The sequence below is a fragment of the Streptomyces sp. R-74717 genome, assembly GCF_047305335.1.
Classification (GTDB): Bacteria; Actinomycetota; Actinomycetes; order Streptomycetales; family Streptomycetaceae; genus Streptomyces; species Streptomyces atratus.
The window spans coordinates 8,757,683-8,815,353 of record NZ_CP102361.1 but is presented as its reverse complement, the minus strand read 5'-3'; the positions used below and the strand labels follow the sequence as shown (position 1 = coordinate 8,815,353).

The window sequence follows — 57,671 nt, the reverse complement described above, 5'->3', positions numbered from 1 at the left end:
CGGATCGCTTCGTGTGCGCCTGCGGCGACACCGGGCGCCACCCGCAACTGGACGCGGGCGGGCGGAAGTTGCTCCTCGGCATGCAGGAGCTCGATGCGGTCCATCTCGTCGAAGCTGTCGACCACCACGTGCCGCACGCCGGCTGACATGGCCGTGCGCAGCTCCGCCTTGTCCTTGTTGTTGCCGTGCAGCACGATCCGTTCAGCCGGAACACCCCCATGCAGCGCCACTCGCAGCTCGCCGCCGGAGGCGACATCGAGCAACAGTCCCTCCTCATGGGCCAGTTTGGCCATGGCCGTGCACAGGAATGCCTTGGAGGCGTAGGCGACGTTGTCCCGGCCGAAGGCCGCGACCGCCTCCCGGCAGCGTCGGCGCAGGTGCTCCTCGTCGTACACGAAGAGCGGTGTTCCCCAACGCTGTGCCAGTTCGGTGAGCAGGACGCCCCCGACGGCGAGCCCCTCCGGGCGGATCTCGGAAGTGAAGGGCAGCAGACCCGTTTCGATGGCTGACGACATGGTTCCTCCCCCGTAGACCGGTTCTCCGCCATCCTGCGGCCTGCGCGAGGGGTCACAAAAGCGCTTTCTTCTATGGCTGAGCCTCATGATTTTCGATGCTCGTGCCGCGTCGGGGGTCACGGGAAGGGCCTCGTACCGGGCCTGGGAACTCCCGTCACAACGCCGTGATCAGTCCTCCGCCGATGTCGAAGTCGGATCCGGTAACGTTGCCCGACCGGCCGCTCGCCGGCAGAAGTACCAGATCGGCGACTTCTTCCGGCCGGGTGAACCTCCCGATCACCGCTTGGGCCGCGAACCCCTGGGCAACGGTGTCCGGTGCGGTGCCTTCGGCCGCGGCAACGGTGGCCGCGATGCCTCCCTCCCCAGCCAGAGGGTCCAGCGAACGGCACCGACGGCGGCGAGTCCAGACGCGCCATGAGAGGCACGACGGACTCAGCGTTTCCGGTGTCGGCAGTGATGGCGCGGCGCGGACAGCAGCGGAGTGACGCAGGCCGACCGTCCGGGTGACACCGCCTGTTGAGACGGTCCGCCCCTCTCGCTGCTACGTGACACCTTGGTGCGTTGTTGTCACGCGTTCTTCAGCAACGTCCAGGGCATGGCGCACCGCACCCATCGCAACGGCTCGTTCGCCGAGCACCGATGCGTTCAGCTCGACCGGCACCAGGGTGTGCGATCGCAGATGCCTGCGCACAGGGCCGAGCAGGGTGTCCCCCGCTCGCGACACCCCGCCGCCGATGACGACCCTGCCCGGATCGAGGACGAGGAGAAGTACGGCGAGTCCTCGGGCGAACCGGGCGGCCACGCGCTCCACCACCTCGACGGCGGCCCGGTCGCCCGCTTCCGCCGCTGCGAAGAGCGGTGCGATGTCATGGGCGTCGCCCACGGGAGCGCCGGCCTCCAGAGCCAGCCGGTGAATGGCCTCGGCGCCGACGAGCCGCTCGAACGGTCCCATACCGTCGGCCGGGCGCGGTCCGGGACAGGTGTCGGGATCACCGACGAGGTCGATGAAGCCCAGTTCACCGGCGGCGGCCGAATTCCCCCGGTAGGGCCTGCCGTTGATGACGATGCCGGTGCCGACGCGCCGCCCCCACTGAACGAAGACCAGGCAGTCGGTGCGCACACCGCCGTCGGTGACACTGCCCGCTCCGGTGGGGGCCGCGGCTCCGCGCCAACGCTCGGCGAGCACCGCGAGGTTGACGTCGTTGTCGATGGACACCGGGCAGTGCAGCCAGTCGCGCAGCAGCGAAACAGCGGGCAGCCCGGCCCAGTCGGGAATGCTGGGAGCGAGCAGCACCTCGCCCCGCTCGCGGTCGACGATGCCCGGGGTGCCCGTACTCACCGCCCACAGGCTCGACAACGGCACGCCCGCCTCGGCAGCTGCCGCCGTCAGTGCGGCGCGGACGGTGGCGAAGATCTGCGGCCCGGCCGCTCCCTTGTCCACGGCTGCACGATGGGTGGCCAGCACCTGACCTGCCAGGTCCGCGATCATCACCAGCACCTTGTGCGGACCGATGTCGACCCCGGCGACATGTCCCGACTCGGCACGGAACCTGGCGTACTGGGCGGGGCGGCCGAGCTGCTGCGGTCCCGCAGCCGCGGTGAACTCCACCAGGCCGCAGTCCCTCAGCTCGGTCAGGGCTCTGGTCACCGCGGGCCGTGACAGGCCGGTGAGCGATGCGAGGTCGGTGACGCGGGCGGTGGGAGTGTCCCCCTCCCGCAGTGCGGCCAGCACCGCGGCCACGTTCATCCGGCGCAGGACGTGCGGACCGGTGGCCGCTGCTTTCCGGACTGGCATGTGCTTCAACTCCCTTGCCCGACCGTGCTGTCGGCACTGTACCCAGCGCTTCGAGAACCCGGGCTGTCGGCACTCTTGACGACCGCGGCACACCCGCCCATATTAACGAATGCTCCGTTAGTAAGTCTGATACGCGTCCGCACCATGTCCTCGGCAAGCCCCCGCATTCCTACTCCGGACGAGGTCAAACCTTGAGAAGCCTCAGATCCTGGATCGTCGCCTGCACGGCCGCCCTCGCTGTGCTGGCCGCGGTGCTGAGCACTCCTGCCACTCCCGCAGAAGCCGCCCCCAGCGACAGGCCCGCCTTCGCTCCCGGGCCGGCAGAGGCAGCACTGCGCCGCCTCCTCCCCCGGCACTCCAGGCAGTTCGACCTCGTACCGGTGAGCCGACCCGCATCCGGTGACTACTTCACCGTCTCCGGGACCACGGGTCATGTGCGCATCCAGGGCACCAGCCCCGCCGTGCTCCTCAGCGGCGTCAACTGGTACCTCAAGTACACGGCCGAGGTGGACATCGGCTGGCCGGGTGACAGCACGTCGAAGCTCCCGAAGAAACTGCCGGCACCTGTCGGCACGGTCCGCCAGGACGCCTCGGTGCCGCACCGGTTCGCCCTCAACGACACGGACGACGGCTACTCCGGTGCGTACCGGAACTGGGCCTCGTACGAGAAGCAGATCGATGTCCTCGCGCTGCACGGCGTCAACGAGGTGTTCGTGCAGATGGGCGCGGATGCCGTGTACTACGACACCTTCCAGGAGTTCGGCTACGCGAAGAAGGAGCTCACGTCCTGGATTCCGGGCCCGGCCCACCAGCCGTGGTGGCTGATGCAGAACATGTCCGGGTTCGGCGGACCGGTCACCGAGAAGCTGCTGGATCAGCGGGCCGCGCTCGGACGCAGGATCGCCGACCGGCTGCGCCGACTCGGCATGACGCCGGTCCTGCCCGGCTATTACGGCACCGTCCCGACCGGGTTCACGGACCGCAACCCCACTGGCCCCGTGGTCCCGCAGGGCGGCTGGGTCGGTTTCGAACGGCCGGACTGGCTGGACCCGCGCAGCGAGATGTTCCCGAAGGTCGCAGAAGCCTTCTACCGTCGCCAGCGCGAACTGTTCGGTGACTCCGCCATGTACAAGATGGATCTGCTGCACGAAGGCGGCAGGCCGGGCAACGTGCCCATCGGTGACGCGGCCAAGGCCGTCATGAACGCCCTGCAGACCGCGCACCCGGGTGCCACCTGGGTCCTGCTCGGCTGGCAGAACAATCCCTCCACGCAGCTCATCGACGCGGTCGACAAGAGCAAGCTCTTCATCGTCGACGGACTCGCAGACCGCTACAACGGCCTGGACCGCGAGGCCGCCTGGCACGGCGCACCCTATGCCTTCGGGACCATCCCCAACTTCGGCGGCCACACCACGATCGGGGCCAACACCGCTGTCTGGACAGCCCGGTTCAACGAGTGGCGTACAAAGCCGAACAGTGCGCTCCAGGGAATCGCGTACCTCCCGGAAGGTACCGGCGGCAACCCCGTCGCGTACGAACTCTTCACCGAACTCGCCTGGCGCACTGCCCCGTTGGACCACTCGGCCTGGTTCGCCGACTACGCCGAACGCCGTTACGGCGGCGCCGACCCGCATGCCGCCAAGGCGTGGGAACTGCTGCGGACCGGCCCTTACAGCACCCCGTCCGGCACCTGGAGCGAGTCCCAGGACAGCCTCTTCACCGCACGCCCCGGGCTGACCGTCGGCACGGCGGCCAGCTGGAGCCCGTCGTCCATGCGGTACGACGCGACGACGGTGCAGCAGGCGCTCACGGAGCTGCTCCAAGTCGCCCCCGATCTGCGGAAGTCGGATGCGTACCGCTTCGATGTGGTGGATGTGGCCCGACAGGCTCTGGCCAACCGCAGCCGTACGCTGCTGCCACAGATCAAGTCCGCGTACGAGGGGAAGGACCTCGCCCTGTACCGGCAGCGGACCACGGAGTGGAAGCAGGACCTTGCCCTGCTCGACCGGCTGCTGGCCACCGACCGGCGGTTCATGCTGGGGCCCTGGCTCAGGGACGCCAAGTCCTGGGGCAGCACCGATGCCGAGCGGGCCGCCGCGGAATTCGACGCCCGCTCGGTCCTCACCACCTGGGGCCATCGGTCCGGCAGCGAGTCCGGCGGGCTGCGCGACTACGCGAACCGCGAATGGTCGGGCCTGGTCTCCGACTTCTATGCCAAGCGCTGGATGCTTTACCTCGACTCCCTCGACACGGCCCTGGTCACCGGGCAGCCGCCCACAGCGATCGACTGGTTCGAGCGGGACAACGCCTGGAACCTGGAGCTCAAGAGCTACCCGGTGAAGCCCACGGGCGACCCGGTGGCGCTGGCCGAAACTGTACGCGCAGCCCTTCCGGTACCTGTCGTTCCGGCTGCCGGTGACTGATTGACTGGCCCCATGACGTCATCGGCATTCGAGACCATCGCCCCCGACTCCGTCGTCTACCTCGACCGGCTTGCCGCGACCGGCCTGGGTCGCGCCTACAAGAGCCGCATGCTCGACGAACTCGGACTCCGGCCAGGCCACACAGTGCTCGACCTCGGCTGCGGCCCCGGCACCGATCTGGGCACGCTCGCCGAGGCCGTCACCGCGGCGGGCGAGGTGATCGGTGTCGACCACGACCAGGCCGCGGTCGACACCGCCGAGCAACGCACCCTCGGTCTGCACACCGTCACGGTCCGGCGCGGCGACATCCACGACCTGCCGCTGCCGGACCGCACCGCCGACCGTGCCCGCACCGACCGCGTACTGCAGCACATCACCGACCCCGTCCGAGCACTCCACGAAATCCGCCGCGTACTGCGGCCCGGCGGACGGCTCGTCATGGGCGAACCCGACTGGGACACCCTCACCGTCGACCATCCGGAGAGCGGTCTTTCGCGCGCCTACACCCAGTACGTCACGGACGAGGTCATCCGTAACGCCCGCATCGGAAGGCAGCTCGCCCGGCTGTCAACGGAGGCCGGATTCACGGTGCCCACGGTTGTGCCGGTCACCTCCGTCTTCCGAGATGTCCGGGCCGCCGACAGGATCCTCGGACTGGAACGCACCACACGGCGCGCCGTCGCCGCCGGGTACTTCACCGAGGAAGGCGCACGAGGCTGGCTGCACCACCTCGCAAGCGGCCCGTTCCTCGCGGCGATGACGCTGTACATCGTGGTGGCCGAGTCGTGAACCACCGTCATCGCGCCGCCGGCGGACGTCAGCCGGGCCGCGCCGGGCGCTCGGAGCCCAGGCGTTCCGCTTCATCGTCTCGGTTGAGCCGCCGTTCCGGGTGAGGACGTAGGAGCCGTCTGCGCCCGCCGTGACGACGACGGTGTCCGCGCGGCCCTCGCGGAGGATCTCCCGCATCAGGGCGGTGGCGTCCTGGCCCGTGCCCGCCGCGCTGAGGAAGACGAGCTCGGAGCGGAGCGCGAACTCCCGGTGGTGGTCGGCCAGTCCGTCCCAGTCGTGCAGATCCGTGGAGACGGGGACACCGAGATCCTCGATGTCGTCGTAGAGGAAGCGCGCGAAATTCCGGGGTGTGGCGGGGGCGGTTGGCGCCGGGGGCGACAGTGGTTGTGCCGCTGAGTACTGAGGGGGCGGCGTACCGAGAGACTCCGTTCCCCGGCGCGGCCGCTGTACACCTGCTGCGGCGGACATGATGACGCCGGCCGCTCAACGATCCCCACGGCCCGCACCCCACTCAACTGGCCGAATGAAATGACTTCCTACTGACGCGCCCTGGTCAAGCTTGGAATGGTGGTCTATTCCTGTCCACATGGATGGTGTGTTGTGGCTCGTCCTGAGCACCGGCGGGCTCCTGGCGATTCTGAACCTGGGCATCGGCGCCCTGGCTCTGTGGAGTCACCTCGGCGGTCTGCGGGCGACGGAGCGGCTGATCGCGTCGGGCGAGCTGGATGTGTATCACACGACATGGCTGATCGGGCCCGGATACGAACGGTCGGTGTCCTGGGCAAGAGAGCGTGAGGCGGCCGAGACGGCCCTGCGGTCGCTGACCGCGGCGGGGCTGGTACGACTCGACCAGGACGAACGGCTCGTACCGTCCGCCGACGCGGACCAGGAGGGTGTGCGGTCTCCGGAGCATCCGCTGGCCCTGGAGGCGTGGCAGTTCGCCTTCGGTTCGTGGACCGCCGGACACGCTGTGACAGTGTCGACGCTCGCCGCTCACCCCGTCTTCAAGACGGCCTGTGGGGCCCATGCGGAGCGGCTGTCCGGCTATCTGCCGTCCTATCGCACGCGGCACGACAACCGCGCCCGGCGCGCGCCGCTCACCGCAGGACTGATCGTGGCGGGATGGATCACGCTCAGCACCTGTCTGCTGCTGGCGTGGAGTGTTTTCGGCGAGCCCGACACCGGTCCCGAACAGGGCCTCGAGAGTGTCGTCGGCGTGATGGCGGCGACACTGGCCACCGCTTTTCTCTCCGTGGTCGTACTCGTGCCGTTGCACTTCTTCATCTGGCAGGCATGGCAGGACCGGTGGCCCCGGCGCCTGCGCGCGCACTGTCAAAGCGTGGTCCAGCATGAATCCCGCGACCGGATCCCCCTGTCGCGCATCCCACGGGGTGACGCCTGCCACTGACCGGGCCTGCGATTTCTCCCCACGCATACACCGCTGGAGGCGCTCAGGCGACCAGAGGCCGGTCCTGTGGGGCGATGGGCGCCGGAAGCACCGTGGAGCCGCTCAGATAGCGGTCCGTCGCGGCCGCGACGGACCGTCCCTCTGCGATGGCCCACACCACGAGGGACTGGCCGCGTCCCGCGTCACCGGCGATGAACACCCCGACGGTCCCGGCGCCGGCTGTCCGCTCGGCCGACTCTGCTGTTTCGGCCGCGAAGGCAGCATTCCGGGCGAAGTTTCCCCGGTCGTCCAGCGTGAGCCCGAGCTGCCGCATCAGGCCGGTGCCCCGTTCGGGACCGAAGAAGCCGAGGGCGAGCAGGACCAGGTCCGCCGGAATCACATGTTCCGTCTCCAGCCGCGGCCTTCTGCCCTCGGGCTCCACTTCCGCCAGGCGAAGCGCGCGCACTTGGCCGGACCGGTCCCCTTCGAAGCTGAGGGTGGCAGAGGAGAAGACTCTCGGATCCGTGCCCTCTCGTCCCCGGGCCTCTTCATGAGCATGGGATATCCGATAGACCTTCGGATACACGGGCCAGGGTTCGGTGTCCCGCCGGGTGTCACCGGGCTCCGGATTGATGTCCAACTGCACGACGGAGGCGGCGCCCTGACGCAGGACGGTGCCCAGACAGTCCGAGCCGGTGTCTCCGCCGCCGACGATCACCACGTTTTTGCCCTCGGCGGTGACGACAGGCACGTCGTGGTCGCCCTCAGCGACCCTGTTGGCCAGGGTCAGGTAGTCCATGGCCTGGTGGATGCCGTAAAGCTCACGGCCCGGGACGGTCAGTTCCCGTTGCCCCGTCGCTCCGACGGCGAGGACGACCGCGTCATGCCGCTCTGCGAGCTCGGTGGCGTCGAGATCGCTGCCGACGTCCACACCTGTGCGGAACTTGGTGCCCTCCGCCCGCATCTGCTCGATGCGGCGGTCCAGGTGGCGCTTCTCCAACTTGAACGCGGGGATGCCGTAGCGCAGCAGCCCGCCGATGCGGTCGGCGCGCTCGTAGACCGCGACGGTGTGACCGACGCGGGTGAGTTGTTGTGCTGCCGCCAGTCCCGCGGGGCCGGAGCCGATGACGGCGACGGTCTTGCCGCTGAGCCGCCCGGGAGGTTGCGGTGTCGCGTATCCGCGCGCCCAGATCTGGTCGGCGATCGCCTGTTCGACGTTCTTGATCGTCACCGGATCGGTATTGATGGTGAGCACGCAGGCGTCCTCACACGGCGCCGGGCACAGCCGCCCCGTGAACTCCGGGAAGTTGTTCGTCGCGTGCAGCCGCTCGGCCGCTGCCCACCAGTCGCCCTTCCTCGCGTACGCGTTCCACTCGGGGATGAGATTACCCAGCGGGCAGCCGCTGTGGCAGAACGGTATGCCGCAGTCCATGCAACGCCCGGCCTGGTCGGACACGAGCGGAAGTCGCGCCTGCCCCGCGTAGACCTCGTTCCAGTCGCTCAACCGCTCCCGGACAGGACGCGCCGGGACAGGCCGGCGGGGTGTCTTGAGGAAGCCGTAGGGGTCGGTCATGCGCCGCCTCCGTCGCTCACTCGCGGTACACAGGCGTTAGGGCCAGAGTACGCCTGCACACCACTACGACCACCTGCTCGGTGCGGCGGTTTCAGCGCAAGCCGGGGGTGTCGCGGACAGGTTGTCGATCACTCGTCGAAGGTGAGCCGTTGCCGGCGGAGCGGACTCCTTCCGCTACTGCCTTGCCTGGCCGTCGCCTGTACGGGTGGTGCATCCCTGGCCACGGTCGTAGCGTCGATTCAGGAACAACTGCGGAAAGAACGGCGCCACCGCCACCAACACGTGCTTCTGGCGCGCAGACCGCAGCGCGCGGGGCGAGTGAGGCGTACCCGCGGGGTCGCCCGGGCTCGAAAGAGAGGCAGCTGGGGAGCTGATATGCAAAGAGACAAGTTCAGAACAGCGGTCATGCTGTGTGCTGCCACAGCGCTCGCGGCAGCAGTAGTACCGGCGTCCGCATCCGCAGGGTCGCCCGCGGCCGCCCATGCAGTGGCCGTCGACTGTTTCTCGAATTCGCAAGTACGCCCCGGCGACTTCTTGCTCGCCTGCGGCGATGGCAACAACCGCCTCATCGAACTTCGGTGGTCCACTTGGGGACACACGTCCGCTGTGGGCAGAGGACTGGACGCAGTGAATGACTGTCAGCCCTACTGTGCCGCCGGCAGGTTCCACTCCTACCCCGTCATCGTCAGGCTCGACCGCCCGGACTCCTGGAAGAAGCACCCTGAGCTGAAACGCTTCACACGGCTGCAGCTCACCTACACCGACGGCAGGCCGTCGCAGACGCCGCGGTACGTGACATACAAACTCTGGGACTGATGATCCTGACGTCCCTCGGTCCGCCTCGCCACCTCGCGCCGGGTGCCTCTCCAGTGGGTGACCGCTCATAGGGTGGCGTGCGTGATCGTTCGCGAGGGCGCAGTGAACGCAGGCGACGGCCGACGGCCGGGTTATCCGGCTGCGGCAGTGGTTTTCGCCATCGGGATGGCCGGGACCACCCTGCCCACACCGTTGTACGGGCTCTACCAGGAACAGATCGGGTTCTCCGAGCTGGTGGTGACCGTTGTGTTCGCCGTGTACGCCGTCGCGGTCATCACCGTGCTTCTGGTGGCGGGAAACTACTCCGACGAGGTCGGCCGCAGGCCGGTACTCCTGTGCGCCATGGCTTTGTCGGCCGCGAGTGCGGGTTGCTTCCTCCTGCAGAACGGTCTGCCTCTGCTCTTCGCGGGGCGGCTGTTGTCCGGCTGCGCGGCCGGCCTGCTGAGCGGTGCGGCGACAGCGGCCGTCATCGAGCTGGCCGGTCCAAGACAGAAGGCGCGGGCCGGGTTCGCCGCCACCGCGGCGAACATGGGTGGTCTGGGCTGCGGGCCGCTGCTCTCCGGCATCCTCGCGCAGTACACGCCCTGGCCGCTGATGCTGCCGTTCTGGGTCCACCTGGGGCTGGTGGCTGTGGCCTGTGGGATCACCTGGTTCCTGCCGGAGACCGTGGCGGAGCCGAAGCGGTGGCCTCCTCTGACGCCGCAGGGAGTCACGGTGCCTCCCGAGGTGAAGGGTGTGTTCACGCCCGCCTCGCTGGCGGCGTTCGCCGGCTTCGCGCTTCTCGGGCTGTTCACGGCGGTCGCGCCGAGCTTCGCATCACAGACGCTGGGGGTGCGCAACCTGGCTGTTTCGGGCGCCGTTGTGTTCTCCGTGTTCCTTGCTTCGACCGTCGGGCAGTCCTTGACACAACGGATCGGCACGCGCCTCGCGCTCCCCGTGGGGTGCGGCATCCTCGTCGTGGGCCTGCTGCTCGTGGCGTCATCGCTGATCGCCGAATCCATGCTCCTGCTCGTCCTGGGTGCCCTGTGTGGCGGCGCCGGCCAGGGACTGGCCTTTCGCGCGGCACTCACCCTGGTCAGCGGCGCGGCCCCGGCACAGCATCGTGGCGGCACGATTTCGGCGTTCTTCGTCGTCGCCTACGCCGGGATCTCAGTACCGGTGGTGGGGGTCGGCGCCATGGCGACATGGCTCGGGCTGCGCCAAGCCGGGCTGATCTTCGCGGGCTGTGTGATGCTGCTGGCGGCAGGCGCGGGAACGTACGCTGCGCGCAGGCCGCCGGCAGAGGTGTAAACGGTCACGACGACGGTCGGGACGCCGGACAGCCACCGCATCCGGAATCGATACCCCGAGGCGTCAGGGCCGCCCCGGGGTCTCCGAGGCGGCCGTGACAGGATGCCGGTGTCTTCCCGCTGTGGGTCACGTCACGGCAGGCTTGAGCACGACAGGCAGGTCCACGAGGCCGCGGAAGGCCGGGAACGGGACCTCCATCCAGGGCGCCTCACGCGCAGGGTCCGCCAGAGCCGCCCTCGGGAAACGGCCGAACAGACCCGTGAGAGCGAGTTGCACCTCCAGCCTGGCCAGAGGCGCTCCCAGGCAGTAGTGGATGCCGTGCCCGAACCCCAGATGAGCACTTGGCGCATTCGCCGGTCGCTTCACATCGAACTCGTCCGGAGAGTCGAATTTCAGCGGGTCACGGTTGGCCGAACTGAGCGCGATCTGAACCAGAGAGCCCTTCGGAATCCGCGTCCCGGCGATCTCTACGTCCTCGGTCGCGAAGCGGAACGTCGCGCTCTCCACCGAGCCCTCGAAGCGCACCAGTTCTTCCACAGTCTGTCCGATCAGCTCCGGGTTCTCCTGCACGGCGCGGAGCTGCGCAGGATGGGTGAGGAGATGGTGGACGGCGTTGCCGATGAGGTAGGCGGTTGTCTTGTGCCCCGCGAACATCAGCAGGAACGCGGTCGAGATCAGCTCCTGCTCGGTGAGCCCGCCATCTTCGTCCTGGGCCGCGGTGAGCGCGCTGAGCAGGTCCTCACCCGGGCGGCTGCGCTTGCGCGAGAGGAGATCCGCGAAGTACGCGTGCAGGTTCTCTTCCGCCTTCTGCTGGGCCTGCTTGGATTCCTTGCTGAATCCTGTCTGCGCCACCGTGGTGGACAGACGCTGCAGCTCCGACCGTTCGTCCGGCGGCACGCCGAGCAGGTCACAGATCACGATGATCGGCAGCGGGAACGCGAACGCGGGCAGCAGGTCGACCGGTTCGCGGGTCGCGCAGTTGTCCAGCAGCGTGTCGACGATGTCCTGGATCCGCGGCCGCAGCGAGTCCACGCGACGCGGGGTGAACGTGGAGCTGACGAACCTGCGCAGCCGGGTGTGCTTGGGCGGGTCGGAGTTGAGCATGTGGTCGTCCAGAGCCACGGACGAGTCACCGAAGATCCTCCGGTAGGCGTCCATGGCCCCGTACATGTCCTTGCTGAGCCGCGGATCCGCCAGGGCCGCTTTCGCGTCCTCGTACCGCGTGATCAGGTACGTGTCGACGCCGTGCGGCGGCCGCATGGGGCAGACGGGTGCCGTGTCCCTGAGGTTCGCGTAGACCGGGTGCGGGTTGCGTCGGAACTCGGGGGTGCACCGCTCGGCTGCGGCGACCGGATCGTCCACAGTGGTCACGGACGGCTCCTGAGGTCGAAGAGGGCCTCGGCGTTGCCGCCGAGGATGAGCTGCTGGGACGCCTTGTCGATCGGCAGCTTCTCGATCATGTGCATGAACTCCTCCAGGGGCACGGACATCGGCGGCGAGTCGGTGCCGAACAGCATCCGCTCCGGCCCCAGCACCTCCGCGTTGAGGCCCAGGTGCGCCGGGCTGAAAGTGCTGGTGTCGACATACATGCGCTGGAGTGCACCACCCGGGTCGGCCGACGGCGGAGTGGAGGACGGAGCCGGGGCCGAGGACGGCGCCGGCGGCTTGCCCCCGCCCCAGTGCCGGGGACGCGCCGCTGTCTGCAGGCGTTCCGGCAGCAGCGCCAGCGCACCGCCGCCGGTGGCACCGATCAGCCGCAGGCCCGGATATTTGTCCAGCCACCCCGCGAACGCAATCATCGCCATGCCCATGGTGACGTCGCCGAACCGGCCGATCTGCTCGACGAAGCCGAAGTCGTCGACCCGGTCCGTGCCGATCGGTTCGGCCGGGGCGTGCACCAGGACCGGCACTCCCGTCTCGGCTGCCAGCGCGAAGAAGGAGTCGGCTCGCGGAGAGCCGAGCAGTTCGCCGTGGACGCTGGAGGTGGTGATCAGGCCGACGAAGGCGGGATCCGTCAGCGTCTCCCGGACTCCTTCCAGGTGATCGTCGTCGCCGAACGGGTTGGCGTACACGTACCCGCGCAACTGGTCCGGGAAGGTGGCGATCAGGCCCGACATCCAGGCGTGGAAGCTTCGGAGCCGGTCTCGTGGTTGCGCGTAGTTGTCGACGCCCGGAACCCGCGCCATGGCGCCGGCGCCGACCGGGCTGCCGATGATGGTGAGGTCGATGCCGGCCTGGGCACGGGCGGCCAGCATTCCGTCGACGTCGGTCAGACTGGGAGGCATGGGGAAGCTTCGGGCGGCCTCCGGTGGGGACAGATGTCCGTGGATGTCGATGATCACGTGTGGGTTCCCGGGTTCGGTGTGAGTGCGTGGGCGACGGCGACACAGTCCTCGTCGCCGTGTCCCTGGTCGGTGGCGCGGACGTGGGTCTGCGCGGCTGCGTCGACGAGGGGGAGCCGCAGTCCGGCCGCCGCGGCCTGCTCGGCAGCGAGCAGGAGGTCCTTGGCCATCAGGCTCAGCCGGAAGTCGGGCTTGTCGAAACGCCCGGCTGCCAGCCGCTTGGACTTGAACGCCATGACGGGCGAGGCGAAGCCGCTGCCGGCGATCGTGCCGAGGACGAGCTTCCGGTCGAGTCCGGTGGCGGCCGCCAGCTCGACGGCCTCGGCCAGAGCCTGCACCTCGATCCCCATCAGCAGGTTGAGGAGCAGCTTCATCCGCATGCCGGAGCCGAGTTCGCCGAGGTGGACGACCTCCTTGCTCAGCAGTTCGAGCAGCGGCCGCCCTGCGGTGAAGACCCGTTCCTCGCCGCCGACGAACAGCCGCAGCTCACCGCTGCGGGCGTGCTCCCGGTTGCCGAGCATGCCGACGTCCAGAACGGAGTGCATGTCGCCGGTGAGGCGGACGACCTCTTCGGGGGCGACCGTGCTGGCGCAGACCAGGGAGCCGGGGTACGGGCCCCCGGTCATGATTCCGTCCGGTCCGTGCAGCACGGCGGCGAGGGCTTCGCCGTCGGTCACGGTGCAGATGGCGGCGCTCGTGCCCTCGACGGCATCGGCCGGATGGGCTGCGGCGACGGCGCCGGCCCGGGCGAGCGGTTCGGTCCGCCCCGCGGTGCGGTTCCAGACCCGCACCTGAACTCCCTGATCGAGAAGGCGCGTGGCCAGGCCGGTGCCCATCGTGCCGAGCCCCAGGACGGCGACGGGGCCAGTGGTGGGGTGCGTCATGCCTTCACCCCCACGGTCTCCTGAATGACCCGGTATCGCAGCGACTGGGTCTGGTCGACCCAGACGCGCAGTGGAGCCAGCAGTGCGCGATGGTCCTCGCCCTGTTGCCAGGCGAAGAAGTGGTCGGGCGTCTCCCACTCGCTGGTGATCACCCACTGGCGGGAGTCGTCGATGGGTTCTCCGAGCCGGTCGATGATGTGTCCCGGGACGCTGGCGACGGACTTCCTTATTTGCTCGTACGCCTCCAGAAACCCCTGCTCACCGCCCTCGATGACGTGGACCGTGTACACCACGGAAAGCCTGTCGGCCGAGCGGCCGTTCTGCTCAGCGTGCATGTCTTCTCCTGAAGGCTGAGATCTGTAAGAGCACGACTCCCACAGACTCATGGCCCTCGTGGCCACGCAACTCCGGCGTGGCCACAGCCCAATGGAGAGAAGGCAGCCCCCACGTTTGCTGGCGCGGTCGGGTGAGATCGGAAGGGCCTGCCCGGTGCCCATCCGGAACCGCTCCTTGGGGCCGGAGCCCGCTTCGGACTCGGCCGACTCGTCGAACGCCCCGGGGCCCCGACGCGCTCGCACGATCTGTCGGGGCGGGGCCGGGGCGCCGGGGCTCGTCCGGGGTCAGTCGGATGTCCGGCGCAGGACCAGACCGACGAAGCCCCACATGTCCCGGTAGACGCGCAACCATTCGGTGCGGCGGATCGCGGCTGTCTCGAGCACGTGCGAGCTGTCCGGGTCGGCAGGGTGGTCCAGGGCCCAGGAGGCGAGTGCTCCCCAGCAGGCCCACTCGTAGTCGTCCAGCTCGCGGCGCGTGCTGATATGCCCGTGGACGGGAGTCCATCCATCGGCGACGACACGGTCCACGGTGGTCGCCAGGTCGGTGAGGTCCCCGAGCATCTCGACGGCCTCCGGTGACGGCTCACGTTCCCAGAAGCCCTCGCCGATCAGGACGCGTCCGCCCGGGGCCAGGTGCTTGCGCGCCGCCGCGAGGGTGGGCAGCAGGCCGCCGAAGGCGTGCGTGGCCCCGACGCTGAGTACCAGGTCGAACGAGTGCGTGGAACGGAAGTCCGCAGCCTCCTGGTGGTGCAGTGCAAGGCGTGTGCGGACGCCGAGGCGGCTCGCGGCCTCACTGGCCTGCCGAAGCGCGTGCTCGGAGGTGTCGACGCCCTCGGCGAGCAGGTGCGGGTGCGTGTTCAGGGCGCGCAGAAGCCATTCACCGCTGCCGCAGCCCAGGTCGAGTACCCGCTCGTCACCACGCGGGACGCCACGTTCCAACAGTTGTCGCACCGAGTCGTCGTCGAGAGGGGACTTGATCGGGTGGTCGGCATGGGCAAGTCCGGAGATCTGTTCACGGTTCACCGGCAAAGCCTGACAGCGCCGACGATCGCACGCATGTGGTTTTCCTCCGGGACTCGACTCCCCGTCAGACAGCAATCGTGAACCGGGATCAGAACCACTTCACATCCACTGGCTGCAACAGCGTCGCCGGCCCGTCGCACAGCAATTGCACGTCAGCGAGTCGACGGTGAAGTTCCACGTGGCGAACATCAACATCCCGACCAAGGTGAATGCGGAATCGAGAGGCGAGTCAGCAGCTCCGGCCCGAGCAGTGTGAACAGCGACGGCAACGCCCCGCGGCACAAGCCGTCAGGGTGGGCGAGCTCCGTGGTGACGTCCGGGATGGGGGATGGGACTGCGGTGGATCGCGACGACAGCTGCGTCGTCGCCCAGATGTCCGCCGGCGTGGGCGAGGAGGTCGCCTCGCAGGTGGTGCAGAAGTGCCTCCGGGGAGTTCTCGGTCCACCGGGCGGCCCGTTCCGCGAACGGGTAGAAGTCTCCGCCTCGGTCCCGTGCTTCGATGACGCCGTCGGTGTACAGGAGGAGGGTGTCTCCTTCCTCAAAGGTGAACACGTCAAGGGCGTAACCCGCCGGACCCGTGCCGCCCACCCCCAACGGAGGCGCGGGGTGCAGACTCGGGACCGTGACGGCGTGTCCTGGGCTCAGCAGCAGCGGTGCAGGGTGTCCGCAGCTGGTCATGTGGCTGATTTGGCCCTGGTCGGGTATCTCCAGCAGCAGGGCGGTGGCGAAGCGTTCCCCGGCCTCCTCTTCCGGCTCGAAGTCGGCCTGGTAGCGGGAGATGCTCTGTTCGAGGGCCGCGGCCAGTGCGGGCAGGCCGGTGTGCTGGTGGGCGGCCTCGCGGAAGGCGCCGAGCAGAAGGGCGGCTTCTCCGATGGCGGCCAGGCCCTTGCCTCTCACGTCGCCGATCAGCACCCGGGTTCCGCCTTCGATGCGGGTGGTTGCGTACAGGTCACCGCCGATCTGGGCCTCGTCCTCGGCAGCCACGTACAGGCTGGCGATCCGTAGCGGGCCGATACGGTCCGGGAGCGGCCACATCAGGACGTGCTGCGCGGCTTCGGCCACCGACCGCACCTGGTCGAGCTCCCGTCTGCGCCGCTCGCGTACCACGCAGAAGAACACGACCAGGGCCGAGAGCCCAGCGAGGGCGGCAATCTGCACCACCGCGTTCCGGGAGGACAGCACGCCGAGGTACAGGCCGATGTATGTCTCGGCCGCCACGGCCAGGAGCCCGATCGCTCCGGTCAGCAGGGGCCCGGCGAATGAGGCAGTGATCGCGGGCGCGATGACCAGCAGCGGTCCCAGCTGGATGTCCTCCGGCACGAAGAGGTCCACGACTGTGATCACGATGATGAGCACAACGGGAATCGTCAGCAGGGCATGGCCCGGCCGCCATGCCCCCTGCAGACGTGCAAGACGTTCACTGAGGCCCACGTCTTCCACAGTGCGCCTCCCCCGGACGGCTGACGAGTCGACCGGGGGCGGTCCGGCCCGGTGAGCTCCTCGCCACGTGCTGGGGCTGGGCGCGGAGCTCCCGCTGACGCGTCGTGGACGTGCTGCCCGGCTGGACGGCGCGTTACGCTCATTTTGTGTGCATACGTTCCGACCGTGGAGGCGGCCATGAGCGAGAACGACGAGTACCCGACGCCGTCGCAAGCAGAGGGCGAGAGGCTGGAAGAGGACATGAATCCGGCCGAGGAGCGGCACCCCGCCACGACGCGAACCCAGCCGTCCCAGGCGGAGGGTGAGCGCCGCGCGGAGGACACGGAGACCTGACGGAGGCGGCAGCTGCACGGTGGCGGCTCCTTGCCGGTTCGCGCCGGAGGGGCCTCATGCGTGCGCCTCCGCCGCGAGGCCCTCTGGGCGGCTCATTCCTGGGAGAGATTCGGGACGGTGCATCTCCCGGACAAACAGCCGTTGGACAAGTGGCCGCCACGGGCTGAAGCCCATGCCTTTTCCTTGAAGCGTTCCGTTCGGGAACAGCGCCACTCCAGCGGCCCCGGGCTCGGTCCTGCATGCCTAGGAGCGCGCCCGGCGCCTGGCCTCGCCCACGACGCGACTGCCGCACCCCTTCCCGTAGCAGCACCCCGTACGAGAGCCGGTGCGGCGCATCGTGGTGACGCATCCGGGGTTGGCTCAGCCCAGCGTCGAGGTGTCGATCACGAACCGTAGCCACATGGCCGCCGCCGCCCAGCCGGCACCGGACCCGCGATGCGAAAGGCAAGGGGATCTTCGACGCGCATCCAGCTTGCCGGCCGGGCTCGCCGCGCGGCGGGCCGAGATGTGCCGGGGAATGCTGTTCGGGGTGTGACAGGTCCCCCACGCCCCCTCCCCCGCCGACGTCCGCCTCCTCGAGGACCGCGGCGGCCGGCGCCGCCGGGCTGGGCACCCTGGCCACGCCGCCCCAAAGGCTTCTGGCCTCACCAAGCGGTCGTCCGCGCACCGGCCGACCGGTACACCTCGCGCGTGCGCGGCGGTTCGAATGCGCGGGACGACGCTTGCGCCCCCATGCTTGATGGAGGCGCAGATGCCCATACGGATTGGAGTGCCCGACATGATCCGTCGCAAGTGTGCGGCCCTCGGCACAGCACTGCTGACCGCCGGGGCTTTGGCGGCGACGACGCACGATGCGGCCGCCGCTGAGGAGACATGCTCCTACACGTCCTCCACCGATCGTCCCGCGCTCACGTACGTGAACACCGGTCCGTCCGTGAAGCAGGCGCAGTGTCTGAGCAATGTGTGGGGCGGCGTTCCGAAACTCGCAGTCGACGGGGTCTTCGACTCAGCCACGTCGAAGAAGATCATCTGGATTCAGGGGTGCCACGGTCTGGACAGAACCGGGGTTGTCGAGGAGAACACCTGGCAGGTTCTTTACCACCCCGCACTGGACTGCTACGACCCGTATCCGGAGTGAACTGCCCAGGTTCCGGCCGGGACGGCTGTCGCCGGAGCTGCACCACCGCAGGCGGACTCCAGGGAATGGCCATCACGGTGAGCGGCCGTATCTGCTGGCGGTCGCGGGCGACGCTGAAGCGTCTCAGTCTGCTGCGCAGCATCGAACCGGCGGCCGACCCGAGGCCGTGAAGCCGCGAGTGAGTCGGGGCTCTGCGGGCCAGCGTACGAACGAAAACTGCGGGTTCCTGACGTACGGCCGATTCCGCTGCCGGTGGGGCGGCAACCGATGCCGATCGGCATCAGTTGCCGCCCCGTCTGCCGGGACGCCGGATCGGACGGTCCGCCGAGATCAGACCGCCGGGGCCGGGTAGGTCGGGTACTCCACTCCGGAGACGTGCTGGACGACGCGGATGACCTGGCAGGAGTAGCCGAACTCGTTGTCGTACCACAGGTAGAGGATCGCGTTGTCGCCGTCGACCTTGGTGGCGCCGGCGTCGACGATCGAGGCGTGGCGCGAGCCGATGAAGTCGCTCGACACCGCGTCGGGGGCAGTGGTGAAGTCGATCTGGCGCTTGAGCGGCGAGGTCAGCGACACGTTGCGGAGGTAGTCGAGAACCTCCTCGCGGGTGCTCTCGCGCCCGAGCCGCAGGCTGAGGATCGCGATCGAGACGTCCGGCACCGGGACGCGGATCGAGCTGCCGGTGATCGGCGCCTTGAGGCCGGGCAGCGCCTTGGCGACGGCGGAGGCGGCACCGGTCTCGGTGATGACCATATTGAGCGGCGCCGAGCGGCCGCGGCGGTCGGAGCTGTGGTAATTGTCCAGCAGGTTCTGGTCGTTGGTGAACGAGTGGACGGTCTCCACGTGGCCACGCAGGACGCCGTACTCGTCCGCCATCGCCTTCAGCGGCGGGACGATCGCGTTGGTGGTGCAGGACGCGCACGACAGGATCTGCTCATCCGGCTTGATCGTGTCGTGGTTGACCCCGTGCACGATGTTGGGGACGTCGCCCTTGCCCGGCGCGGTCAGGACGACCTTGTCGATGCCGGGGCGCAGGTGCTTGGACAGGCCCTCGCGGTCGCGCCACTTGCCGGTGTTGTCGATGAGGATGGCGTCCTTGATGCCGTACGCCGTGTAGTCGACCTCCGACGGGTCGTTGGCGTAGATCACCTTGATCTCGTTGCCGTTGGCGATGATCGTGCTGTCCGCCTCGTCGACGGTGATCGTGCCCTGGAACTGGCCGTGGATGGAGTCGCGGCGCAGCAGCGAGGCGCGCTTGACGAGATCCTCGACGGCCCGGCCGCCGCCCTGGCGGACGACGATGGCGCGCAGGCGCAGGCCGTTGCCCGAGCCAGCCTTCTCGATGAGCAGGCGGGCGACGAGGCGGCCGATGCGGCCGAACCCGTAGAGCACGACATCGCGCGGTTCGCGGCGCTCGATCTTGTCGGCACCCGTGGCGCCGACGACGGCCTCGGCGGTGAACTCCGCCACCGAGAGACCTCGGCCGTCGGCCTTGTACGTCGCGGCGAGCATGCCGATGTCGATCTGGGAAGGGCCGAGATCGAGCATGGCAAGAGCCTGCAGGAACGGCAGCGTCTCGGTGACCGAGAGTTCCTCACCGGCGATCTGCCGGGCGAATCGGTGGGTCTTGAGAATGCTGACCACCGACTTGTTCACCAAGGAGCGGCTGTGAAGCAGGACTGTGACGTCCCGCTCCCGGTGCAGCTTCCCGATGATGGGGATCATCGACTCCGCGATCTCCTCGCGGTTCTTCCAATTGGTGAACGAGTCGTCATTGACAGTCACAGGTTTATCTTTCGAGCTAGGCGGCGCTCATATGCTAACCCCCCGCCACTTTGATCATTCAATCGGTGTCACCTGAGCGGGACGTCGCGAGCGAGTCCCCCGGCCCACTGCGCGGCGCCGGCAGCCATCACTACGGCCTCCACCCGAACGGCACCCGTGCGCGGGGTGCGCCGGACCGGAACGGACTCCGAGCCCGCGGAACAGCGGGTCGGGGATCTCCGACAGGAGCCGGCCGACGGGATCGGCGACGAGCCGGCCGACCGCGGGATCGAACGCTCCCGGAGCGGGGCCGAGCATCGAGATGCACCCCGTCGGCGCGCCCGCGCATCCCAGGCAGGACATAGGCCGTCCTGCCACCTCGACGTTCGGGGGCACCGCTTCAGGGGCTGCCGATTTGGCGAACATCACATATCGACAAAATCCTCATATCGGGCATTTCACCCCGGATTTCCAAGATCGCCGATCCGGGGCCACGTATGGTCGCCGTGGCCTGTGAATGGGGATCCGATCCGGTATCGCTGAGCCCCGATTCCATTCATCGATTCTCCGCGGCCCGAACAGATGCCAGGGCGGCGACCTGCTGCAGCCCACTTCGCTGAGCGGTTGTAAGCAAACGCAGCGGGATCCCGGCTCTCAGTCGGCCGCGCGAGGTCCGGCGAGATGGCCTACGGCACACAGCGAGACAGGACACAGCCTTCATGCATGGATCACACATATTGACCTGCTCGCGGCGCGGTCTGGCCACTGCCCTGGCCGCAAGCTCGTTGCTCACCGTATTCACCTTGGCAACCCCGGCGTCGGCCGGCACCGCCAGTGCCACGGCGGGTGGTTCGAAGGTCATCTGTACCTCGAAGAAACCAGGACTGGCCTCCGAGCTGTCCCACGACATAGCCGGGGCTCTCAACGGGCGACAGGGCACATGGTCGCTGGCCCTCTACGACCGGATCACCGAAACCACCTGCGAGCTCGAGGCCGACACGCATTTCGACTCCGCCAGCGTGGTGAAGGTTACGGTGCTCGGAGCACTGCTGCGGCAGGCCGAGGAGGCGCACCGGAAGCTGACTCCGCAGGAGGTGAAGCTGGCCACTGCCATGATCACCAAGTCGGACAACGACTCGACCTCCGCCCTCTGGCAGCAGATCGGTTCCGCCGGCTTCAAGAAGTTCCTGACTCTGGCACAGATGCGGCACACCGTTCCCGCTGCAGGTAAGAGCTGGGGCCTCACCCAGATCACCGCCGGCGACCAGCTCCGGCTCATGCAAGTGCTGACAACGGAGAATGCGGTGCTGACCCCCTCCTCACGCAGCTACGCTCTCGGTCTGATGAATCACGTCACCACCGACCAGAGGTGGGGGGTGCCCGCCGGATCACCCGCTACGGCAGCCGTGCACGTCAAGAATGGCTGGCTGCCGCGCACCACCGGCGGATGGCGGGTGAACAGCGTGGGCGCCTTCACCGGCGGTGGTCACGACTACGGCATGGCTGTCCTCTCGACCGGCAATCGCACTATGGACTACGGCGTCGGCACAGTCGAAGGAGCCGCCCGCGTCATCCATCGTGACCTGACGGCTGCCGCTTGACGGCGAGCCGTCGAGCGCAAGGCGCTTGCTCCGACCGATCCTCCCGGCATCGGCTGCTTCCCGATGGATCGCGTCCGTGAGGAGAGCGAGCGGCTCGGCCGTGCCCGTGGCGTCGTGGAGGGCCTGGCCGGCGCCTGTGGCGTCATCGCCTCGGCCGGACACCATCGCGCGATCGTCAGACGCCCGCGGCTCGCGCTGCCTCGTACACCTCGGCCGCCACGTCGATCAGCTCCGCGGCGTCGCGCGTCGCGCCCTGGAGATCCAGCAGGAACTCCGCTACGCCCGTTTCGGCGTGCGCCACCAGGTCTTCGACGATCTGCGCCACGCTCCCGTGGAAAGGCTGTCGGCCCGCGCCTTCGAACGGCTTGGCGCTGTACCGCGCATTGGCGCGGGCGCAGACGTCGACCGGACGCTCCCGACCGCGCTCGGCGGCCACGTCCTGTACCCGCTGCCACTCCTCGGCCAGCCGAGCGGCGCCCATGGCCACGGGCATCCAGCCGTCCGCCCGGTCGACCAGACGGCGGGTGGCACGCGGGCTGTTCGCGGGCAGGTAGACCGGAATGGGGCGCACCGGCTTGGGGCCGACCTCGGACGGGACGATGGTGGTCAGCTCGCCCTCGTAGGAGACAGGGTCCGGGCCCCAGACGGCCGCGCACACGTCCAGCAGCTCGTCCAGGACCGCACCACGCCTCTCGAAAGGCGCGACGGAGGCGGCTGCATACTCGTCCAGAGACCATCCCGTGCCGACACCCGCGATCACTCGCCCACCGCTCGCGACGTCCAGCGAGGCGAGCGAACGGGCCAGTTGGAACGGCACGTGCAAAGGCGCAACCAGGACGCTGGTGCCGAGCCGGGCCCGGCCGGTGGCCGCGGCGGCCAGCGCGAGCGTGACGAGCGGGTCGGCGACACTGCGGTACTGGTCGGGCCACGGCAGCCCCGGTACGCCGTACAGACCCTGAGTTGCGGGCTCAGGAAACAGGACACGCTCGAAGACCCAAAGACTCGCGTAACCGGTCTCCTCCGCCGCGCGAGCCACGGTGGCCACATCGCGGCCGATGTCGTACTGCTTCATCTGCGGGAGACCGAGACCGAGTGAGATCGTCATGTACGCACTCCTTCATGATGACTGCTGGACAACTGACGCAGGACACCCATTTTTCCTTATCCGGTCTCCGCCGAAACGTTCGGCGAAAGAGATAGGGGCGCCCCCGCTGCCAAGTCTCGTTGATCGGGCACGGCAGCAGCCCAGCCCGACCCGCGTGAACCATTGCGTGGTGCGCGGGGTTTGTGGGGGTACACCCGAGAGGCGGTCATGGTCCGAAACCCTGCCCAGCCTGCTACCAGGTGACGGAGGAGTTCATAGACCCCGTGGATGACCGCAACGGCTGCTCGCTGTATACATCACCCGCGTTGCCCTCCTGGGGGTGTGGCCCTTGAGGACCGGACAAGCCGACGACCAAGAATCAAGTCAATCGCCTGATGTGGAATCTCGCCACTTCGCCACGTACCTCTACGTGGTGGAGACGTCGTGCAGACATGCGTGGCCGGGACGACTCTCGCGACTCGTCGGCCTCAAGCGTTCGAGCCGGCCCGCGGTCGGCGTCGGCAGTGCTCGTGTCCCGGGCGCGCTGTCCGCCGCGCCGCTGTGGAGCGTGCCCTCGCGCCCACGCCTGCCGCGGGCTGTACGGGCTACGGAAGGGCCTTGCCAGGAGCGACGTCGTCACCGGCGCACACGACGCAGATCGACACCCCGGCGACCTGTATCACCACGGCCGGATCCGTTGTCCGAACGGCCGAGTTGCTGTTCCGTCACCGCCAAACCGTCCTCAGCCGCCTTCGCAGGATCCACACCATCACCGGACACGACATCACGAACTGTGGCGACCATGTGGAACTCTCCCTCGCCCTGTGCACGTTGAGACCGCTCGGTGTCAGCCTCATCAGGTGAACCAATGCTGACCGCCGTCCGGTTGTGCGACACGCACAGCCACGCCCGCTCGACGTGGGTCAACGTGACCATGGCCCACTTCTGTGCCCCGTGGCAGGTGTCCGGGACGCGGAACGGCTCTCACTTGTCTCCCCGTTCGGGCTTCTGGAAGGACCTCATGTGACTCCTCCCCGCCCTGAAGAGCGGGGCTTCTCGCTATGCCGGTTGGGCTTCGCGACGGACCAGCCCGGCCCGTAGGACGTTGAGAGCCCCGACTGTGTCGGCGTGTGCGCTGTGGCCGCATGCGACGCAGTGGAACTTCTCCTGTGTGGGCCGGTTCTCCTTCGCGGTGTGCCCGCATTCGGGGCACGTACGGGAGGTGTTGCGGGGGTCCACGGCGATCACTTCCCGCCCAGCGCTTTCAGCCTTTGCGTGCAGGATCGTCAGGAACACCCCCCAACCGGCATCGTTGATCGAGCGGTTCAGCCCGGCTTTCGCGGCGGCACCGTTGGGCAGGAAGGTGCCCGGCTGGTCGGGGTCCGGTTTGGAGGCGGGGGCCCTGCTCATGTTGCGGATCTTGAGATCTTCGTGCGCGATGAAGTCGTGCTCACGGACCAGGCCGAGCGCGGTCTTGTGCGTGTGATCCAGGCGCTGACGGCGCACCTTGCCATGCAGTTTGGCGACCTGCTCCACGGCCCGCCGGTGGTTGGCGGTGCGGTCCTTCGCCTTGCGGCGCGGGAACCGGGACAGCGCCTGCTGGGCGGCTTCGAGCCTCGCGGCAGCGCGGCGTCCGTGCCTGGGGTTCTCCACGAACCCGCCGTTGGAGTCGGCGAGGAAGTTGGCGATGCCCAGGTCGATGCCGGCCATGCTGCCCGTTGGCGGCAGCGGCTCGGGCCGCTCCTGATCAGCGGTCAGTACGACGAACCATTTGTGGCCCTCGCGCTTGACGCCGACCGTCTTGACCTTGCCCACTACGGGCCGGTGCTGGTTGACCTTGACATGTCCGACACCCTGCAAGCGCACGCGGGTGACAGGGTCGTGCGGGGTGGAATCCCAGCGGCAGCCGTCCCCGTCCTTCGGGAACTCCACCGTGTCGAACCAGTTCACCCCACGAAAACGCGGGTATCCAGGCGTCTCCCCAGCCTTGATCCGCCGGAAGAACGCCGCAAACGCCTTGTCCAACCGGCGCAAGGTCGCCTGCTGCGAGGAGAACGACCAACACCCCTGACGCTCCGGGTCGAACGCCCGAATATCCTTCAACTGCGCCGGCTGCATCCCGTACTTGATGCTCGCCTCCGATACATGACGGTAGGCATCACGCCGTTCCTGCAATGCGCCGTTGTAGAGCGAGCAGTGATCCCGCAGCATCTCACCGAGCGCCTGGCCCTGCCGGACGGTGGGCCGCATGAGGAACTTGTACGCACGAATCCCCCAGCCACCCACCCTTCGGTCAGTCCGATCAACATAGCTGGCGCCACTGACAACGCAGAGCACTCCAGCGCTCCGCACCTCCGGTCCAAGGATCGCATTCCCGTCCGGCCTGAAGGCCGGGATTCCCTGCGAAGATCAGGGATGGCAGAACAGAGCCGCTCGCCCCAGCACTCGCGATCAGCACCCGAAGGCCCCGGCCGCCGCAGAGTGCTCGCCCATCTCCTTGCCGCCCCGACCCTTGCTGTCGGCGTACTCTTCGGCGCCGACGCGCTCGACGGGCAGGAGGCCGAGGCGGCCGTGCCGTCGCCGCCGCAGCCCGAGGACCTCTTCGACCTCGGCGATCTGCAGAACCTGGCGGCCTCGCCGACTTCGGGCCTGATCACGGTCCAGGTGCACACGGACGGCACCGCCTCGTTCGCGGTGCCCCGGGCAGAGGTGGGCCAGGGCATGACCACCGCGATCGCCATGGTGATCGCCGAGGAGCTGGACCTTCCGCTGAACAGGGTTCGGGTCGCTCTCGCGGACGCCCGGCCCGAGTTGGCACATCAAGAACGGCATCCATCCCGCTGGAGGGCAGTTGGGACAACTACTTCTACACACGGCAGTGGAACACCCCGCCTGAACTACGGGTCGTCGTCATGCCGAGCACCAGCGACAAGCCCTCCGGAGCAGGCGAGTTGGGGGTCGCGCCCGCGTTCGCCGCCATCGCCTGCGCGTACGCCCGCGCGACGGGCACGATGCCGACGAGCTTCCCGATCAACCATGGCACCCTCAGCTTCGAGCCGTTGCCCCTCGAACCGTCCACACCCCAGTCCCCCACCGACGGTCTTGACCGCGCCTACTGAGGAGCCCTGATTCCAGCCATGGCAAGCCACACTTTCAAGCTCAACGGCGAGCAGATCACCGTCGAGGCCGAGGACGACGTACGACTGTTGTGGGTGCTGCGCGACCTGCTCGGCGTCACGGGGCCCAAGTACGGCTGCGGTCTCGGCGTGTGCCAGGCCTGCACGTCGCACATCGACGGCAATGCCTTCAACCCGTGTTCGGTTCCCGTGTCGCAGATCACGCCGGACGACGAGATCACCACGATCGAGGGGCTGCCCACCACCGTCGGCAAGGATCTGCACCCGATACAGGAGGCCTGGCTGGACCTGGACGTCGCACAGTGCGGCTACTGCCAGCCGGGCCAGATCATGGCCGCCGTCGCCAGGGTCCGGCAGGCCGCTGCCGATGGCCGCGAGATCGAGGACCGCGACCTCGACGAGATCCGCAACATCTGCCGCTGCGGCACGTACACGCGCATCCCAGAGGCCATCAAGGCGGGCGCGAAGAACATGTGACCCGGGCCGTCAGCCGCTGTACACCCACTGCTGAGGAGGCAACCCTTGCGCGACCTGGCGGCAGAGCTGCTGCGCCGCCGGAACGACGGCGATCCTGCCGTACGCGGCAACGCGGCACGCCAGGTCGCGGCAACCCTCGCCGCGCGCGCCGACGGTACTGTGCTCGGCAATGTCCGCGGCGGCCGCGCCGAGAGCGCGATCCGCGGGCCGGACCTGGAGGTCGTGTCCACGAGAACGCCCCGTCCGCCCGGTCTCGAACCTTAGACGGTACCACCCCGGCAGCCGATCTTCCGCGCGCGAGACTATACCACCTCGTTCTCCGGGGCCGACCGATTCCCGGGGTTCCACGTCACCGTGTGCGATGCCCGCACCACCTTCACCAACGCCTGTACGCGAACCTGCTCGCCTCCTGCACCACCCGATCGGCCTCGACCTGGGGCACCGTCACCCCGGAGGACACCGCGTTCTCCATCAGTGCCGAAAACGTCTCTGTACAACGCGGCGGGTATGGGCCGATCGCTGCCCCGGACGGTCACGCCCGTCCACGAGACGGCGCCCGTCCGAAGAGGGCGGCGCATTCAGCATCGATCCCGACCGCCTTGCACATCTCCACGCGCCCCTGCGAGCCGGTGACCCTCTTTTGGGGGATGTTCGGGTGGCAGCCCGACGGTGGACAGTTGAAACTAAGGCGACGGTTTGGGAATCGGACAACGGATCCCGGCCTCGTGACTTCCGGACCACTCGCTCCGGCCATCGAAATAGCGTGAGTACGGGGAGCCGACCGTAATGGCCGACGGCACTCGAATTGTTCGTCTCAAGGAGCCCGCATGGAGGAGAAATCCGTCGAGGTCTTGATGTCCGGGCCGGATGAATCTGCGATCAACACGCGCAGGTACCCCGGCCCGGGGACCGACATCGAGACAGACCTCGCCGAGGTGCTGGCTGACGTCATGTGTGTCGAACGGGTGTCGGTCGACAGTCACTTCTTCGACGACCTCGGCGCCAACTCGTTGGTGATGGCTCATTTCTGCGCACGGGTCAGGAAGCGGGCGGACCTCCCATCGGCGTCGATGAAGGACATCTACCGGCACCCGACGATCCGAAGCCTGGCGACGGGGCTCGCGGATGCCGCGCCCGCCCCTGTCGAGTCGTCGGTCCCTGCGCCGAGCGAGGTGGTGACTCCGGCCGGATCGGTGCAGTACGCCCTCTGCGGAACGCTGCAGTTCCTGCTTTTCCTGGGATATTCGTTCCTCGTCGGACTTGTCGCCGACCGAGGCTATGCATGGGTCTCCGCCGGCTCGGATGTGATCGATGTCTACCTGCGATCGTTCGTTTTCGGCGGCGTCGGCTTCATCGGCATGTGCACCTTCCCGATCGTGGCCAAATGGCTTCTCGTCGGCCGCTGGAAATCGCGCGAGTTCCCGGTCTGGGGCCTGACGTATCTGCGCTTCTGGACCGTCAAGGTGCTGATCCACGCCAACCCGATGATCTTCTTCGTCGGCAATCCCCTGTACGTGCTGTACCTGCGAGCCCTGGGCGCACGGATCGGCAAGGGAGTCACGATCCTCTCCCACAGCGTTCCGGCCTGCCCCGACCTGCTCACGATCGGCGCCGGCACGGTGATCCGCAAAGACTCGTTCCTCCTCTGCTACCGGGCGCACGCCGGCCGTATCCAGACCGGCCGGATCACCCTTGGCCGGGACGTGTTCATCGGCGAGAAGACCGTGCTCGACATCGACACGTCGATGGGCGACGGGGCGCAACTCGGCCACACATCAACGCTGTACAGCGGGCAGGTGATCCCGGACGGCCAGCACTGGCACGGATCCCCGGCACAGCTCACGGAGCACGACTACGTGACGATCGGGCCGGCCAAGTGCGGCACGCTGCGCCGGGCCGGCTTCGGCCTCGTCACCGTGCTTCAGCTGTTCTTCCTCTACGTGCCACTGGTTGTCGGGGGCGCGTACATGCTGGTGACCCTGGTCCCGGCGCTGCACAACCGGCTGGGCCGGGGCACGGTGGGGTTCACGTCGCCGGATCTCTACATCGACGCGCTGATCCTTTCCTTCATTCTGTTCTTCGGCTTCGTCGTCGTGGGCCTGGCCGTAATGTTCACCGTTCCGCGCCTGCTGAACCTGTTCGTCGAGCCGGACAAGGTCTATCCGCTGTACGGGTTTCACTACTCGGCGCACCGGGCGATCGGGCGGATGACCAACGTAAAGTTCTTCAATTGGCTGTTCGGTGACAGCTCCTACATCGTCCACTATTTGCGCGGTCTCGGATACGACTTGTCCCAGGTCGAGCAGACAGGGTCGAACTTCGGCACGGAAGTGCAACACGAGACCCCGTATCTGTGCTCTGTCGGCAGCGGAACGATGGTCGCCGACGGGCTCTCCATCGTCAATGCCGACTTCTCGAGCACGTCCTTCCGGGTGTCCCGGGCCTCGATCGGGCCACACAACTTCATCGGGAACAACATCGCTTTTCCCTCAGGGGCCAGGACGGGTGAGAACTGCCTCCTCGCGACGAAGGTGATGATTCCGCTCGACGGCGAGGTACGCGAGGGGGTGGGCCTGCTCGGCTCGCCGTGCTTCGAGATTCCCCGGTCGGTCGAGCGTGACTCCCGGTTCGACGGTCTCCGGACCGGCGACGAGTTGCGCCGCAACCTCGCCGCAAAGAACCGCTACAACATTCGCTCGATGGTCTTCTTCCTGCTCGTGCGGTGGCTGCACTTCTTCGTGCTCACGTTGATCGGCCTGGCGAACGTCGATCTCTACGATTCCTACGGGCATCTGCTGATCGTCGCGTTCCTGGTGTTCAGCCTCGGGTTCACCGCCGTCTACTTCGTACTGGTGGAGCGCGTCATCGCGGCATTCCGCGCGCTGCAACCGCAGTTGTGTTCCATCTACGCCCCGTACTTCTGGTGGCACGAGCGCCTCTGGAAGGTGCCTGACACGTACCTCGACGTCTTCAACGGGACCCCTTTCAAGAACGTGATCTGGCGGATGCTGGGTGTTCGGATCGGCAGCAGGGTCTTCGATGACGGCTGCTATCTGACGGAGCGGACGCTCACCACCATCGGAAGCGACTGCACGCTCAATGCGGGAAGCAAGATCCAGTGCCACTCGCAGGAGGACGGCACCTTCAAGTCCGATCGCAGCACCATCGGTGCCGGCTGCACCCTCGGTGTGGGGTCCCACGTCCATTACGGCGTGACGATGGGCAGCGGCGCGGTGCTCGCCCCCGACTCCTTTCTCATGAAGGGCGAGGAAGTCCCACAGCACGCACGCTGGGGAGGAAACCCCGCCGCGGAAATGCGAGATGTCCCTTATCAGCCCGAAGCGTTGACGCGGGGGTAGCAGCGCCACCCATTTCGGCGCTGAAAGCACGGTGGCGACGGTGATTGGAGAGGGACGACCAAATGGAATTGCAAGTGCAGGCCGACCGGGAGTTCTGGCGCGCTGTGCTCGTCGCCGGTGGATTCACCGCGATCCCGCGGTGGACGCTCAATCCGGTGACGGGCATCGGCGAACACGAGGCGACGGTCCCGGACGACGTCGTGGCGGCGTTGGGCCGGTTGACCGAGGACCTGGAAGTGCCGCTCGGCTCGGTGCTGCTGGCCGCGCACGCCAAGGTGCTCGCCGCGCTGTCCGGCGAGCACGAGGTCACGATCGGCTACGTCACTGCGGAGGGCGGCCCGCTGCTGCCCTGCCGGCTGACGACCGAACCCGACTCGTGGCGGACGCTGTTGCTGGACACCCATCGAGTCGTGTCTGATCTGCTGTTGCACAAGGACTTTCCGGTCGATGAGCTCAGGCGTGAGCTGGGCCTGGCCGAGCCGTCGATCGAGACCGTGTTCGATCCGCACGGCTTGGGTGGCGAACTCGCCGGTGACACCGTGCTGTGGGTGGGATTTTCGCAACGTGAAGGCCGCCTCGTGCTGCGGCTGCGGTACCGGACCGACGCGCTCGACGCGGACTGCGCCGTCAGGATCGCCGGTTACCACCTGACCGCGCTCGCGCTGATCGCCGCAGATCCGGACGTCGAGCACGGGCGGCAGAGCCTGCTCTCCGCCGAGGAACTCCGCTTCCAGCTCGATGGGCTCGCCGGTCCGCGCCGGGAGTTGCCGGACCGCCGGTTCCACGAGCTGTTCGAGCAGCGGGTGGCGGCACATCCGGACGCCATCGCGGCGGTCCATGGGGAACGGCAGCTGACCTATCGGGAACTCAACGCGCGTGCCAACCGGTTGGGACGAGCCCTGCTGGCGCGGGGGCTGCGCACCGAGGGTGTGGTCGCGGTGGTGACGGAGCGCAACCTGGACTGGATGGCCGCCGTCCTCGCGGTCTTCAAGGCCGGCGGCGTGTACCTGCCCATCGAGCCGCATTTCCCGGCCGATCGCCTCGCGGCCATGCTCTCCCGTGCCGCATGCGGGCTCGTGCTGACCGAACCCGGCAGCACCTCCACGCTCGACCAGGCCCTCGACTCGCTGTCCGGGGTCCAGAAGCTGTTCGTCGGCGCTGCCTACGAGGAGGACCACGCCGACGACGATCTGGGCCTCCGCGTCGCACCGGACCAGCTCGCCTACATCTATTTCACCTCCGGCTCCACAGGTGAGCCCAAGGGCGCGATGTGCGAGCACGCGGGCATGCTCAACCACCTCTACGCCAAGATCGATGACCTGGAGATCGGCGAGGGACAGGTGGTCGCCCAGACCGCACCCCAGTGCTTCGACATCTCGCTGTGGCAACTGGTGTCCGGACTCCTCGTCGGGGGGCGGACCCTGCTGGTGGAGCAGGAGGTGATCCTGGACGTCCAGCGGTTCGTCGACAAGATCATTGACGGCCGGGTCGCCGTCCTCCAGGTCGTACCCTCCTACCTGGACGTCGTCGTGTCCTGTCTGCAGCAGCACCCCCGCGAGCTGTCGGACCTGCGGTGTGTGTCGGTCACCGGCGAGGCGCTCAAGAAGGAGCTCACGCAGCGCTGGTTCGCCGCCCAGCCCGGGATCAAGCTGGTCAACGCCTATGGGCTGACCGAGACTTCGGACGACACCAACCACGAGGTCATGGACCACGTGCCCGACGGGGACGGGGTCCTGCTGGGCCCCGCGGTCAACAACGTGCACGTCTATGTCGTCGATGAGCGCCTGACCCCGGTGCCGCTCGGCGCCCCCGGTCTGATCGTCTTCTCCGGCGTCTGTGTCGGCCGCGGATACGTCAACGACCCCGAGCGCACCCGGCAGGCCTACCTGGCCGACCCGCACCGTGAGGGCGCCCGGCTCTACCGGGGCGGCGACTACGGCCGCTGGCAGCCCGAGGGCAAGCTGGAGTTCCTCGGACGCCGGGACACCCAGGTGAAGATTCGTGGCTTCCGGATCGAGATCGGCGAGATCGAGAACACCCTGGTGCGGGTGCCCGGTGTTCGAGACGGTGCAGTAGTGGTCACCGAGCGGGCCGACCAGAGCAAGCACCTGGTGGCGTTCTACTCCGGTCGGCAGCCACTCGAGGCCGACGTCCTGCTGGACCGGCTCGGTGAGTCGCTGCCCGAGTACATGGTCCCATCAGCCTTCCACTGGCGGGAAAGTCTGCCGCTGACGGCCAACAGCAAGATCGACAGGAAGACTTTGCGGGCGCTCGCCGAAGAACTCGACGTCGTCCAGGACGACTACCGTGCGCCGAATACGCCGACCGAACAGCAGCTGGCGGCCGCATGGGCGAAGGTACTCGGCATCCCGCAGAACCAGATCGGACGGCGGGACCACTTCTTCGACCGGGGCGGCACGTCGCTGTCGGCAGTGAAGCTGGCGATCACCCTGGACCGTGCGGTGTCCCTCAAGGACGTCACCCGTCACCCCATCCTTGCCGACCTGGCCGGACTGGTCGACGGCAGGTCCGAGCAGCGCTCCGGGTTGCTCCAGCCACTGTCGGAACCGGACGGTGCGCAGACCGCTGCCCTGGTGTGCTTCCCCTACGCCGGCGGCAACGCGGTGAACTTCCAGCCGATGGCCAGGGCACTGGCGGGCGGCGGACCGGCGGTCTACGCCGTCGAGCTGCCCGGTCACGACGTGACCGCCTGGAGCGAGCCGATCACACCGATGACACAGGTGGTCGAGCAGGTCGTCGTCGAGATCATCCGGCGCGGCCTGACCAGGGTCCTGCTGTGGGGCCATTCCTCGGGCACCGCGTTGGCCGTGGAGACGGCCAGAAAACTGCAGGAGCGCGGGGTGGACGTCCAGCGGGTGTTCCTCGGCGCGCAGTTGCTCGGTGACGCCGCCCACCGGCGCGCCACCATCACTGAGCTGACCGGGCTGAGCAACGCCGAGATCGCCGCGGAGCTGAGCGCAGACGGCGGCTACACAGAGCTCGTTGAGCTGGACGCGCAGCACGCCGAGCGCGTCGGTGCCGCCTACCGGCACGACTGTGTGTCCGCACACCGCTATCTCGCCGACGCCCTGGACAGCCCGCCTGCGCTGAAGCTGTCCGCGCCGGTCACCGTGGTCGTTGCCGCCGACGACCCGAGCACGGCGGAGTACCCGCGCCGGTACCGCGACTGGCAGCTCCTGGCCGAGCAGGTCGACCTGCACGAGCTCGCCGACGGCGGCCACCACTTCCTGCGCACCCGTCCGACCGAGGCAGCGCAGGCCGTGCTGCGCGCCGCCAACTCGTTCGCTGCTTTCTGAGTGGCAACTGAAAGGAAATCGAGATGTCGTTCATGTCCACGGCGTCGCTGGTCGACGTGGAACTGGAACCCGGCAAACCTCCGCTACTGCGGGCCGAGGCCACCGGCGACACGCTGAGCTGGGCCGCCGAGCACCGGGACGCGCTACGCGCTGTCGTCGACGAACACGGTTCGGTCCTGGTCCGCGGCCTCGGGCTGCGCGACGCGGCCGAGACCGGCGCCGTCTTCTCGAAGCTGGCCACCGGTCTGATGACCGAGAAGGAGGTCTTCGCGCCCCGACGGACCTACTCCGACGGCGTGTACTCCTCATCGACGTGGCCGGCGAACCAGCCGATGTGCATGCACCATGAACTGAGCTACACGCTTGACTTCCCCGGCCTGATGATGTTCGCCTGCCTCAGTGCGCCCACCGATGGCGGGGCGACAGCGGTGGCCGACTCGCCGACCGTGCTCGACGCACTGCCCGCCGAGTTGACGGAGCGGTTCGAGCGGGAGGGCTGGCTGCTCACCCGCAGCTACAACGAAGAGATCGGGGCGTCCGTCGCCGAGGCATTCGGCACCGATGACCGTGGCGCTGTCGAGAGTTACTGCCGCGCCAACGCGATCACGTTCGAATGGCAGCCCGACGGCGGACTGCGCACCAGACAGCGCCGCAGCGCCGTGGTACGGCACCCGGTCACCGGTCGGCGCTGCTGGTTCAACCAGGTCGCGTTCCTCAACGAGTGGACGATGGCCCCCGAGGTGCGCGAGTACCTGATGGACGTCTACGGCGCCGACGGGCTGCCGTTCAACACCCGCTTCGGCAACGGCGACCCGATCAGCGAGGACGTCGTGCAGCTGCTCAACAGCGTCTACGAGGCCAACACCGCACGTGAGCCGTGGCAGGCCGGAGACCTGATGCTCGTCGACAACGTCCGCACCGCTCACAGCAGGGAGGCCTTCGAGGGACCGCGCGAAGTGCTCGTCGCCATGGCCGACCCGGTACACCTGGCCGATTGCTCGCCGACCGTCGAGGTGATCGCAGGATGACCACCATCAGTTCCACCGCAACACAGTCCGCGATGGCCGCGCCGATCACCGTGCCGCCGTTCGCGGTGATCTCCGGTGCCCAGGTCCAGCGCGCGCTGCACGGGTGCGAGACACGGATCGTGGAGTTGGTCGAGGCCACCTACCGGGTGCACGGCGCCGGTGATTCGGTGAACCCGCCGTCGTACTTCCTGCGTTTCCCCGACCGCCCGTCCTCCCGGATCATCGCACTGCCCGCCTCGATCGGCGGGGAGGTGCGGGTGGACGGACTGAAGTGGATCTCCAGCTTCCCGGAGAACGTGACGGCCGGCATCCCGAGGGCCTCGGCCGTGCTGATCCTCAACGACCACGACACCGGCTACCCGTTCGCCTGTCTGGAGAGCTCGATCATCAGCGCCACCAGGACGGCCGCGTCGGCGGCGTCGGCGGCCGACTGGCTCAGCCGCGACCGGCCGCGACCGACGCGTGTGGGGTTCTTCGGCGTGGGCTTGATCGCCCGCTACATCCACACCTTCCTGGCCGGCACCGGCTGGTCGTTCGACGAGATCGGCGTGCACGACCTGTCCGCCGACAGCGCGGCAGGCTTCCGGTGCTACCTGGAGCAGTCGGGCGCCGCCGGCCGGATCACCGTGCACGACAGCGCCGAGCAGTTGATCCGCAACAGCGACCTGGTGGTCTTCGCCACCGTCGCCGGTCAGCCGCATGTCAGCGACCTGTCATGGTTCGCACACAATCCGCTGGTGCTGCACGTGTCGCTGCGCGACCTCGCGCCGGAGATCCTGCTCGCCTCGACCAACGTCGTCGATGACATCGAGCACTGCCTGAAGGCCGACACCTCGCCGCATCTGGCCGAGCAGCTCACGGGCAGCCGGGACTTCCTGCACGGCACGCTGGACGACGTGATGGCCGGGCGGGTAAAGGTGCCGGCGGACCGGCCGGTGGTGTTCTCGCCCTTCGGCCTCGGGGTGCTCGATCTCGCGGTGGGCAAGTACGTCTACGCCGAAGTGGTCCGCCGCGGAGAGTTGCACGTCGTCGATGACTTCTTCCACGAACTGAGCAGGTACGGATGAGCCGGCCCAGAGCCCAGGAGGCTTACCCACGGCTGATCCCAGGAGATCACGACTCAAGTCTCAGCAGGCCCTGACGCACGAGACAGCGGCCGCTGACGCAGGGCCCCCGTCCGGCTCGATCGGGCACAGGCTTCCGCCCGCAGAGCGAGAAGCCCGCCCACTGTCGGATGGACGTTCCAAAAGTGCTCTGCTCCAACAGAGGAGACCATCGTGCCCGTCGTATCCGTTCCCTACGCCTTCAACGAAGAGGAGCTCTATGTCGACCTTCGGTCGATAATCGGGCATTCGCTCTTCCTGAAGTGTGAGGGCTTCAACTTCGCCGGCTCGATCAAGTTGAAGGCCGCGCTCGAGATGGTGGAGGCCGCTGAGCGGGATGGAGTCCTGACGCCGGAGTCGATCCTGGTCGAGTCCTCGTCCGGGAACCTCGGCGTGGCGCTGAGCATGATCGCGGCGAGCAAGGGCTACCGGTTCCTGTGTGTGACGGACTCCCGCGGCAACCTGTCGACCAGGTTGATGATGGAGGCGTTGGGCAGCCAGGTGCACGTGATCGCCGATCAGGAGGCCAACGGCGGCTTTCTCGGCGCGCGGATCGATTACATCCGCGCGCTGTGCGCCTCCGACGACCGGTACGTGTGGCTCAGCCAGTACACCAATCCGAGCAACTGGAAGGCGCACTACCGCAAGACGGCGCCGGAAATCGCCCGCCAGTTCCCGCAGCTGGACGTGCTGTTCGTCGGGGCCGGCACCACCGGGACCCTGATGGGCTGCGCACACTACTTCCGGGAGTGGCACCGACCGGTGCGGATCATCGCGGTGGACAGCGTCGGCTCGGTGTCCTTCGGCGGTCCGCCGGGCCGCCGGATGATTCCCGGCCTGGGGATGAGCATGCGCCCACCGCTGCTCGACGAGTCCTATGTGGACGAGGTGGTGCACATCGAGGAGGCGGACACCATCCGTACCTGCCACCGTCTGGCCAGGCGCGGATTCCTGTTCGGCGGCTCCACCGGCACGGTGGTCAGCGGAGCCATGGACTGGTTGGCCCGGCATGACACGCGCGAACTCACCGCAGTGGCCATCGGCCCGGACCTCGGCGAGCGCTACCTCGACACCATTTACCAGACCAACTGGCTGCAGGATCTCTACGGCGAGGACGTGCTCGGCTCCGACGAGGTGACTGCCGGTTCCTGGGCAGCCTCCCCCGCGCCACCACCACGGTGGGTCCGGCGGCTGGACCCTGCAGACCGGCAACCGCAAGGGCAACCAGCACCATCAGTTCCAGGTTCGTAAGACCTGGGTGTTCCCGGGCATTCCTATGGTGAGCGACACAGGCACGCCTCTGCCGGTCGGCCGCCCGGCCCGCATCCGGAGCCGGGCAGACCGGCCCCCACCGGGCCGGTGAATGGACGGAACGGCTGCTCGGCATGCGACGTGCGCCATGCCGGAGCACTCTGATCGTGAAGCTGCTTGTTCCCCGACCGGCAGCCGACCAGGAAGGGGTGGCAGCCATGTTCGCGAGGCTGAGCACCTATGAGGGATCACCGGTTCCTGCACAGGGAGACCTGACCGCGAACCGGGAGAAGACTCTCGAACAGGTCCAGGAGGTCCCCGGCTTCCGGGGCGTGTACTACCTCGTCGACCGAGCCTCCGGGAAGGCCAAATCGCTGACCTTGTGGGATGACGAGCAGACCATGCGGGCCAGCGAGGAAAGGACAACCCGGCTCCGCGAAGAAATCGCAAAGAGGGAAGGCCAACGGGTTCTCTCGGTCGAGCGCTTCGAGGTGGGATTCAGTCACCTGGAGCCATAGCAGTCATCGTTCCGCATGTTGACGGCGCCGTAGGGTCATCGGGCCGATGGCACCAAAAGGATTGTACGAGCGCCCGGATCCGCGTGTGATCGCGGCCGGCCCGGGTTTCCCTGTCTTGCTGACGCTTCCGGGGAGCGGTGTTGAGCCATTCGTGTTGTGATCGATGACGGAGGACACAAACGCTGTCGGGAACGGGAGGAAATCATGGCTGAGAAACTGCGGGCGCGAGACATCATGTCCGGCGGCGTGCAGTGCGCCGGTGCGCACCAGTCGCTGTTCGACGTGGCGAAGATGATGCGCGATCTGGACGTCGGTTGCCTGCCCATCTGCGGCGACAACAACAAGCTCACAGGCTTGATCACCGACCGTGACATCGTCGTCAAGTGCTGCGCCGAGGGCGTCGACCCGGCAACCGTGCAGGCCGGATCGCTCAATGCCAAGGTGCACTGGATCGATGCCGAAGCGGACGCCACCGATGTCCTGACGACCATGGAGGAACATCAGATCAAGCGGTTGCCGGTGATCGACGTCCAGAGCGGCCACCGTCTGGTCGGCATGATCACGGAGGCCAATCTTGCGAAGAATCTGAGCGACGAACAGATTGCCGAGTTCGCGAGCCGCGTATACGCGAGCGCTGGAATGTCCGGTCAGTCGGCACACTGAGGCGTCTCCCCGAACCCCGGACGACAGTCGCCGACCGGGTGCCCGATCCGCACGGCGCTCGGCCGCCGCGCCGATGAGCTGGTAGATGTCGCATACGCAGAATGCATGGTCCGCGTTGCATGCACGGACCATGCTCCTGGCGTTCGAGACCAGCCGCGTTGCTTCGCCAACCGGGGATCCGGTCGTACGGTCGTGATCGACGAGAGGAGATGGACAAAGGGGTTCCCCCCTGTTGGGGAACCCGGGCAAGCCGAAACGCGCGAGCGCACAAGCCCTGCTGATGGGGTGGAGAACGGCCGGGCCGTCCGACAGCTCGGCGCGACCAGCATCGACCGCCCAGCGATGTCCGCCGACCTGATTGCTTGTCAGCAGAGGCAGCAGAGGGACGGTGTGCACATACCACCACACGAACTGAACGTTCGAGGGCCGAGGGCAACTGCACAGTCGCCGTCCAGGCCACCGGCAAGCTCGGATGGCGCACCCCTGGGTCCCGGCCATGGCACTTCTCATGGGTGGGAGTCGACCCTGCCTCACCGCGCGGACATCGAGGCACTCCGGAACTTGTCCGCCGGAGCGGACGGAGGACTGTCGTCAAGCAGCGCAACCCATGGCTGAGCGATCGGCCGCTGATCGTGATGCGATGGAGAAATGAATGAATCACCAGAAAGCCGTATGAATGGAACGTATGACGTGGTTGTGCTGGGTGCAGGGCCGGTCGGACAGAACGTCGCCGACCACGCCCGTGCCGCCGGCCTCACCGTCGCCGTCGTGGAGTGTGAGCTCGTCGGCGGTGAATGCTCCTACTGGGCGTGCGTCCCCAGCAAGGCACTGCTACGGCCGGTCGTCGCCGTCGCCGACACCCAGCGGGTGGACGGCGCCCGGCAGGCCGTAACCGGCCGGCTCGACACCGCCCGGGTCTTCGCCCGCCGCAACCATTACGTCACCGACTGGGACGACAGCGGACAGGCCAAGTGGGTCGGGTCCATCGGCGCCGACCTCTTCCGCGGCCAAGGCCGGATCGACGGCCCCCGCCGTGTCACGGTCACCCGGGACGATGGCGGGGGCCAGACGCTCACCGCCCGGCACGCCGTGGCCATCGCCACCGGCAGCCGCCCGGTGCTGCCCGACATCCCGGGCATCAAAGAGGCTCGCCCCTGGACGAACCGGCACGGCACCGACTCCAGCACCGTCCCCGCCCGGCTCGCCATCGTCGGTGGCGGCGGGGTCGGCGTCGAGATGGCCACCCTCTGGCAGGGCCTCGGCTCCCAGGTCACCCTCCTCGCGCGCCGTTCCCTGCTGGCCCGGATGGAACCCTTCGCGGGCGAGTTCATCGCACGCGGCCTGACTCAGGCGGGCGTGGACGTGCGGATCGGAGTGCAGGTGAGCGCCCTGCGTCGCCCCGGCTCGGTCATCCTCACCCTCGACGACGGCAGTGAGCTGGAGGCCGACGAAGTCATGTTCGCCACCGGCCGCGCCCCCCACACCGACGACATCGGCCTGGACACGGTCGGCCTCACCCCAGGCTCCTGGCTGGACGTGGACACAACCTGTCTGGTCCGCGGCGTCGAAGGCGACTGGCTGTACGCCCTTGGCGACGTCAACCACCGCGCTCTCCTCACCCACCAGGGCAAGTACCAGGCCCGGACAGCGGGCGACGCGATCGGCGCCCGTGCCGCCGGCCTCCCGCTGGACGACGCCCCTTGGGGCGACCACGCCACCACCGCCGACCAGCACGCCGTGCCGCAGGTCTTCTTCACCGACCCCGAGGCGGGCGCGGTGGGCCTTTCCGCCGAGGAAGCAGCCCGGGCCGGCCACCGCACCAAGGTCGTCGACCTCGACTTCAACGCCGCCCAGGGCGCCAACCTCTATGCCGACGGCTACCGGGGCCACGCCCGGATGGTGGTCGACCTCGACCGGGAGGTCCTGCTCGGGGTGACCTTCGTCGGCTACGGAATCAGCGAACTGCTGCACTCCGCGACCATCGCAGTCGCCGGCGAGGTCCCGCTCAAACGCCTGCGGCACGCGGTCGCCTGCTTCCCGACCGTCAGCGAGATCTGGCTCTTCTTCCTCGCCGCCTATCATCGGAACTAGGCGGTGTCTCCGTGGACCATGCTCCACACCCGGTTCGCCGCCGGGCCCTGGACGGCACCTTCGAGCGGATGCTCAGGGCCGCCCAGGCGCATGCGGACGAGGCCGGGGACATCCAGTGGCTGGTGTCGGTCGGCCCCACCACCGTGCGGGCCCGCCAGCATGCTGCCGGGGCGCGTGAAGGGGCTCCGTCACCCGCGTCGTGGAACGGTGCTTCAACCGCCTCAAGCAGTGGCACGGCATCGCCACCCGCTACAACTGGACCGCAGTGCCCTGTCGAGCGGCTGTCACCCTTGCGTCTCTGCTGATGTGGGCGCGACCTTCGAAGACGCCGCCTGGCGAGGCGCCGGACCCGTGGATGCGCGGATGACCAGTTCCGGGTCGAAGAGGAGCTCGCCGGTGGGCACCTCGCGGTTGCTGACCAGGGCCAGTACGCTGCGGCCCACCTCCAGGGCCAGCCGGTCCGCGGGCTGGCGGACCGTGGTCAGGGCCGGGTCGGTGAACTCGGTGACCGAAGAGCCGTCGTAACCCACCACCGAGACGTCGTCCGGCACCGACAGACCCTGCCGCCGGATGCCACGGACAGCGCCCAGGGCCATGTAGTCGCTGGCCGCGACGATCGCGGTGGCCCCGAGCGCGACCAGGGACGCGGCGGCCGCCTGTCCGCCCTCCACGGTGTAGGACTGCCGCACGACCCACCGCTCCGCGTCGTCCGCGCCCCGGCGGGTCATGGCGTCGACGAAGCCCCTCACCCGGCGATCGGCGGGCCGGTTGCCCGACGGGCCGGATGCCATGCCGATGCGCCGGTGACCGAGGCGGTGGAGGTGGTCCACGGCCAGTTCGGCCGCGAGCGCGTCGTCGGTGGAGAAAACCGGCGCCGGCACCCCGTCGGCGAACTCACCGTTGATGCCCACGTACGGGACGCGGCGCTGACGCAACAGCTCGTAGCTGTCGGTGTCGGCACCCTCCACCGTGTTGGACGCCGACAGGAAGACGACCGCCGCGACACCCTTGTCCACCAGGGCGGAGAGGAAATCCAGCTCCTGCACACCGCCCGGGAAGACGGGGCACAGCACCGTCTTTAGACCGTGCGGCGCGAGCAACGACTCGATCCGCTCGGCGACGTCGGCGAAGAACGGATTGGAGACGAACTCGGTCACCACGGCCACCAGTTGCCCCTGGGTGGGACGCTCGTAACCGAGTTCGGCCATGGCCCGCTCGACCGCCTCCCTCGTCTTGCGTGACACGCCCTGACGCCGGTTGATCACCCGGCTGACGGTGGCCTCGCTGACCTGTGCATGGGCTGCGACGTCGGTGATGCCGACCTTCATCGCGGTCCTTCCGTGAGTGTGAGCGACACCAGACCGCCGCGTGGGACGGCCAGCGGGTGGGGCCCCTCCGGCAGGAGCGTCAGAGGATCAGCCATCATACGGCCGTCCGGCCCGTGGACCCGTGCCCGTACCGGGCTCCCTGCGGCACGACACGGACCGCCGCTCGACCACCCTCACCCACACCTCGGGCGCCGCGCCCTACACCTGGGAGGCGCGCTTCCCCGGCGCCCACACCACCGTCAGCGTCGACGGAGTTCTTCCCCCCGCCCGTACCGAGGTGATCGACGGAGTGACCTGCACCAGCGTCCGCACCCGGGTGGCCCCGGGCCTGACCGTCACCGTCGAGGTCCGTTGACCGGGCCCGCGGCACCCGGCTTCGGCGCCGTTCCGGGCCCCGTCGCCCGCGCCCACCGGCGGCTGACGGCGGAGGCCGTCACCGACCCCGACGCCTTCTTCCTCGGTGTCCCGGACCGGCTCGCCGAGGCCCGGGCCCGTATCGCGGCCCATATGCGCGCGGAACCCGAGGGGACTGTCTTCGTCACCAACGCCACCGAGGGTGCCAATCTCGTCCTCGACGCCCTGCGCCTGGCGCCCGACGACGAGATTCTCGTCACCGACCGCGGCGGTGCTCGCCGGTATCCCCCCGTACTCGAGTCGCCCTGCTCGACCAGATCAGCTCACCCACCGCCCGGCTCATCTCAACCCCCGGGCTCCTCGCCGACCTCGCCGAGCGGGGAGTGATCACCGTGGTCGACGACGCCCACGCCCCCGGCATGCTCACCGAACCCCTTGCCGGCGGGCCCGAAAGGACCGTCGTCCGGGCGCCGCGGCGGCCAGGGCACGGGCGCATCGGCCCACGGGGTCGTCGACGCGGCGGGCCAGTGCCCATCCTGCCGGGGGGGCAGGGCAAGCGTTCGGCTGCGCCCATGACCTGGGGGCCCGGTGGGCCCGGGCCGGTCCGCCGGTCGCGACGAGGCCTCCGAGAACGGCTTTCCGGGCGGGGCCCCTGCGGCAGGCCCGGGCGTCGCCGGTCGGCACCCGTTCGATCCGGCACCGGGCCCCTTCTACGACGCGCTCAACCCGCGAACCGGGCCATCCACGCCTCGACGTCGTCCGCCGACCGCGGCAGGCCCGCCGACAGGTTCTCGTGACCGTCGTCGGTGACGACCAGGTCGTCCTCGATCCGGACGCCGATGCCGCGCCACTCCTCGGGCACGGTGAGATCGTCCGGCTGGAAGTACAGGCCGGGCTCGACGGTGAGCACCATGCCCGGCTCCAGCACGCCGTCGACGTACTCCTCGTGCCGGGCCTGCGCGCAGTCATGGACGTCCAGACCGAGCATGTGCCCGGTGCCCGCCATGGTGAAGCGGCGTTGGAGGCCGAGTTCGTACGCACGGTCGGCCGGGCCTTCGATGAAGCCCCACTCGACCAGCCGGGCCGCCAGGTGGCGCTGGGACGCCTCGTGGAAGTCGCGGTACGCGGCGCCGGGCTTGACGGCGGCCATGCCGGCCTCCTGGGCCTCGTACACCGCGTCGTAGACCTTGCGCTGCAGAGGAGTGAAGGTTCCGCTGATCGGAAGCGTGCGCGTGACGTCGGCGGTGTAGAGGGTGTGCGTCTCCACGCCGGCGTCGAGCAGGAGCAGGTCCCCCGGGCGCACCGGACCGTCGTTGTCCGTCCAGTGCATGATCGTGGCGTGCTCGCCCGCAGCGCAGATCGAGCCGTAGCCGACAGAGTTGCCCTCGAGGCGTGCGCGGCGGAAGAACGTGCCCTCGATCCACCGCTCGGACGACGCGATCGCCCGGGAGAGCTCACCGATCACATCGGTGAATCCACGCACGGTGGAGTCCACGGCCTCGCGGAGCTCGGCGATCTCCCAGTCGTCCTTGACGAGGCGGAGATCACTGAGTGCCTCCTCCAGTTCGGCGTCGCGCTCCTCGTCGGTGGCTACGGCGGCCTCCAGGGACGGGTCGAGGCCCCGGACGATCCGGGTCGGCGCACCGGAGGCGGCGGCCAGGTCACGGGCCGCCGTGCGGACGTCGCGGCAGGACAGGCCGAGCACGAGCTCCGACTCGGCGAGGGAGCGGCGCCGGCCCATCCACAGCTCCGCCGTGGCGCCGGTCCAGAACTCGTCGTTGTCCCTGCTGTCCCGCGGCAGCTGGTAGCAGTAGGCGTCATGGCCGCCGTCCGCACGGGGTTCGAGGACGAGCGCGCCGTCCCGGGCCTGGTCTCCGGCCATGTGCACGTAGCCCGAGTACGGGCGGAACGGGTAGGTGTCGTCGTTCGAACGGACCTTGAGATTCCCCGCGGGGATAACGAGGCGTTCGCCGGGGAAGCGCGCGGAGAGCGCGGCGCGGCGGCGGGCCGCGTACGGAGCCTGCTCGCCGAGCCGGAGGTCGCGCCGCTCGGTGTCCGCCCACCCTGTCCGCATCAGAGCGGACAGTTCCTCGGAGATCCCTGAGTAGAGACCGTTCTTTCGGCCTTTCGCCACGTCATACACCTTCTTCTGGGTGGGTTCCTCAGCGGCGAGGGGCAGAGGGGGCCCACGGACAGGCCGAGCTCCCTCCCGGTGCGGCCGGGGCGCCCTCGCTGCCGCCGGTCGATGGCGGCTCCCGGACGGTATCCCGCACCGCGCGCGCTTGGTGCCGAAGACTGCCACTGGCACAGATCGGCCACAGCCCCCCGGCAGGAGCCGTCGATAATGCGGCGTATGACGAACGCGAAACTCGGCGAGGCCCTTCGGCTTCTGGGAATCGATCACGCGGCGGGTCAGGTCTATCTGGCGCTGCTGGAGCTGGCCCCCGCTCCGCTGAGTGCCATCGGAACCGCGGCCGGTCTGGGCGGTGCGGAACTCGCCACGGCGTACGGCGCACTGGTCGACGCCGGTCTGGCCAGTGCCGCCGAGGAGGGCGGGGACGTGGTGGCCCCGGTTCCGCCCACCGCGGGCCTGGAGATCCTCGCCCGGCATCGGGCGGCCGAGGTCGAGGAATCGCGCATCACCGTCGGGGGCGCGTTCGAGTCGTTCCGGCGACAGCGGCTCGCCGCGTACAACGACAATCTCGTCGAGGTCGTCACCGGCGACGCCATCGGCCCCAGGATTCGTCACGCCTGGGCGAGCGCCCGCGATCAGATCCGGCAGTTCGAGTCACCACCGTACTTCCCGTTGTCGGGGGCCACGGACGACGCGCTGGCCACGCTCGCCCGCGGTGTGACCCAACGCGTCGTGTACTCGCGGGAGTCGCTGGAGCATCCGGGCCACCTGAAGAACGTCATCGAACCGTGCATCAGGGCCGGCGAACAGGCCAGGGTACTGCCGTCGGTGCCGGTCAAACTGGTGATCATCGACGAGGCGTACGCGCTCGTGTCGTTGTCGATCAAGGAGGCCGACGTGCACAACACCATGCTGGTCGTGCAGCCGTGCGGCCTGCTCTCCGCGCTCGTGGCACTGTTCGAGCAGTCCTGGCAGAATGCCTTGCCGTTCCACGGCCGCACCACCCGCCCAGGCGGCCTGCCGCCCGCCGACCGCCGCCTGCTGTGGCTCCTCGCGGGCGGCGCGAGCGACGACATCATCGCCCGCGAGATGGGAATCAGCCGCCGCACGCTGTTCCGCCGCCTGCAGATCCTGATGGCCCAGCTGGGCGCCGCGAACCGCTTCCAGATGGCCTTGCAGGCACAGCGCTGCGGATGGTTGTGACCCGCACACTGCCGGACGAAACCAAGGCGAGCAGCTCGAACGTGCCGGCCGGTGGCGCCGAGGACTGCCGCCACATGGCGGACCGCGTCGACCCGGCCAACCCACAGCCGTCGTCCTCGCGGAACGTCGTGCGCAGCGCCTCGTGCCGCCGGACGATACCGCTCAGGCTGTCGGCCGGCGCCCCGGTGTCCAGCCGGCAGCGCAAGTGGACGGGCAGCGGCACATGGTAGGCCGAGGCACCTTGCTCCAAAACTGGCTGACCAACCGGAGCCGGGGTGTGGGCGTACGAGGCGGGAACCGGCCCGCTGTCCGTCCTGCGGGTGATCCTGGCCGGTGTCGCGCGGCGCCGGGCGAGTTCGCCGTGCAGTGCCCGGCGTTGCGGAGAACGTGGCGAACCGGGGTCCTGCAGCTGGGTCATCCTGATCGCTCCTCGGTTGTCCGGGCAGCGCGCCATCGCCAAGGACAGGGCACGACGTCAGCCGGGGAGCCGGCCCCGCTCGGTCAGCCGGTGGTCATGAGCTCCCGGCCGGCCCCGCCGGTCCCGTCCCGAGGAACCGGGCGATGTCCGCCTCCTCGGCGGCGATGGCCGCGAGCACGTCGTCCGTCAGCTCTCCGAAGGGGGTGAGGGCCACGGCCCTGCCCCGGTTCCGCTTGCTCCAGGTCGCGCAGGCCAGGCCGTCCACCGTCACCGTCGGCCGGATCTGCCCGCCGCCGGGCCAGACCTGCCGCTCGTGAGGCACGGCCACGGAGAGCGCGCGGGTCCGATAGCCGACCAGGTAATTGTCGTATGCCGGCAGCAGCCGCACGTCCAGCGCCGGTTCAGCGGTCTCCGCGATGCGCTCCGCGGGCAGTGCGCAGCGCTGTCCCGCCACCTCGCACGCCACAAAATCCCCGGCGTCCTCAAGCGTCCGCCAGGCCCTTCGGGCCATCGCGGCAGGCAGCCCCGACCACGTCGTGAAGTCCTCCAGGGCGGCGGGCGCGTGGGCGGCCAGATAGCGGCGGGCCAGCTCGATGGCGGCCGACTCCACGTCGAGGGCGGGCCCGCCGCCCGCCGGCAGCCAGTCGTCGAGCAGGACGAACGTGGCCTCGCCGTCGTCCTTGGTGGGGCCGTGGCAGATCTGCCCCAACAGCGCACAGCGCCGGACGAGGTGGAACGGTACCTGGCCGCGGGGGTCCAGTCCGGCCCCGGCCAGCCGTTCGGCGAGCTCGGCGCGGGTCAGCGGGCCCTCGGCGGCCAGCGCGGATGTGATCAGGCGCTCGGCACGGGCGAGGGCATCGTCGTCCAGGCCGAGCTCGCGGTAACGCCGGGCGCCGAGCTTCAGGAAGACCGGGCCCAGCAGCACGGTCAGCCAGTGCAGATCGGCTGCGGATACCAGATACAGCGTGCCGCGCATGAACCAGCCACGTACGACGCTCCGTTCGACGTTCGTCGCCCTGTCCACGGCCTCGGCCGAGAGGTCGACGGCCCGGGCCCTCAGCCCGAGCGCCGCGGCCGACGCGTCCTGCGCCTGCACGGCGAAGGCCCGCTCCATTACGTCCGGCACCGAGGTGCCACGCAGCCCGCCGCCGATGCCCTGCGCGCGAGCGCGCATCAGCCGGGCTTGTTCCGCATCCACTGTCCACATGCCGACTCACTCTAAAACCTTGGAACTCAGGCAAGTTGCGATCGGCGTTGAGCAGCCGCACTCAACGCCTCCGCGACCTCCAGCAGGCAGTACAGCGCTTCCAGTACGAGGCCCGGGCTTCCATCGCCACTTCGGCGAGCTCGTTCTCGACCAGCCGCTCGCGCCGGATCTGTAAAGCATGTATGGAGCCTTGGCAGACGGCTGCCGGAAGCTTTGCCATGACAGATCAGCGGGCGTGACGGCCCGGGTGTGAGGACGTTGTGGCCAAGCGCCGGGACCCGATGGGGAACCAGGAGGAAGCCAAGCCCCCCACCGAGCCACGCGCCGAGGCGCGCAGCCTCTCGCAGGAGTCGCCCCGACGCGGGGGCCCGCAGCACCCGCAGCACAAGAAATCCCCGGTCCGCAATTACGGACCGGGGATTTTCCCGGGTATATTGAGTGTTTCTGTGCACCCACAGAAAAGGCCCCACAACGGGGGCCACTGAGGAAAACCATATCCGGCAGGGAGCCATTTTGTCAACTCGGGAAAGTGCCGAACTGCAGAAGGAGCAGGAATTCATCGGCCGGCTCTACGACCGTGTCGACGTGCTGCGCGGAGTCGCCGCACAGCACGTCGAGGACGCGCTGACGCCGGTCGGGACCGGACTGCAGGCCCGTCTCGAACGCGACGTGCTCGTCGCCGAACGCTCGGGCCTGCTGGCCGCGCTGAATGCGGTGGACGGCTCGCTGTGTTTCGGCCGCATCGATCTCTCCGGCGGTACCGCGCACCATATCGGCCGTATCGGAATCCGCGAGGGCGACACCGCGCATACGCCCCTTCTGATCGACTGGCGTGCGCCGGTCGCCCGCCCCTTCTATCTCGCCACCGGTCACACCCCGATGGGGCTGCGCCGGCGCAGACACATCACCACCAAGGGCCGCGTCGTCACCGAGCTTCACGACGAGATCCTCGACGTCGGGGACCGCGAACGCACCGGTTTCGAGGACCCGAGCGGCGACGCGGTGCTGCTCGCCGCCGTGAACTCCGCCCGCACCGGCCGCATGGGCGACATCGTGCGCACCATCCAGGCGGAGCAGGACCGCATCATCCGCGCCCCGCACCAGGGTGTGCTCGTCGTCGAGGGCGGTCCCGGTACCGGCAAGACGGCGGTGGCCCTGCACCGGGCGGCCTTCCTGTTGTACGAGCACCGTGAGCTGCTCGCCAGGCGCGCCGTCCTGATCGTGGGCCCCAACCCGGCCTTCCTGAGCTACATCGGCGAGGTGCTGCCCGCGCTCGGCGAGACCGGTGTCCTGCTCGCCACGCAGGCCGAACTCTTCCCCGGGGTCCATGCCGACGGCATCGACACACCCCGTGCCGCCGCCGTCAAGGGCGGTGAACCGATGGCGGAGGCGCTCGCGCTCGCCGTGTGCGACCGGCAGCGGCTGCCCGAGCCCGGCGCCCCGATGGTCATCCCGCACGACGACGGGGACCTCCTCCTCGACTGGGAGATCGCCTACGAGGCCCGCCAGGCGGCCCGCGACACCCGCCTGCCGCACAACCTCGCCCGCCCGCACTTCGCGTTCCGGATCATCGATGCCCTCACCGCGCAGCTCACGGAGCGCATCGGGGCCGACCCGTACGGCGGTCCCAATTTCCTCGGCCCCGACGACATCGCCCAGCTCGGCAAGGGTGTCGCCGTCAGCAAGGCGGTGCACTCAGCCGTCGACGAGCTGTGGCCCGCGCTCACCCCGGAGGGGTTTCTCACCGACTACCTGGCCGGCCCCGTGTACGTACCGGACGAGGACGCCGAAGCCATCCGGCGCGCACCCGGCCGCGGAAAATGGACCTCCGCCGACGTTCCGCTGCTCGACGAGGCGGCGGAGCTCCTCGGGGTCGACGACAGCGCCGAGCGGGCCGCCGCCGAGGCCGAGCGCCAGGAGCAGATCGCGTACGCGCAGGGCGTTCTGGAGCTGTCGAGGGGCTCGGAGACGTACGAGTTCGAGGATGAGGAGTCCGAGGTCCTGGCCGCCCACGACATCATCGACGCCGAGCGGATGGCGGAGCGGCAGGAGGAGGCCGATCACCGCAGCGCGGCCGAGCGGGCCGCCGCCGACCGCTCCTGGGCGTTCGGGCACATCATCGTCGACGAGGCCCAGGAGTTGTCGCCGATGGCGTGGCGGCTGCTGATGCGCCGTTCGCCGACCCGCTCGCTGACCCTGGTCGGCGACCCCGCGCAGACCTCCGAGGAGGCAGGCGTCGGCTCGTGGGAGAAGATCCTGGAGCCGTACGTCGGTGACCGTTTCGAGCACGTCAGGCTCAAGGTCAACTACCGCACGCCCACCGAGATCATGGAGCTGGCCGCCAGGGTCGTACGCGCCGACGCCCCTTCCTTCGAGCCGCCCGACTCGGTGCGGTCCACCGGCGAGCTGCCGTGGACGCGGGACGCCGGGGAGGACCTGGCGGGGGCGGTGGCGCAGGCGGTCTCGGAGCTGATGCCCGAGGAGGGACGCCTCGCGGTGATCGCGCCGCGGGCGCTCCACGAGGAGATCGCCGCTCCCCTGGAAGGAATCAGGGCCGGTGCCGAACCCGATCTGACCCGCACGGTGGTTCTGCTCGACCCCCGGCAGGCGAAGGGGCTCGAATTCGACCATGTGCTGGTCGTGGAGCCCGCCAGGTATGGGACAAGCGACCTGTACGTGGCTCTGACCCGCGCCACGCAGCGCCTGGGCATCGTCCACCGGGAGAAGCTGCCCGAGTCACTGCGCTGACGGCGCCCGGGCGCGGCACTCGAACGGCACCGGCCGTGGGTGCCGCCGCTCAGGGTCCCGCTCCTGGGCGCGTCACCGCGGGTGTCCGGGCCGGCCGGCGAGGGCCGGCCCAAAGCGCGCGGCGTGCCAGGGGACGATGCCGAGTCGCCCGCAGGGCACCAGGACGATCCTGAGCAACCGGTCGCCCCCGTCAGTCGGTCGAGGGGTTGTGAGCTGCTGTCGGCTAGCGCGGGTCCTCGCCGGAATCGGCGACGGATGGCTGCGACCGAGGCAACGAGGTTCGCCCGGGGCACCACCGACATACCGAGTATGCTCACGGAATGAAGATCACGGTGTGCGGCCTCGCGATAGGGGCCGGGTTCGGTGCGGCCACCTCGCTCACCAACGCGCTCTCCTCGCCGTACTCAACACTCGGCGCCCCACTGGCGGGCACTGTCCGGGCCGGCACCGCCAAGGTGCTCAGCCTCCTCGTGGGCCTCGGCTGGGCGTGGGCCGCGCTCGCTGTGGCGATGGGGTGGCTGGCCAAGACATGGACGCGAGGCGCCGTGGCCGCGACGCTCGCACTGATCGCGGCCACGGCAGCGTACTACCCGATGGACGCGTTGGTCCGAGACGAACCGCTCGCCTGGTACTGGCCGGAGATGCTCACGTGGTGGGCGGCGAGCGTGCTGTTCGGATCTGTCCTGGGTGCGGTGGGTGCGGCCATCGAGCGCCCTGGCGTGACCGGCCTGCTTGCCGGGCTAACGGTGCCCGTGGGTGGCGCCGTACAGATGACCGTACTGCCACCCCGGCCGGGCCTCGCTTTCACGCGGGAAGCCGTTCTGGCCGAGGCTGTCATCTGGACGACCTTGGCAATTGGTGCCAGTTGGGCCGTCTACCGCTTCTGGGACGCAAAGCGTGCGCGGACCGTCGGATAGTTCATCGCGGGCACGCTGTCGTGACCGACCGGCTACCTCAGACTCAAGGCGCCCAGGGCGCGGACGAGTACTCTGCCGCGGAGAGAGAACGCGTTCGAGGATGTCGGCAGGATTGGTAATCTGCGGCCCCGAGACGAGGTAGGCCCCCTGCCTCGACTCGACGTCAGCCACGGCGTCCCCTCTGTCCTCTTTGCTTCACGAGAGCTTACCGACAGCGCTGACGCGCTGTGTCTCACGACCTTGTCGCATCCGCGGGAATCCACCAGTCCGAATGAGACATGCCTGCCGCTGACTTGGGTATCCAGTCGAAGCACATGTGGCAGGTGGCAGTTCGCTGCCCTGCGGAGGTGCCAGGCGACCTGGCTCTTGCGGAACGTAGGGAAAACCCCCTGCCGAGGCGGGTGTTGGTCCCAATGCGCCGAGTGTGCCGGGAACGACAGAGTCCAGCCATGAACATTTCTCGGCTCCGTAGAAGCACAGTCAAGTCCGGTGTGCTCACCTTGGTGTGCGCCGTAGCCGCACTGGCGACGACAGGGTGCGGCGCCCCTCAGGGCTCCTCCCCGCCTGCAGCCCTGGCCGATCAGCAGCAGCCCTCAGCACGCGGAGCGGTGGTCTCGTCGACCCCTGTGGTGGACCTGAACGCCAAGGAGGTCGCTGACCGCCTGGCAAAGACGGGTATCGATACGGCACAGATCCGCTACGGCGTACGGGCCCATAGGATCGTGTATCGCACCGTCGACATCACAGGCAGACCCACTACGGCCAGCGAGCTGGTCGCGATGCCGATGAACGACGAACGCGACCTTCAGGTCGTGTCCTGGCTGCACGGCACCGAGGTGTACCGAGGCGAGGTGGCCTCGGTGAACGACGAGTCCACCGACCGGGCCACGGCGTTGCTGTTCGCCTCGACCGGTCGCGCGGTGTCCGCCCCGGACTACCTCGGCCTGGGCAAGGGCCCCGGATTCCATCCGTACGGGAACCCGGAGGCAACCGTCAGCGCCTCGGTGGATGCATTACGGGCAGCTCGTACGTTCGCCCGCCGGGACGGCCACGACCTGGACCAGCGCGTCCTCATCAGCGGGTTCTCCCAGGGCGGACCCGCCACGATGATGGTCGGGCGAGCCCTGCAACAGAACATCGATCCGTACTTCCGCCCGGGCGCTCTCGCCCCGATTGCCGGCCCGTTCAATCTGAGTCGTTTCGAGGCTGCCGCGGCGGACGACAAGGTCGCCCGGTCATCGCTCTACCTCGCCTATTTCGCGACCGCGTGGCACCGGATGTACGGCCTGTACGACACGCCGGGCCAGGCGTTCCGCGCCCCGTACGACAAGACGGTGGAGTCACTGTTCGACGGCGACCACGAGGCGTCGGAGATTGCGGCCGCGCTGCCGACGACCTCGAAGGAACTGTTCACCGAAGAGTTCCTCCAGAAGGTGCGCAACCCCACGGGAGAGCTGCGACGGAAACTGAAGGCCCTGGACACCACCTGCGACTGGCGGCCCGAAGTCGCGGTACACCTCTTTCACGCCAGGGGCGACAAGGACGTCGCCTTTGCGAACTCCCTGCATTGCCAAAGCCAGCTGGCCGCCAACAGCGCCGACCAACAGCTCACTGACATCGGCGATTTCGATCACTCCACGACGGTCCTCAATGCCTTGCCCCAGGTGGTGCGCCAGTTCGACGCCACCCGTTGAATGCCCACAATCGGCCACGCCGCTGCTGGGCCAGCATCGGCTCAACCGGAGGGCGCAGCACCTGTCAGCCAGGGAAGGGTGCGGGCTTCGGGCCTGGCACCACCGTCGGCTCCCTGTGCCTGGTGTCGCCGGGGCCCGCACCCTCTGGGGTGGCACGGGCCCCGGTGTGAGGGGCAGCAGCCCAGGTCGTCCTGTCACAGACCGCGGGCTGCACCTTCCCTGCCTACGAGCCCGGTGGCGCCCCGCGACCTGCAAAGAGCAGCACGACTACGGCTGTCACCCGTCCGGGCGGTCGCGGGGCAGCCGACGAACCGGGCCACCGCGCCGCGTCGTCATCGGGGGCATGCGTATCGACGAGCAGCACATCACCGAGCCGGGCCTCGTGGCCTGGACGTCACCGCCGGCGACGGAGCCGTCCGGGCCGCCCGGCTGCTCGACGAGCTGGCGGCCGCGGTCCCGGAGCCGGGAGGCGCCGCGTGGCCGTCGCCGTGATCACCGTGGTGGCCGGACGTCACCGTCACCTCGCCCTCCAGCAACGCGGGTTGGCCGCCTCCGCCCTCCCACCGGACCGGTACGTCGTCGTCGCTCTCGACGACCCCGGCGTCCCCGAAGTGCTCCGGGACCGGAACCCTGGGGCCGACGTCATTCACACGGGCCGCGACGCGGGCCGGCTGCCGCTGGCCGCGGCCCGCAACGCCGGTGCCCGGCACGCCCTGGACGCCGGAGCGGACCTGCTGGTCTTCCTGGACGTGAACTGCGTCCCCTGCAGCACCCTGCTCGACCGTTGTGCCGGGACCGCCGAGGACGGAGCCCTGCTCTGCGGAACCGTCGCCTACCTCCCTCCGCCGCCACCCGGCGGATACCGGCTCGTCGACCTGCCTCGACTCGCTCCCCCGCACCCCGCCCGGCCCGTCCCCCGAGACGACGAGGTGCTGACCGGCGGTGACCACACGCTGTTCTGGTCGCTGTCGTTCGCGGTGACCGCGGCCACCTGGCGGCGCGTCGGCGGCTTCTGCGAGAGATACACCGGCTACGGCGGTGAGGACACCGACTTCGGCCGGACGGCGGCGGCGAAGGGCGTGGACCTGTGGTGGATCGGGGGCGCACCCGCCTACCACCAGCACCACGCGGTGAGCCGCCCGCCCGTCGAGCATCTGGACGACATCCTCCGCAACGGGGCCGTCTTCCGGGACCGCTGGGGCACCTGGCCGATGGAGGGCTGGCTGCGCGAGTTCGCCCGTCTCGGGCTGGTGCGGTACGACTCCGTCACCGAGACGTGGTGCAGGCAGGAGAGCCCCCAGGGCCCCCTCCCCCATGACCCTCCCCCGGAATCCCGGTGGAGCTGAGCCCTGCCGGGCCGCCGGCACCACCTCACCCGCCGAGGAATCCGACGACCGCCTCGTTCACGGCGTCGGGCCGTTCCAGGTAGCCGTAGTGGCCGCAGCCGGGGATCTCGGTGTACGCGGCTCCCGGTATGGCCGCGGCGAGTTCACGTGTCAGGTGCGGGCGGACGACCAGGTCGTCCTGGAAGCCGATGACGAGGCAGGGACGGGTGATCCGCCGGTAGTGCGGCAGGCGGTTCGGGACGACTTCGAGGCCGAGTTGCGCGCGGACCGTCGACGGGTCGGGCGCCGAGAGCTCGAAGATGCCGAGCCAGTCCCGCAGTCTGTCCTCGTCGTTGAGCGTCCGTGGTGAGAGGTTCTGCAGGGCGTGCCGGTACGCGGACACGGCGGGCGGGAGCTTGACGCCGCTGTCGGCCAGCTCGATGTCGGCGGCCGACATGGCGGTGATCAGCGCGTCCGCCCGCCCGCAGCTGGCCATCAGCACGGCCCGGCTGACGAGTTCGGGCCGGGCGAGGAGGAGTTCCTGCGCGATGAGACCACCCAGTGAGTGGCCCACCACCCGGCAGGGCCCCGCGCCCAGGTGTTCGATCAGGCCGGCGACGTCCGCGGCCATGTCGGCGAGCGTGATTCCGCCGGGGGACGGCCCGGTCGGCGGGATGCCCCGGTTGTCGAGCGTGATCACCCGATGGCCCGCCGCCCTGAGGGCGGGCACCTGGTGCGTCCGCCAGACCCGTCCCGGGCCACCAGTGCCGGCGATCATCACGACGGGCTCCCCCGGTCCGCCGGAGCCACGCATGTCGTAGCCGTCGTAGGCGTCCTTGGTGCCGTGGGCGTCGTAGGTGTCGTAGCTGAGGTCTATTCCGTTGATGCGCGCTATCGGCATCGGCTTGTCCTTCCGCCGCCCCTGTGCGCGGCAGTCCTGGCGGACGGGGCGAGCCGTCGCGCCGTTCCCGTCCGACCGGCCGGTGCGCGCGGTCGGAAACCGGCGGCAGGGGGCCGGGCCCGCCGACGGGTTCTCCTCGTCGGCGGGCCCCGGTCGCCTCTCCCGGATCATCTGCGCCGCCTCACCTCACCGGCCGGTCCACACGGGATCACGTTTCTCCGCGAAGGCCCGGGGGCCCTCCACGGCGTCCCGGCTGTGCATGCGCCGCTCCTCCCACACGTACCTCGTGGCGAACGCCTCCTCCAGCGGCTGGTCGAGCGAGCGCATCACGGCCTCCTTGATGGCCCGCACCGACAGCGGCGCGCTGCGGATCAGGTCGTCCGTCCAGGCGTCGACCCGGCGGTCCAGGTCCCCTTCACCGGCGACCTCGTTGACCAGCCCGAAGTGCAGCGCCGTCGCCGCGTCGATCGGGCGCCCGGTGAGCAGATGCCCCATGGCCGTTTTCAGGGGCAGCTGACGGGCGAGCCGGAAGGCACCGCCCGCACCCGGGATCAGCCCGAGCCGGGCCTCCGGCAGGGCGAACACCGCGTCGTGCGAGGCGATGACGAGGTCGCAGGCGAGCGCCAGCTCGAAGCCGCCGCCGAGGGCGTGGCCGTTGACCCGCGCCACCACCGGTTTGGACAGGGTGAACCGCTCGGTGAGCCGGGGCCAGCCCGGCAGGCCCCGGCTGCCGAACGTCGTCCGAGGAACCCCCGCGCCGTCGAGGCGCGCGCGTTCCTTCAGATCCTGTCCGACCGAGAAGGCCCGGTCGCCCGCGCCGGTCAGCACCGCGACGCGAATGTCGTCGTCGGCCTCCACGTCGTCCCAGACGGCGGCGAGCTCCTCGTGCGTGCGCAGGTCCATCGCGTTCAGCACCTCGGGGCGGTCGAGGGTGACGCGGGCGATGTGGTCCTTCTTCTCGTAGCGCACCCGGGCGCGGTCGTCCGTGCCGCTCGCGCCGCCCGCGCCGCTCACCCGCTCCTCGCTCACGACGACCTCGCCGCGAACCTGCCGACCTTGTGGATGACGTCCTCCCCGTACAGCCGCAGCGCCTGCTGGAGGGCGAACTCCGCCATGTACGCGCGGAACGCGTCGGCGGGCTCCTCGGCGAGGTTGAGCATCCGCCGGTTGGCGAGCACCGCCTCGCCGTCGAGGCGCTCCAGGCTCCGTTCGACGGCGGCGTCCAGTTCCTGCGGCTCCACGACCTCGTCCACCAGCAGCCGCGCCTGCGGCTCCGACGCCCAGATCCGGCGCCCCTCCAGGATCACCTGGCGGGACAGCCGGGGCCCGACGTACCGGCTGAAGCGGAAGTTGGCCACGCCGGGGATGATCCCCTCCCTGGCGGCCGGGAGGCTGAGGTAGGCGTCGGACGCGGCGAGGACGTGGTCGAACACCAGCAGCAGCTGGGCTCCGCCGCCGATCGCGAAGCCGTCGACGGCGGCCACCCACGGCTTCTCCGTGTACGGCGAGTGCCACCGGTCCGGGTCCTCGACGAGCAGGCCCCGCACGAGCTTGTGGATGTAGCCGAGTTCGCGGCGCAGCAGGAAGTCGACCAGGGAGATGTCACCGGAGCTCAGGTTCTTGAGGTTGATGCCCGCGCTGAACACCCGCTTGCCGCGGTAGCGGGGATGGCTCATCCCCCCGCCGCGGAGCAGTCCGACCCGGACGGCCGGATCGAGGAGGGCGAGGTCGACGGCCGTCTCCATGTCGTCGACCTGCTGGTTGTCCTCGGCGTTGAGCCGGTCGTGCCGGCACATCGTCAGCCGTGCGACGCCGTCGCGGCGTTCCAGCCGTACGGCGTCCATCTCCACGACGCCGGTCCGCTGGAACTCCGGCAGCAGCAGCCGCGCCCGGGCCGTCGGCTTCAGCATCGCGTCCAGGAGGTGCGGACCCGCCGACGGCGACCGCAGGACGGCCCGCAGGAAGATGCCCTGGTCGATCTCGTGGCCTTCCTTGTCGGCCTGCGGGCGGCTCCGCTCCTGCGCGAGCCGGCCGGCGTCGGGCACCAGGCCGGGGAACGCGGCGGCCGCGGCCTCGACCAGTTCGTCGATCCGCAGAGCGCGGGTACGCCCTTCGGTGACCCGGTCGTACACGGCGTCGCCGTGCGCGTCCAGGAACCGCGTCCGCGCGGCGCGGGCCCGGTTCTTCACCGCCTCGGCCAGGTCCCGCTGTTCGGGGGTGCGCCGCGTCGGTTCCGGCAGCGACGCCAGCGTCTTGTCCACGTGCTCGGCGGCCTCCGTCAGCGCCGACCACTCCTCGCGCGCGCTCTGCTGCTCCAGCCGGACGGCCGTCGTGCGGCCGCCCGTGCCTCGCTCCGTGCCCCGGTGCGGACCGGAGGCGTCCGCACCGGGGAGTCCATGGCCGGGCCGCGGCATCAGGCGGCCTCCTCGACGGTGCGCCGCAGAGCGCGGTCGCAGGCCGCCAGGTGCGGGCCGAGGGCGTCCTCGAAACTGGTGGTCGTCGCGTCGAGGAGGAGTTGGCGCCGCAGGGCGAGCTCTTTGCCCGACAGGCCCTCGCAGCGCTGCACGGCGGCGGCCGCCGCGGCCTCGGGCGCCTCGGTCAGCTCGTCGGCTATGCCCAGCATCAGCGCTTCGGGCGCCTGGATCGGGTGCCCGAACAGGACGGCACGGCGGGCGCGCGCGGCACCGGCCAGGCGGGCGAGCCGGAACACGGCCATGCCGGGCCAGGTGGCCTCCCCGTCGAAGGGCAGGAGCAGCCGGCTGCCGCGTGTCGCGATCCGGATGTCGGCGGTGAGGAAGGCGTCGAGGGCCGCTCCACCGCAGTCTCCGCTCGCGACCGCGGCCGTCACGGCGGGCAGCCGTTCGAGCCGGCGCAGCACCCGTTCCCACTTGGTGACGAGGGAGACGTCCAGCTCGTCGGTCCAGCCCGGTGCGGGTGCGCCGGTGACGCGCAGGGTCACGGCCCCGCCCCGGTCCTCCACCTCGTCACACAGGATGGTGACGTCCTTGACGGTGCCGGTCGACAGCGGCCGGGATCCGTCGATGGTCAGTGCCCACACACCACTCGCGTCGCTCACTGCGCTCTCTCCTGTCTTCACCACTGGACCAGCGCCGTCTCGAGCGTGGACCCCGGCCCCATGGTCATGAGCACCCCGTAGTCGCCGGGAGCGGTCACCTGCTCGTCGAGGAGCCTTTCGTACGAGAAAAGGAACGATCCGCTGGACACGTTGCCGTAGTCCCGCAGGACGCCGACGGTGTGCCGCAGGTCGTGGCGGGTCAGTCCGAGGTTGACGACCACCGCGTCGATCACCTTCTTGCCGCCGGAGTGCACGAGCCAGTGGCGGATGTCGCTGCGGCGCAGGCCCGTGTCCCCGAGCAGGCGGTCGACCACGATCTCGGCGTGGGCGCCGACGACGTAGGGGATCTGGGGGTCGAGGTAGAAGCTGAACCGGTCCAGGTCGCGGTCCCAGTCGTAGCGCATCGCGCCGATCGCGTCGGGAATGATGCAGCTGGCGAACTTCAGGAGGGTCGGCCCCTCGGCCGTGCCGGACGCCTCGTCGCCGGGTCCGGACATCAGGGCGATCGCCCCGGCGCCGTCACCGAAGAGGCTGTTGACGACCGCGGTCCGCATCGAGGAGTCCATGGCGTACGCCGCGGAACACGCCTCGGTGCACAGGACGACGGCGAGTTCGCCCGGGTGGGCGGCGGACCAGCCGGCCACGACGTTCAGCGCGTTAAGCCCCGCGTTGCAGCCCATGCCGACGATGTCGCTGCGGCTGCAGTGCCGGTCGATGCCCAGCTCACGAATCATCAGGGCGCTCAGGCCGGGCGTGAGGAAGCCGGTGGACGACACGCAGCACAGGTGCCGCAGGTCGGAGAGTTCGGCGCCGGCCCTCTTGAGGCAGGCGCGCAGTGCGTCGGCGCCCATCTTCGTCGCCATGGCCTTGTGCTTGTCGAGGAGGTCGCC

Annotated in this window: 48 protein-coding genes and 3 pseudogenes (2 of these 51 running past the window's edge); 30 read left to right on the top strand and 21 right to left on the bottom strand. The window is 69.2% G+C overall.

Annotated features, from left to right (window positions below; genetic code table 11):
- Positions 1 to 515 carry the 5' portion of a diaminopimelate decarboxylase gene (lysA, locus tag NRF20_RS39785; RefSeq protein WP_413754141.1) on the bottom strand. Its footprint begins 838 nt before the window's first position, so only the first 515 of its 1,353 coding nucleotides appear in the window; it begins with the start codon at positions 513 to 515; its stop codon lies beyond the left edge, outside the window.
- Positions 516 to 1,056: 541 nt separating this feature from the next.
- Positions 1,057 to 2,310 carry an ROK family transcriptional regulator gene (locus NRF20_RS39780; protein ID WP_413754140.1) on the bottom strand — a complete coding sequence of 418 codons (1,254 nt, stop codon included), beginning with the start codon at positions 2,308 to 2,310 and terminating at the stop codon, positions 1,057 to 1,059.
- A gap of 191 nt (positions 2,311 to 2,501) precedes the next feature.
- On the opposite strand from NRF20_RS39780, the gene NRF20_RS39775 reads away from it, so the two are divergent.
- Positions 2,502 to 4,733, top strand: a complete 2,232-nt coding sequence (locus tag NRF20_RS39775) for an alpha-N-acetylglucosaminidase (RefSeq protein ID WP_413754139.1) — start codon at positions 2,502 to 2,504, stop codon at positions 4,731 to 4,733.
- Positions 4,734 to 4,745: 12 nt separating this feature from the next.
- Positions 4,746 to 5,522 carry a methyltransferase domain-containing protein gene (locus NRF20_RS39770; protein WP_398631705.1) on the top strand — a complete coding sequence of 259 codons (777 nt, stop codon included), beginning with the start codon at positions 4,746 to 4,748 and terminating at the stop codon, positions 5,520 to 5,522.
- An 81-nt stretch (positions 5,523 to 5,603) separates the two neighbouring features.
- Here the strand turns inward: NRF20_RS39770 and NRF20_RS39765 are convergent.
- Positions 5,604 to 5,864: pseudogene (locus tag NRF20_RS39765) on the bottom strand (carbohydrate kinase family protein); the annotation flags it as partial.
- A 244-nt stretch (positions 5,865 to 6,108) separates the two neighbouring features.
- Between NRF20_RS39765 and NRF20_RS39760 the strand changes: the two are divergent.
- The gene (locus tag NRF20_RS39760) at positions 6,109 to 6,930 is read left to right on the top strand and encodes a hypothetical protein (protein ID WP_413754138.1); all 822 of its coding nucleotides are present in this window, start codon (positions 6,109 to 6,111) and stop codon (positions 6,928 to 6,930) included.
- A 43-nt stretch (positions 6,931 to 6,973) separates the two neighbouring features.
- On the opposite strand, the gene NRF20_RS39755 is transcribed toward NRF20_RS39760, so the two are convergent.
- A complete protein-coding gene (locus tag NRF20_RS39755) occupies positions 6,974 to 8,482 on the bottom strand; it encodes a glutamate synthase subunit beta (RefSeq protein WP_413754137.1) in 1,509 nt (502 codons plus the stop codon).
- 627 nt (positions 8,483 to 9,109) lie between these two features.
- On the opposite strand from NRF20_RS39755, the gene NRF20_RS39750 reads away from it, so the two are divergent.
- Positions 9,110 to 9,298: a hypothetical protein gene (locus NRF20_RS39750; RefSeq protein WP_413754136.1), complete on the top strand. Its 189-nt coding sequence runs from the start codon at positions 9,110 to 9,112 to the stop codon at positions 9,296 to 9,298.
- Between the two features lie 81 nt (positions 9,299 to 9,379).
- Positions 9,380 to 10,588, top strand: a complete 1,209-nt coding sequence (locus tag NRF20_RS39745; protein ID WP_398631702.1) for an MFS transporter — start codon at positions 9,380 to 9,382, stop codon at positions 10,586 to 10,588.
- Positions 10,589 to 10,714: 126 nt separating this feature from the next.
- On the opposite strand, the gene NRF20_RS39740 is transcribed toward NRF20_RS39745, so the two are convergent.
- From NRF20_RS39740 to NRF20_RS39720, 5 genes are all read right to left on the bottom strand, one after another.
- A complete protein-coding gene (locus tag NRF20_RS39740; protein ID WP_413754135.1) occupies positions 10,715 to 11,959 on the bottom strand; it encodes a cytochrome P450 family protein in 1,245 nt (414 codons plus the stop codon).
- Positions 11,956 to 12,930 (bottom strand): amidohydrolase family protein, encoded by a 975-nt coding sequence (locus NRF20_RS39735; RefSeq protein WP_398631700.1) that lies wholly within the window; start codon positions 12,928 to 12,930, stop codon positions 11,956 to 11,958. Before NRF20_RS39735 ends, NRF20_RS39740 begins: the two co-directional genes overlap by 4 nt.
- Positions 12,927 to 13,814, bottom strand: coding sequence for an NAD(P)-dependent oxidoreductase (locus NRF20_RS39730; RefSeq protein WP_413754134.1), 888 nt, complete (start codon positions 13,812 to 13,814; stop codon positions 12,927 to 12,929). Before NRF20_RS39730 ends, NRF20_RS39735 begins: the two co-directional genes overlap by 4 nt.
- The gene (locus NRF20_RS39725; protein WP_266364369.1) at positions 13,811 to 14,149 is read right to left on the bottom strand and encodes an antibiotic biosynthesis monooxygenase family protein; all 339 of its coding nucleotides are present in this window, start codon (positions 14,147 to 14,149) and stop codon (positions 13,811 to 13,813) included. Before NRF20_RS39725 ends, NRF20_RS39730 begins: the two co-directional genes overlap by 4 nt.
- Positions 14,150 to 14,434: 285 nt before the next feature.
- Complete coding sequence (locus NRF20_RS39720) at positions 14,435 to 15,172, bottom strand: SAM-dependent methyltransferase (RefSeq protein WP_398631698.1); 738 nt, start codon at positions 15,170 to 15,172, stop codon at positions 14,435 to 14,437.
- Between the two features lie 145 nt (positions 15,173 to 15,317).
- On the opposite strand from NRF20_RS39720, the gene NRF20_RS39715 reads away from it, so the two are divergent.
- Positions 15,318 to 15,428, top strand: coding sequence for a hypothetical protein (locus NRF20_RS39715; protein WP_398631697.1), 111 nt, complete (start codon positions 15,318 to 15,320; stop codon positions 15,426 to 15,428).
- Between the two features lie 32 nt (positions 15,429 to 15,460).
- On the opposite strand, the gene NRF20_RS39710 is transcribed toward NRF20_RS39715, so the two are convergent.
- Complete coding sequence (locus tag NRF20_RS39710) at positions 15,461 to 16,528, bottom strand: PP2C family protein-serine/threonine phosphatase (protein ID WP_398631696.1); 1,068 nt, start codon at positions 16,526 to 16,528, stop codon at positions 15,461 to 15,463.
- A 261-nt stretch (positions 16,529 to 16,789) separates the two neighbouring features.
- Between NRF20_RS39710 and NRF20_RS39705 the strand changes: the two genes are divergently transcribed.
- Positions 16,790 to 16,945 (top strand): hypothetical protein, encoded by a 156-nt coding sequence (locus NRF20_RS39705; RefSeq protein ID WP_189277832.1) that lies wholly within the window; start codon positions 16,790 to 16,792, stop codon positions 16,943 to 16,945.
- Positions 16,946 to 17,696: 751 nt separating this feature from the next.
- Positions 17,697 to 18,083, top strand: a complete 387-nt coding sequence (locus tag NRF20_RS39700) for a peptidoglycan-binding protein (RefSeq protein WP_398631695.1) — start codon at positions 17,697 to 17,699, stop codon at positions 18,081 to 18,083.
- 330 nt (positions 18,084 to 18,413) lie between these two features.
- Here NRF20_RS39700 and NRF20_RS39695 read toward each other — a convergent pair whose 3' ends face one another.
- Positions 18,414 to 19,868, bottom strand: a complete 1,455-nt coding sequence (locus NRF20_RS39695) for a glyceraldehyde-3-phosphate dehydrogenase (RefSeq protein WP_398631694.1) — start codon at positions 19,866 to 19,868, stop codon at positions 18,414 to 18,416.
- 782 nt (positions 19,869 to 20,650) lie between these two features.
- Between NRF20_RS39695 and NRF20_RS39690 the strand changes: the two genes are divergently transcribed.
- Positions 20,651 to 21,448: a serine hydrolase gene (locus NRF20_RS39690; RefSeq protein WP_398631693.1), complete on the top strand. Its 798-nt coding sequence runs from the start codon at positions 20,651 to 20,653 to the stop codon at positions 21,446 to 21,448.
- Positions 21,449 to 21,623: 175 nt separating this feature from the next.
- Here NRF20_RS39690 and NRF20_RS39685 read toward each other — a convergent pair whose 3' ends face one another.
- Positions 21,624 to 22,553 (bottom strand): TIGR03619 family F420-dependent LLM class oxidoreductase, encoded by a 930-nt coding sequence (locus tag NRF20_RS39685; RefSeq protein WP_266364357.1) that lies wholly within the window; start codon positions 22,551 to 22,553, stop codon positions 21,624 to 21,626.
- Positions 22,554 to 22,976: 423 nt separating this feature from the next.
- On the opposite strand from NRF20_RS39685, the gene NRF20_RS39680 reads away from it, so the two are divergent.
- Positions 22,977 to 23,396, top strand: coding sequence for a helix-turn-helix domain-containing protein (locus NRF20_RS39680; RefSeq protein ID WP_398631692.1), 420 nt, complete (start codon positions 22,977 to 22,979; stop codon positions 23,394 to 23,396).
- 195 nt (positions 23,397 to 23,591) lie between these two features.
- On the opposite strand, the gene NRF20_RS39675 is transcribed toward NRF20_RS39680, so the two are convergent.
- Entirely contained in the window at positions 23,592 to 24,782 is a 1,191-nt protein-coding gene (locus NRF20_RS39675) for an RNA-guided endonuclease InsQ/TnpB family protein (RefSeq protein WP_413754133.1), read from the bottom strand.
- Between NRF20_RS39675 and NRF20_RS39670 the strand changes: the two are divergent.
- The 12 genes and pseudogenes from NRF20_RS39670 to NRF20_RS39615 all read left to right on the top strand — a co-directional run.
- Positions 24,678 to 25,271 (top strand): annotated as a pseudogene (locus NRF20_RS39670) (hypothetical protein); the annotation flags it as partial. The gene NRF20_RS39675 and the pseudogene NRF20_RS39670 sit on opposite strands and share 105 nt — an antisense overlap.
- 101 nt (positions 25,272 to 25,372) lie before the next feature.
- Positions 25,373 to 25,651 (top strand): annotated as a pseudogene (locus NRF20_RS39665) (xanthine dehydrogenase family protein molybdopterin-binding subunit); the annotation flags it as partial.
- Positions 25,652 to 25,669: 18 nt separating this feature from the next.
- Complete coding sequence (locus tag NRF20_RS39660; RefSeq protein ID WP_413754132.1) at positions 25,670 to 26,146, top strand: (2Fe-2S)-binding protein; 477 nt, start codon at positions 25,670 to 25,672, stop codon at positions 26,144 to 26,146.
- 45 nt (positions 26,147 to 26,191) lie between these two features.
- A complete protein-coding gene (locus tag NRF20_RS39655) occupies positions 26,192 to 26,410 on the top strand; it encodes a hypothetical protein (protein WP_413754131.1) in 219 nt (72 codons plus the stop codon).
- Positions 26,411 to 26,973: 563 nt separating this feature from the next.
- On the top strand, positions 26,974 to 29,505 hold the full coding sequence (locus tag NRF20_RS39650) for a Pls/PosA family non-ribosomal peptide synthetase (RefSeq protein ID WP_413754130.1): 2,532 nt from the start codon (positions 26,974 to 26,976) through the stop codon (positions 29,503 to 29,505).
- Positions 29,506 to 29,567: 62 nt separating this feature from the next.
- Positions 29,568 to 32,822, top strand: a complete 3,255-nt coding sequence (locus NRF20_RS39645; RefSeq protein WP_413754129.1) for a non-ribosomal peptide synthetase — start codon at positions 29,568 to 29,570, stop codon at positions 32,820 to 32,822.
- 23 nt (positions 32,823 to 32,845) lie between these two features.
- Positions 32,846 to 33,850, top strand: a complete 1,005-nt coding sequence (locus NRF20_RS39640; RefSeq protein WP_413754128.1) for a TauD/TfdA family dioxygenase — start codon at positions 32,846 to 32,848, stop codon at positions 33,848 to 33,850.
- Positions 33,847 to 34,917, top strand: a complete 1,071-nt coding sequence (sbnB, locus tag NRF20_RS39635) for a 2,3-diaminopropionate biosynthesis protein SbnB (RefSeq protein ID WP_398631685.1) — start codon at positions 33,847 to 33,849, stop codon at positions 34,915 to 34,917. The genes NRF20_RS39640 and sbnB overlap by 4 nt, the downstream gene beginning before the upstream one ends.
- A 210-nt stretch (positions 34,918 to 35,127) precedes the next feature.
- Positions 35,128 to 36,204 (top strand): 2,3-diaminopropionate biosynthesis protein SbnA, encoded by a 1,077-nt coding sequence (sbnA, locus tag NRF20_RS39630; RefSeq protein WP_398631684.1) that lies wholly within the window; start codon positions 35,128 to 35,130, stop codon positions 36,202 to 36,204.
- A 167-nt stretch (positions 36,205 to 36,371) separates the two neighbouring features.
- Entirely contained in the window at positions 36,372 to 36,722 is a 351-nt protein-coding gene (locus tag NRF20_RS39625) for a hypothetical protein (RefSeq protein ID WP_398631683.1), read from the top strand.
- 204 nt (positions 36,723 to 36,926) lie between these two features.
- Positions 36,927 to 37,385 (top strand): CBS domain-containing protein, encoded by a 459-nt coding sequence (locus NRF20_RS39620; RefSeq protein ID WP_398631682.1) that lies wholly within the window; start codon positions 36,927 to 36,929, stop codon positions 37,383 to 37,385.
- Between the two features lie 648 nt (positions 37,386 to 38,033).
- Positions 38,034 to 39,476, top strand: a complete 1,443-nt coding sequence (locus NRF20_RS39615; protein ID WP_413754127.1) for a dihydrolipoyl dehydrogenase family protein — start codon at positions 38,034 to 38,036, stop codon at positions 39,474 to 39,476.
- A 284-nt stretch (positions 39,477 to 39,760) separates the two neighbouring features.
- On the opposite strand, the gene NRF20_RS39610 is transcribed toward NRF20_RS39615, so the two are convergent.
- A complete protein-coding gene (locus NRF20_RS39610) occupies positions 39,761 to 40,804 on the bottom strand; it encodes a LacI family DNA-binding transcriptional regulator (RefSeq protein WP_398631680.1) in 1,044 nt (347 codons plus the stop codon).
- 121 nt (positions 40,805 to 40,925) lie between these two features.
- On the opposite strand from NRF20_RS39610, the gene NRF20_RS39605 reads away from it, so the two are divergent.
- Together NRF20_RS39605 and NRF20_RS39600 are read left to right on the top strand one after the other, a co-directional pair.
- Positions 40,926 to 41,159, top strand: coding sequence for a hypothetical protein (locus NRF20_RS39605; RefSeq protein ID WP_398631679.1), 234 nt, complete (start codon positions 40,926 to 40,928; stop codon positions 41,157 to 41,159).
- Positions 41,156 to 41,545, top strand: coding sequence for an aminotransferase class V-fold PLP-dependent enzyme (locus NRF20_RS39600; protein WP_398631678.1), 390 nt, complete (start codon positions 41,156 to 41,158; stop codon positions 41,543 to 41,545). Before NRF20_RS39605 ends, NRF20_RS39600 begins: the two co-directional genes overlap by 4 nt.
- A 334-nt stretch (positions 41,546 to 41,879) precedes the next feature.
- Here NRF20_RS39600 and NRF20_RS39595 read toward each other — a convergent pair whose 3' ends face one another.
- A complete protein-coding gene (locus NRF20_RS39595) occupies positions 41,880 to 43,292 on the bottom strand; it encodes an aminopeptidase P family protein (RefSeq protein WP_398631677.1) in 1,413 nt (470 codons plus the stop codon).
- Positions 43,293 to 43,511: 219 nt separating this feature from the next.
- Between NRF20_RS39595 and NRF20_RS39590 the strand changes: the two genes are divergently transcribed.
- Positions 43,512 to 44,495, top strand: a complete 984-nt coding sequence (locus NRF20_RS39590) for a LuxR family transcriptional regulator (RefSeq protein ID WP_398631676.1) — start codon at positions 43,512 to 43,514, stop codon at positions 44,493 to 44,495.
- Positions 44,492 to 44,725 (top strand): hypothetical protein, encoded by a 234-nt coding sequence (locus tag NRF20_RS39585; RefSeq protein ID WP_398631675.1) that lies wholly within the window; start codon positions 44,492 to 44,494, stop codon positions 44,723 to 44,725. Before NRF20_RS39590 ends, NRF20_RS39585 begins: the two co-directional genes overlap by 4 nt.
- A gap of 282 nt (positions 44,726 to 45,007) precedes the next feature.
- Here the strand turns inward: NRF20_RS39585 and NRF20_RS39580 are convergent, their stop codons facing one another.
- On the bottom strand, positions 45,008 to 46,120 hold the full coding sequence (locus tag NRF20_RS39580) for a winged helix DNA-binding domain-containing protein (protein ID WP_413754126.1): 1,113 nt from the start codon (positions 46,118 to 46,120) through the stop codon (positions 45,008 to 45,010).
- Between the two features lie 537 nt (positions 46,121 to 46,657).
- Here NRF20_RS39580 and NRF20_RS39575 point away from each other — a divergent pair.
- From NRF20_RS39575 to NRF20_RS39560, 4 genes are all read left to right on the top strand, one after another.
- On the top strand, positions 46,658 to 48,868 hold the full coding sequence (locus tag NRF20_RS39575; RefSeq protein ID WP_413754660.1) for a HelD family protein: 2,211 nt from the start codon (positions 46,658 to 46,660) through the stop codon (positions 48,866 to 48,868).
- Between the two features lie 320 nt (positions 48,869 to 49,188).
- A complete protein-coding gene (locus tag NRF20_RS39570) occupies positions 49,189 to 49,785 on the top strand; it encodes a hypothetical protein (RefSeq protein ID WP_398631673.1) in 597 nt (198 codons plus the stop codon).
- Between the two features lie 449 nt (positions 49,786 to 50,234).
- On the top strand, positions 50,235 to 51,479 hold the full coding sequence (locus tag NRF20_RS39565; RefSeq protein WP_413754125.1) for a hypothetical protein: 1,245 nt from the start codon (positions 50,235 to 50,237) through the stop codon (positions 51,477 to 51,479).
- Positions 51,480 to 51,955: 476 nt separating this feature from the next.
- Entirely contained in the window at positions 51,956 to 52,825 is an 870-nt protein-coding gene (locus NRF20_RS39560; RefSeq protein WP_398631671.1) for a glycosyltransferase family 2 protein, read from the top strand.
- Positions 52,826 to 52,850: 25 nt separating this feature from the next.
- On the opposite strand, the gene NRF20_RS39555 is transcribed toward NRF20_RS39560, so the two are convergent.
- The 5 genes from NRF20_RS39555 to dpgA all read right to left on the bottom strand — a co-directional run.
- Positions 52,851 to 53,705, bottom strand: coding sequence for an alpha/beta fold hydrolase (locus NRF20_RS39555; RefSeq protein WP_413754124.1), 855 nt, complete (start codon positions 53,703 to 53,705; stop codon positions 52,851 to 52,853).
- Between the two features lie 186 nt (positions 53,706 to 53,891).
- Positions 53,892 to 54,734, bottom strand: coding sequence for an enoyl-CoA-hydratase DpgD (gene dpgD, locus NRF20_RS39550; RefSeq protein WP_413754123.1), 843 nt, complete (start codon positions 54,732 to 54,734; stop codon positions 53,892 to 53,894).
- Positions 54,731 to 56,119 (bottom strand): (3,5-dihydroxyphenyl)acetyl-CoA 1,2-dioxygenase DpgC, encoded by a 1,389-nt coding sequence (dpgC, locus tag NRF20_RS39545; protein WP_413754122.1) that lies wholly within the window; start codon positions 56,117 to 56,119, stop codon positions 54,731 to 54,733. The genes dpgD and dpgC overlap by 4 nt, the downstream gene beginning before the upstream one ends.
- Positions 56,119 to 56,781 (bottom strand): enoyl-CoA-hydratase DpgB, encoded by a 663-nt coding sequence (gene dpgB / locus NRF20_RS39540; RefSeq protein WP_398631667.1) that lies wholly within the window; start codon positions 56,779 to 56,781, stop codon positions 56,119 to 56,121. Before dpgB ends, dpgC begins: the two co-directional genes overlap by 1 nt.
- Before the next feature lie 17 nt (positions 56,782 to 56,798).
- On the bottom strand, positions 56,799 to 57,671 hold the 3' portion of the coding sequence (gene dpgA, locus NRF20_RS39535) for a 3,5-dihydroxyphenylacetyl-CoA synthase DpgA (protein WP_413754659.1). Its footprint extends 225 nt past the window's final position; 873 of the gene's 1,098 nt are visible here — the last part of the coding sequence; the start codon falls outside the window, past its right edge; it ends in the stop codon at positions 56,799 to 56,801.

Coding starts and splice junctions, on each gene's coding strand:
- NRF20_RS39780 (WP_413754140.1), bottom strand. CDS start 2,310: ATGCCAGTCCGGAAAGCAGCGGCCACCGGTCCGCACGTCCTGCGCCGG.
- NRF20_RS39770 (WP_398631705.1), top strand. CDS start 4,746: ATGACGTCATCGGCATTCGAGACCATCGCCCCCGACTCCGTCGTCTAC.
- NRF20_RS39760 (WP_413754138.1), top strand. CDS start 6,109: ATGGATGGTGTGTTGTGGCTCGTCCTGAGCACCGGCGGGCTCCTGGCG.
- NRF20_RS39755 (WP_413754137.1), bottom strand. CDS start 8,482: ATGACCGACCCCTACGGCTTCCTCAAGACACCCCGCCGGCCTGTCCCG.
- NRF20_RS39730 (WP_413754134.1), bottom strand. CDS start 13,814: ATGACGCACCCCACCACTGGCCCCGTCGCCGTCCTGGGGCTCGGCACG.
- NRF20_RS39725 (WP_266364369.1), bottom strand. CDS start 14,149: ATGCACGCTGAGCAGAACGGCCGCTCGGCCGACAGGCTTTCCGTGGTG.
- NRF20_RS39705 (WP_189277832.1), top strand. CDS start 16,790: ATGAGCGAGAACGACGAGTACCCGACGCCGTCGCAAGCAGAGGGCGAG.
- NRF20_RS39700 (WP_398631695.1), top strand. CDS start 17,697: ATGCCCATACGGATTGGAGTGCCCGACATGATCCGTCGCAAGTGTGCG.
- NRF20_RS39685 (WP_266364357.1), bottom strand. CDS start 22,553: ATGACGATCTCACTCGGTCTCGGTCTCCCGCAGATGAAGCAGTACGAC.
- NRF20_RS39675 (WP_413754133.1), bottom strand. CDS start 24,782: ATGCGGCCCACCGTCCGGCAGGGCCAGGCGCTCGGTGAGATGCTGCGG.
- NRF20_RS39660 (WP_413754132.1), top strand. CDS start 25,670: ATGGCAAGCCACACTTTCAAGCTCAACGGCGAGCAGATCACCGTCGAG.
- NRF20_RS39650 (WP_413754130.1), top strand. CDS start 26,974: ATGGAGGAGAAATCCGTCGAGGTCTTGATGTCCGGGCCGGATGAATCT.
- NRF20_RS39645 (WP_413754129.1), top strand. CDS start 29,568: ATGGAATTGCAAGTGCAGGCCGACCGGGAGTTCTGGCGCGCTGTGCTC.
- NRF20_RS39640 (WP_413754128.1), top strand. CDS start 32,846: ATGTCGTTCATGTCCACGGCGTCGCTGGTCGACGTGGAACTGGAACCC.
- sbnB (WP_398631685.1), top strand. CDS start 33,847: ATGACCACCATCAGTTCCACCGCAACACAGTCCGCGATGGCCGCGCCG.
- NRF20_RS39620 (WP_398631682.1), top strand. CDS start 36,927: ATGGCTGAGAAACTGCGGGCGCGAGACATCATGTCCGGCGGCGTGCAG.
- NRF20_RS39615 (WP_413754127.1), top strand. CDS start 38,034: ATGAATGAATCACCAGAAAGCCGTATGAATGGAACGTATGACGTGGTT.
- NRF20_RS39610 (WP_398631680.1), bottom strand. CDS start 40,804: ATGAAGGTCGGCATCACCGACGTCGCAGCCCATGCACAGGTCAGCGAG.
- NRF20_RS39590 (WP_398631676.1), top strand. CDS start 43,512: ATGACGAACGCGAAACTCGGCGAGGCCCTTCGGCTTCTGGGAATCGAT.
- NRF20_RS39580 (WP_413754126.1), bottom strand. CDS start 46,120: ATGTGGACAGTGGATGCGGAACAAGCCCGGCTGATGCGCGCTCGCGCG.
- NRF20_RS39570 (WP_398631673.1), top strand. CDS start 49,189: ATGAAGATCACGGTGTGCGGCCTCGCGATAGGGGCCGGGTTCGGTGCG.
- NRF20_RS39565 (WP_413754125.1), top strand. CDS start 50,235: ATGAACATTTCTCGGCTCCGTAGAAGCACAGTCAAGTCCGGTGTGCTC.
- NRF20_RS39555 (WP_413754124.1), bottom strand. CDS start 53,705: ATGCCGATAGCGCGCATCAACGGAATAGACCTCAGCTACGACACCTAC.
- dpgC (WP_413754122.1), bottom strand. CDS start 56,119: ATGCCGCGGCCCGGCCATGGACTCCCCGGTGCGGACGCCTCCGGTCCG.